49 protein-coding genes and 1 pseudogene are annotated in these 46,890 nt (G+C 39.8%); 42 read left to right on the top strand and 8 right to left on the bottom strand.

The features are described from left to right. From N2257_03510 to N2257_03375, 28 genes and pseudogenes are all read left to right on the top strand, one after another. Window positions 1–315 (top strand): hypothetical protein (locus tag N2257_03510; protein ID MCX7793461.1); only part of this gene is annotated, 315 nt, incomplete at its 5' end. Further along, window positions 302–1,384, top strand: coding sequence for an ABC transporter ATP-binding protein (locus N2257_03505; GenBank protein ID MCX7793460.1), 1,083 nt, complete (start codon window positions 302–304; stop codon window positions 1,382–1,384). The genes N2257_03510 and N2257_03505, both read left to right, overlap by 14 nt. A 66-nt stretch (window positions 1,385–1,450) precedes the next feature. Next, a complete protein-coding gene (locus N2257_03500; protein MCX7793459.1) occupies window positions 1,451–2,236 on the top strand; it encodes a transporter in 786 nt (261 codons plus the stop codon). Window positions 2,237–2,245: 9 nt separating this feature from the next. After that, window positions 2,246–2,485, top strand: coding sequence for a ferrous iron transport protein A (locus tag N2257_03495; protein MCX7793458.1), 240 nt, complete (start codon window positions 2,246–2,248; stop codon window positions 2,483–2,485). A gap of 333 nt (window positions 2,486–2,818) precedes the next feature. Next, window positions 2,819–3,046 carry a ferrous iron transport protein A gene (locus N2257_03490; GenBank protein MCX7793457.1) on the top strand — a complete coding sequence of 76 codons (228 nt, stop codon included), beginning with the start codon at window positions 2,819–2,821 and terminating at the stop codon, window positions 3,044–3,046. Beyond that, window positions 3,043–4,350 carry a ferrous iron transport protein B gene (gene feoB / locus N2257_03485; protein MCX7793456.1) on the top strand — a complete coding sequence of 436 codons (1,308 nt, stop codon included), beginning with the start codon at window positions 3,043–3,045 and terminating at the stop codon, window positions 4,348–4,350. Before N2257_03490 ends, feoB begins: the two co-directional genes overlap by 4 nt. A 39-nt stretch (window positions 4,351–4,389) precedes the next feature. Next, on the top strand, window positions 4,390–5,277 hold the full coding sequence (locus tag N2257_03480; protein ID MCX7793455.1) for a hypothetical protein: 888 nt from the start codon (window positions 4,390–4,392) through the stop codon (window positions 5,275–5,277). Between the two features lie 355 nt (window positions 5,278–5,632). Then, complete coding sequence (locus N2257_03475) at window positions 5,633–5,995, top strand: metalloregulator ArsR/SmtB family transcription factor (protein ID MCX7793454.1); 363 nt, start codon at window positions 5,633–5,635, stop codon at window positions 5,993–5,995. Window positions 5,996–6,051: 56 nt separating this feature from the next. After that, window positions 6,052–6,180, top strand: a pseudogene (locus N2257_03470) (hypothetical protein). 168 nt (window positions 6,181–6,348) lie between these two features. Further along, a complete protein-coding gene (locus N2257_03465) occupies window positions 6,349–8,091 on the top strand; it encodes a cation-translocating P-type ATPase (protein ID MCX7793453.1) in 1,743 nt (580 codons plus the stop codon). Between the two features lie 21 nt (window positions 8,092–8,112). Beyond that, window positions 8,113–9,573, top strand: a complete 1,461-nt coding sequence (gene ppcA, locus N2257_03460) for a phosphoenolpyruvate carboxylase (protein MCX7793452.1) — start codon at window positions 8,113–8,115, stop codon at window positions 9,571–9,573. Continuing rightward, the gene (locus tag N2257_03455; GenBank protein MCX7793451.1) at window positions 9,566–10,060 is read left to right on the top strand and encodes a phosphatidylglycerophosphatase A; all 495 of its coding nucleotides are present in this window, start codon (window positions 9,566–9,568) and stop codon (window positions 10,058–10,060) included. The genes ppcA and N2257_03455 overlap by 8 nt, the downstream gene beginning before the upstream one ends. A gap of 68 nt (window positions 10,061–10,128) precedes the next feature. Then, a complete protein-coding gene (locus N2257_03450) occupies window positions 10,129–10,521 on the top strand; it encodes a periplasmic heavy metal sensor (GenBank protein MCX7793450.1) in 393 nt (130 codons plus the stop codon). 28 nt (window positions 10,522–10,549) lie between these two features. Next, window positions 10,550–10,927: a PepSY domain-containing protein gene (locus tag N2257_03445; protein MCX7793449.1), complete on the top strand. Its 378-nt coding sequence runs from the start codon at window positions 10,550–10,552 to the stop codon at window positions 10,925–10,927. Window positions 10,928–11,001: 74 nt separating this feature from the next. Beyond that, window positions 11,002–12,414, top strand: a complete 1,413-nt coding sequence (locus tag N2257_03440; GenBank protein ID MCX7793448.1) for an ATP-binding protein — start codon at window positions 11,002–11,004, stop codon at window positions 12,412–12,414. A gap of 97 nt (window positions 12,415–12,511) precedes the next feature. Next, window positions 12,512–12,988 carry a transcription elongation factor GreA gene (greA, locus tag N2257_03435; protein MCX7793447.1) on the top strand — a complete coding sequence of 159 codons (477 nt, stop codon included), beginning with the start codon at window positions 12,512–12,514 and terminating at the stop codon, window positions 12,986–12,988. Next, a complete protein-coding gene (locus N2257_03430; protein ID MCX7793446.1) occupies window positions 12,985–13,758 on the top strand; it encodes a dihydroorotate dehydrogenase electron transfer subunit in 774 nt (257 codons plus the stop codon). The genes greA and N2257_03430 overlap by 4 nt, the downstream gene beginning before the upstream one ends. Next, window positions 13,755–14,657, top strand: coding sequence for a dihydroorotate dehydrogenase (locus tag N2257_03425; protein ID MCX7793445.1), 903 nt, complete (start codon window positions 13,755–13,757; stop codon window positions 14,655–14,657). Before N2257_03430 ends, N2257_03425 begins: the two co-directional genes overlap by 4 nt. Further along, entirely contained in the window at window positions 14,658–15,407 is a 750-nt protein-coding gene (locus N2257_03420) for an SAM-dependent chlorinase/fluorinase (protein MCX7793444.1), read from the top strand. 2 nt (window positions 15,408–15,409) lie between these two features. Then, the gene (locus tag N2257_03415; GenBank protein ID MCX7793443.1) at window positions 15,410–15,652 is read left to right on the top strand and encodes a glutaredoxin family protein; all 243 of its coding nucleotides are present in this window, start codon (window positions 15,410–15,412) and stop codon (window positions 15,650–15,652) included. After that, the gene (locus N2257_03410) at window positions 15,649–16,503 is read left to right on the top strand and encodes an NAD(P)-dependent oxidoreductase (GenBank protein MCX7793442.1); all 855 of its coding nucleotides are present in this window, start codon (window positions 15,649–15,651) and stop codon (window positions 16,501–16,503) included. Before N2257_03415 ends, N2257_03410 begins: the two co-directional genes overlap by 4 nt. A gap of 83 nt (window positions 16,504–16,586) precedes the next feature. Then, on the top strand, window positions 16,587–17,237 hold the full coding sequence (locus N2257_03405) for a carbonic anhydrase (protein ID MCX7793441.1): 651 nt from the start codon (window positions 16,587–16,589) through the stop codon (window positions 17,235–17,237). A gap of 39 nt (window positions 17,238–17,276) precedes the next feature. Beyond that, window positions 17,277–18,509, top strand: a complete 1,233-nt coding sequence (locus tag N2257_03400) for an anion transporter (GenBank protein ID MCX7793440.1) — start codon at window positions 17,277–17,279, stop codon at window positions 18,507–18,509. 173 nt (window positions 18,510–18,682) lie between these two features. Continuing rightward, window positions 18,683–19,930, top strand: a complete 1,248-nt coding sequence (locus N2257_03395; protein ID MCX7793439.1) for a sulfite exporter TauE/SafE family protein — start codon at window positions 18,683–18,685, stop codon at window positions 19,928–19,930. A gap of 1 nt (window position 19,931) precedes the next feature. Further along, window positions 19,932–20,633 (top strand): hypothetical protein, encoded by a 702-nt coding sequence (locus tag N2257_03390; GenBank protein MCX7793438.1) that lies wholly within the window; start codon window positions 19,932–19,934, stop codon window positions 20,631–20,633. Window positions 20,634–20,669: 36 nt separating this feature from the next. Then, window positions 20,670–21,107 (top strand): universal stress protein, encoded by a 438-nt coding sequence (locus tag N2257_03385; protein MCX7793437.1) that lies wholly within the window; start codon window positions 20,670–20,672, stop codon window positions 21,105–21,107. Between the two features lie 74 nt (window positions 21,108–21,181). Next, window positions 21,182–23,428, top strand: coding sequence for an ATP-binding protein (locus N2257_03380; protein MCX7793436.1), 2,247 nt, complete (start codon window positions 21,182–21,184; stop codon window positions 23,426–23,428). 66 nt (window positions 23,429–23,494) lie between these two features. Continuing rightward, window positions 23,495–23,938 carry a response regulator gene (locus N2257_03375; GenBank protein ID MCX7793435.1) on the top strand — a complete coding sequence of 148 codons (444 nt, stop codon included), beginning with the start codon at window positions 23,495–23,497 and terminating at the stop codon, window positions 23,936–23,938. 50 nt (window positions 23,939–23,988) lie between these two features. On the opposite strand, the gene N2257_03370 is transcribed toward N2257_03375, so the two are convergent. After that, entirely contained in the window at window positions 23,989–26,511 is a 2,523-nt protein-coding gene (locus tag N2257_03370; GenBank protein ID MCX7793434.1) for a PEP-utilizing enzyme, read from the bottom strand. Window positions 26,512–26,600: 89 nt separating this feature from the next. Here N2257_03370 and N2257_03365 point away from each other — a divergent pair, with 89 nt between their 5' ends. From N2257_03365 to tatA, 7 genes are all read left to right on the top strand, one after another. Beyond that, window positions 26,601–27,338 carry a GntR family transcriptional regulator gene (locus tag N2257_03365; protein MCX7793433.1) on the top strand — a complete coding sequence of 246 codons (738 nt, stop codon included), beginning with the start codon at window positions 26,601–26,603 and terminating at the stop codon, window positions 27,336–27,338. Window positions 27,339–27,350: 12 nt separating this feature from the next. Beyond that, on the top strand, window positions 27,351–27,872 hold the full coding sequence (locus tag N2257_03360; protein ID MCX7793432.1) for a CBS domain-containing protein: 522 nt from the start codon (window positions 27,351–27,353) through the stop codon (window positions 27,870–27,872). A gap of 9 nt (window positions 27,873–27,881) precedes the next feature. After that, a complete protein-coding gene (locus N2257_03355; protein MCX7793431.1) occupies window positions 27,882–29,399 on the top strand; it encodes an SLC13 family permease in 1,518 nt (505 codons plus the stop codon). Between the two features lie 100 nt (window positions 29,400–29,499). Further along, window positions 29,500–29,958 carry a CBS domain-containing protein gene (locus tag N2257_03350; protein ID MCX7793430.1) on the top strand — a complete coding sequence of 153 codons (459 nt, stop codon included), beginning with the start codon at window positions 29,500–29,502 and terminating at the stop codon, window positions 29,956–29,958. A 62-nt stretch (window positions 29,959–30,020) separates the two neighbouring features. Then, window positions 30,021–30,509 (top strand): CBS domain-containing protein, encoded by a 489-nt coding sequence (locus N2257_03345; protein ID MCX7793429.1) that lies wholly within the window; start codon window positions 30,021–30,023, stop codon window positions 30,507–30,509. Beyond that, a complete protein-coding gene (locus N2257_03340; protein MCX7793428.1) occupies window positions 30,506–31,870 on the top strand; it encodes an ArsB/NhaD family transporter in 1,365 nt (454 codons plus the stop codon). Before N2257_03345 ends, N2257_03340 begins: the two co-directional genes overlap by 4 nt. 42 nt (window positions 31,871–31,912) lie before the next feature. Continuing rightward, window positions 31,913–32,101, top strand: coding sequence for a twin-arginine translocase TatA/TatE family subunit (gene tatA / locus N2257_03335; GenBank protein MCX7793427.1), 189 nt, complete (start codon window positions 31,913–31,915; stop codon window positions 32,099–32,101). A gap of 16 nt (window positions 32,102–32,117) precedes the next feature. On the opposite strand, the gene N2257_03330 is transcribed toward tatA, so the two are convergent. After that, on the bottom strand, window positions 32,118–33,668 hold the full coding sequence (locus N2257_03330; protein ID MCX7793426.1) for a DEAD/DEAH box helicase: 1,551 nt from the start codon (window positions 33,666–33,668) through the stop codon (window positions 32,118–32,120). A 222-nt stretch (window positions 33,669–33,890) separates the two neighbouring features. On the opposite strand from N2257_03330, the gene N2257_03325 reads away from it, so the two are divergent. The 7 genes from N2257_03325 to N2257_03295 are packed head-to-tail and all read left to right on the top strand — an operon-like array spanning window position 33,891 to window position 39,968. Beyond that, window positions 33,891–34,199, top strand: a complete 309-nt coding sequence (locus tag N2257_03325) for a hypothetical protein (GenBank protein ID MCX7793425.1) — start codon at window positions 33,891–33,893, stop codon at window positions 34,197–34,199. A gap of 3 nt (window positions 34,200–34,202) precedes the next feature. Further along, complete coding sequence (locus N2257_03320; protein MCX7793424.1) at window positions 34,203–34,724, top strand: hypothetical protein; 522 nt, start codon at window positions 34,203–34,205, stop codon at window positions 34,722–34,724. Between the two features lie 10 nt (window positions 34,725–34,734). After that, window positions 34,735–35,616: a DUF3365 domain-containing protein gene (locus N2257_03315; GenBank protein ID MCX7793423.1), complete on the top strand. Its 882-nt coding sequence runs from the start codon at window positions 34,735–34,737 to the stop codon at window positions 35,614–35,616. A 3-nt stretch (window positions 35,617–35,619) separates the two neighbouring features. Continuing rightward, window positions 35,620–36,885, top strand: a complete 1,266-nt coding sequence (locus N2257_03310; protein MCX7793422.1) for a response regulator — start codon at window positions 35,620–35,622, stop codon at window positions 36,883–36,885. A gap of 5 nt (window positions 36,886–36,890) precedes the next feature. After that, window positions 36,891–37,256 carry a response regulator gene (locus N2257_03305; protein MCX7793421.1) on the top strand — a complete coding sequence of 122 codons (366 nt, stop codon included), beginning with the start codon at window positions 36,891–36,893 and terminating at the stop codon, window positions 37,254–37,256. Next, window positions 37,249–37,656, top strand: a complete 408-nt coding sequence (locus N2257_03300; GenBank protein MCX7793420.1) for a chemotaxis protein CheW — start codon at window positions 37,249–37,251, stop codon at window positions 37,654–37,656. Before N2257_03305 ends, N2257_03300 begins: the two co-directional genes overlap by 8 nt. Next, a complete protein-coding gene (locus N2257_03295) occupies window positions 37,656–39,968 on the top strand; it encodes a response regulator (protein ID MCX7793419.1) in 2,313 nt (770 codons plus the stop codon). The genes N2257_03300 and N2257_03295 overlap by 1 nt, the downstream gene beginning before the upstream one ends. A 426-nt stretch (window positions 39,969–40,394) precedes the next feature. Here the strand turns inward: N2257_03295 and N2257_03290 are convergent, their stop codons facing one another. The 6 genes from N2257_03290 to N2257_03265 form a co-directional block, all read right to left on the bottom strand. Then, entirely contained in the window at window positions 40,395–40,898 is a 504-nt protein-coding gene (locus N2257_03290; GenBank protein MCX7793418.1) for a hypothetical protein, read from the bottom strand. Window positions 40,899–40,914: 16 nt separating this feature from the next. After that, window positions 40,915–42,621: a methyl-accepting chemotaxis protein gene (locus N2257_03285; protein MCX7793417.1), complete on the bottom strand. Its 1,707-nt coding sequence runs from the start codon at window positions 42,619–42,621 to the stop codon at window positions 40,915–40,917. Window position 42,622: 1 nt separating this feature from the next. After that, on the bottom strand, window positions 42,623–43,507 hold the full coding sequence (locus N2257_03280; protein ID MCX7793416.1) for a phosphate ABC transporter substrate-binding protein: 885 nt from the start codon (window positions 43,505–43,507) through the stop codon (window positions 42,623–42,625). A gap of 230 nt (window positions 43,508–43,737) precedes the next feature. Beyond that, window positions 43,738–45,099 (bottom strand): acetate--CoA ligase, encoded by a 1,362-nt coding sequence (gene acs, locus N2257_03275; GenBank protein ID MCX7793415.1) that lies wholly within the window; start codon window positions 45,097–45,099, stop codon window positions 43,738–43,740. A 4-nt stretch (window positions 45,100–45,103) separates the two neighbouring features. Continuing rightward, entirely contained in the window at window positions 45,104–45,721 is a 618-nt protein-coding gene (locus tag N2257_03270) for an AMP-binding protein (protein MCX7793414.1), read from the bottom strand. A 57-nt stretch (window positions 45,722–45,778) separates the two neighbouring features. Further along, window positions 45,779–46,890: VC_2705 family sodium/solute symporter (locus tag N2257_03265; protein MCX7793413.1), on the bottom strand; the 1,112-nt coding region annotated here is incomplete at its 5' end.

Here is a 46,890-nt window from a genome sequence, read left to right as displayed (position 1 = left end):
ATAGAGGATGCATCAAGGGTGCTCGGTGCAGGCAAATTAAGGACATTTAAAGAGGTCCTCTTTCCACTTATAAAGAGAGGCATCATGGCAGGATGGATAATTGTATTTGTTGATTGCATGAAAGAGCTTCCCGCAACAATGATGCTCAGACCCCTTGCCTTTGATACACTGGCTGTAAGGGTATGGGTTGAGGCATCAGAATCCCTCTGGCATATGGCAGCACTACCTGCCCTCTTAATAGTCCTTGCAGGGCTTATGCCCCTTTTGATAGTTGTAAGAAAGACGGGGATTAGGGATGGTGTTGAGATTACATAGAGAAAACCTGTGCATAATTGAGACCAGGGCATCGCATGTGCTTCTTAAAGAAGTATCAAAGAGCTTTGGGGATGTTTTAGCAATAAAAGATCTTACGCTCGAGATTAAAAAAGGAGAGTTTTTCTCCCTTCTTGGACCATCAGGGTGTGGAAAGACAACCCTCTTAAGACTCATTGCAGGATTAGAAAGGCCTGACAGAGGAACTATAGAAATCGGTAATAAGGTTGTAGCTGGTAATGATTGGATACCGCCTGAAAAAAGAAGGGTTGGGCTTGTCTTTCAGGACTATGCCCTCTTTCCTCATATGACAGTCTTTGAAAACATAGCCTTTGGATTAAAGGGCTGTAGCAAGAGTGAGATTAAGAAAAAGGTAACAGAGATGCTTGAGCTCACAGGGCTATTAGATTTATCAGATAGATACCCCTATGAGCTTTCAGGTGGACAGCAGCAGAGGGTTGCCCTTGCAAGGTCACTTGCAACATCACCAGAGGTGATGCTTCTTGATGAGCCTTTTTCTAATCTCGATGCTGACTTAAGGGCAGAACTCCGCAGAGAGACAAAGAGAATCCTTAAAGAAAAAGGCACAACAACTATCCTCGTAACCCATGACCAGGAAGAGGCCTTCTGTCTTTCTGACAGGATTGGTGTTTTAAACCATGGAATGCTTGAACAGGTTGGCACGCCAGAAGAGATATACCATAGACCAAGGACAAGATTTGTGGCAAACTTTGTTGGAAGGGCTGATTTTATAAAAGGAAGGATTGAGGAAGGTTATGTAATTTCAGATATTGGTATATTTAGCTGTGGTGATACCTTACCCTGTGATGGAGGAGATATTGAGATTATGATAAGGCCTGATGATGTGGATTTTATATTAGATAAAGAGGGAGAATCCTCAATAATAGAGGCTGAATTTCTTGGTCCAGAGGTGATTTATAAGATATTGCTTCCACAAGGAAAGATAATCCACTCAATCAAGCCTTCAACAAAGACATTCCCTGTAGGAAGCAGGGTGAGTATCAAGGTTGATCCCAGTCATATAGTGGTCTTTCCAGTGGGAGGAAATTGATGTTTTAGAATTCCATTATTTTTTATTAAAAATGATAATGAATATCAATTTAAAAAGGAGGAAAGAATGTCAGAGCATTTAAAGATTAAAGTAAGAACATTTTTAATCTTAATTTTTTCAGTCACAATGCAATTCCTGACCTTAGCTGATGGTTATTCCTATCACCCCCTTATTACTGATGATACAGGCACACAGGGTAAGGGAAGATTGCAGTATGAATTTCAGTTTGAATACAGTCATGACAAAGAAGAGGGGATAAGGACTCAGGTCCTGAACATAAACAATACTCTTACCTATGGTCTAACAGATAGCCTTGATATTGCTTTAGCTATTCCCTATCTTTACTGGAAAGAAGAAAATGGTGAAGTTATTGATGAGGCTGGAATTTCTGACATTGAGCTGGGTATAAAGTACAGATTTTATGAAGGAGAGAGATTTAGGATTGCTTTAAAGCCATCAATTTTGATACCTGCTGGAGATGAGAAGAGGGGTCTTGGAGCAGGTCGTTTTGGTGGAAGTGTATTTCTCATATTTGACAGGGATTTTGAGAGTTTTACGCTCTTTCTGAATGCCGGGTATATAAGGAATGAAAACAATATAGGTGAGAGGGAGAATCTCTGGCATCTCTCTCTGGCAGGTGAATACAGGATGACCGAGGCTTTAAAAGTAGTGGCAAACGCAGGTATAGAAAGAGATCCTGAACGAGATTCAGAGCAAGAGCCTGTATTTTTAATAGCAGGTGCAGTTTATACTTTATCAGAAAGTCTTGACCTTTCTGGTGGAATAAAGGCAGGACTTACAGAGACCGAAAGTGATCTGAGCCTTATGGCTGGAATAACGATGAGGTTTTAAGGAGTAAATATGTTTCCATTAAGTTTTCTCTTACAGGGTGAGAGGGCTGAGATTGTTGAGATAAGAGGTCACAGAGCTGAAGGTAAGGGTCAATTAAAACAGGCAGAGGATAGGGGACTTCGTAAGGGTAAAGTGATTGAGATATTGAATAATATCGGAACCGGTCCACTTCTTTTAAAGGTTGATAACATATGTATTGCTATCAGCAGGGATCTTGCAATGAAGATAATGGTAAGGAGGTTAGACTAATGGGCTTTGCGCTTTCTTTCTTCTTTCCAGTCCTGAATAGCAAAGTAAATGGCAAAGCCTATCCCTGTCAATATTACTATGCCCATCATAACAAGGAGTCCTTCCATCTTTATTCCTCCTTTTTATCTTTCGGAGTTGTAAAATATGCAACAAATATCAGGAAAGAGACTATCAACCCGATTGTTATTGCTAATGATAGAGTAAACTTTTCTGCCAAGATATTACCAATTACACCAGCTGTTAATGTATATTTAGCAGTATCTGCAAAGATATTAGCAATAACCTTTCTTCTATCTCTGTTAATAAATCAATTATATCACAGGAGGCATCTTTATGAACCTTTCAATGCTTAAACCAGGAGAATCAGGAAAGATTTTAAGAATCGGGGCTATAGGCCCTTTAAAGAGGAGGCTCATGGACATGGGTGTACTTGTAGGAGAAACAGTAAGGGTCGAAAAGATAGCACCGCTTGGAGACCCCATTGAGGTGAGAATTAAAAATTATTCCCTCTCCCTTAGAAAGAAGGAGGCAGAGGAGATAGAGGTGGAGGTAATAAGATGAGAACAGTAGATCAACAGAGCATTAGAATAGCAGAAGACAGAGGAAAGATAACAGACAAAAAGACAATAACAGTCGCAGTTGCAGGAAATCCAAATTCAGGCAAATCAACACTCATAAATGCAATAGCTGGCACAAGGCTTTATGTTGGAAACTGGCCTGGTGTGACTGTTGAAAAAAGGACTGCAGAATTTCAATACAATGGTAGAATTATAAACCTTGTGGATCTGCCTGGAATATATAGCTTAAGTCCCTATACACAGGAAGAGATAATTGCTAGGGATTATCTTATTAATGAAAGACCTGATGTTATTATTAATGTTGTTGATGCTACAAACCTTGAGAGAAATCTCTATCTTACCATTCAGCTGATGGAACTGGGCATACCTATGGTAATGGCTCTTAATATCTATGATGAGGCTGAGGCTAAGGGTTACAAGATAGATAAAGAGGCGATGGAGAAGATGTTAGGTATTAAAGTTGTACCTACAGTGGCAACAAAGAAAAAGGGACTAAAGGAATTAATAGAGGCAGTAATAGAACAGGCTAGTAGCCCCTTCAGTGCACCAAGAGCATTGAATTATGGAGAGGATATAGAATCTGCTTTCTTAATTATTAAGATGGGTTTAAAAAATCTTTTCCCTGAGCTCTCTAAAAGATATCCTTTAAGATGGCTTTCATTGAAAATAATAGAAGGTGATGAATATATTTTTAGAAAATTAGATATCCCTAAGAACACAGCCTTTATAAAGGAGGCCCTATCTCACCTTAAAAATTTCCATGATGAAGATATTGAATCAATACTTGCTGATCAAAGGTATGCCCTTGCTGCAGGCCTTACCAGGGAGGTCTTAAAGAAACCTTCTATAAGAAAGATTGACCTTACAGAAAGGATTGACCGCATTGTCCTGAACAGGTTTTTAGGAATCCCGGTATTCCTTTTTGCCATGTGGTTTGTCTTTAAGTTAGCCTTTGATATATCTACACCATTTGTTGACTGGATAGACGTGATGATCTCTGGTCCCTTTAAGAGATGGACAGAGGCACTGCTCGGATTTATTAATGCACCAGAGTGGATAGTATCCCTCGCAACAGATGGAATAATTGCAGGAGCAGGGTTTGTCCTTGTCTTTGTCCCTGTCATTGGAATGATGATGCTCCTTATAACATTCCTTGAAGGAAGTGGTTATATGGCTAGGGCAGCATTTGTCATAGACAGACTTATGCATACACTCGGCCTTCATGGAAAGTCCTTTATACCTATGCTTTTAGGATTTGGATGCAATGTCACTGCTATTTATGCATAGAGGAGACGGGAAAGCGAAAGGGACAAAAGGCTAACAGAGATGCTCGTGCCACTTATGTCATGCGGTGCAAGACTACCAGTTTATGTAGTGTTTATTGGTGCATTTTTTGCTCAAAATGCTGGAACAATCTTATGGTCAATCTATGTACTTGGTATAGCTATGGCAATACTTCTTGGTATTGTCCTTAAAAAGACCATGTTTAAAGGTGAAGCACCTATGTTTATAATGGAGCTTCCTCCTTATAGAATCCCAACATTCAGAGACCTAATGATCCATACATGGCAGAAATTAAGGCACTTTGTTGTGAAGGCAGGGACCTATATCCTTGCAGTTTCAATACTAGTATGGTTCATGCTCAATATCCCATGGGGGGTTGAAAATAAAAAAGATTCTGTGCTTGGTATGATTGGTCAGGCAATAGCACCTGTATTTGAGCCTCTTGGTTTTGGCAGTTGGGAGGCAGCTTCATCTTTAATATCTGGACTTATTGCAAAGGAGATTGTTGTTAGCACAATGTCAGAGATATATGTAGAGAAGAGGAGCGACGAGGCAGAAGAGCAGAAGCCCTCTTTTACAGATGACCTAAAAGAAGCAGGGTTATCATTCATAAATGCCTCAAAGGATGCAGCTTTAAATGTCTTTGCTGGATTAGGCATTAAGAGTCTAAGTTCTGAAGAGACAGAGGAAGAAAAAGAAGAGAGGTCGCCTTTAAGACAGGCACTTCAAGGGGTCTTTACTCCTTTGAGCGCCTATGCCTTTATTGCCTTTGTCCTCCTTTACTGGCCCTGTGTTGTAGTTGCCATTGCCACAAAACAGGAATTTGGCACATGGAGAATTTATGGGCAGGCGGTCTTAATGCATACAGCACTTGCATGGATTACGGCATTTGTAATTTATCAGGGTGGAAGGTTGCTGGGATTAAGCTAAGGATTGTCATCCCGAGCGAATCGAGGAATCCTGTTTTGAGATTGCTTCGGATTCGCCTCACAATGACAGATGAAAGAACGGAGGTCAAATGAATTTTACAGATATTCTTTTAATGGCTGTAATTATTGCCGGAGCGGTATATCTCTTATATCGCTCCCTATTGAAAAAGAAAGGACATTGCCAGGGGTGTGATTTAGATAGATGTAACTCTTTGAAAAAGAGATAGTAACCAAAGAATAAAAATCAGTTGATAAAAAGACCTTACTTTTGACCTCTATTTACTGGCATTTTTTATTTAAGACTTGACACATTTATTACTTATCTTATATTATTGAACAATTGCTCAACTATTAATATGAAAAGAACCAGAACAGAAATCTGCGAAATAGCCTTCATTGACAGAAAGAAGGTGTCTTCTGTCAAAAGGAAGATGAAGCCCGATGCCAAGCTACATCAGCTTGCTGAGACCTTCAGGGTTTTAGGAGATCCTACGAGGATAAAGATAATCTTTGCCTTATCAGAGGAAGAGCTCTGCGTATGTGATATTGCAAATCTTCTTGGAACAACAAAGTCTGCTGTCTCCCACCAGCTGAGGATACTGAGGGCCACGAGGCTGGTTAAGTACAGAAAGGATGGAAAGATGGTCTTTTATTCACTGGATGATGAGCATATAAAGAATCTCTTTAAAGAAGGTTTAAGGCATGTGGAGGAAGGATAATTATGGAGACCATTGAATTAAAAATACCAGGCCTCTGTTGAGCCAATTGTGCTGTCAGGGTAGGAGATACCCTGAGAAATACTTCTGGCGTAAAGGATGTAAAGATAATTACAACCTCAGAGAAGGCAGTTGTGAGCTTTGATGAGAAAGTGACCAGTCCTGAGAGATTAATTGAGAAGATAAAGGGCCTGGGCTACAGTGTAAGAGAAGAGGAATTAAAGATAAAAGGTTCGGGAAAAGAACTCTTTGAGAAGATTCGTTTTGCCTTTATAACAGTTACAGGTCTCATAGGACTTAGTATCTTAGGACTTCAGTACTTTGGCCTTCTTGAGAAAGGTATCAGCTATATTCCTTTGCCAGTTATAATTCTGGCTATTGTCCTTGGTGGCTATCCTATTTTTAAAAGGGCTTTTCTTGGTATCCTTAAGAGACAGATTAATGTTGATCTGATGATGAGTGCCGGAATTCTTGGTGCTGCGGCTATTAAAGAATATTCAGCCTCCATGCTTGTTGCCTTTTTTATGAACCTTGCCCACTATCTTGAAGACCTTACACTGAGAAGGTCAAGAAAGGCTATAAAGGACCTCATAGATATCGCTCCGGAGAAGGCAAGGATAAGGCTTGGTGAAAAAGAGGTGGATGTTAAGATAGATGAGATAAAACCAGGTGATACTGTAATAGTGAGACAGGGAGAAAAGATACCTGTTGATGGAATTGTTATAAGGGGATTAAGCTCAGTTGATCAATCACCTGTGACAGGTGAGAGCATACCTGTAGAAAAATCCCCTGGTGACAGGGTCTTTGCAGGCACAATAAATGGTCCAGGTTATCTTGAGATAAAGACTGAAAGGACTGGGAAGGATACAACACTTGGAAAGATTATAAAGCTTGTAGAGGAGGCAGAGGCCCATAAAGCACCGGTGCAAAGATTTGCCGACAGGTTTACGGCTTATTTTTTACCTTTAGCATTCCTGGCTGCCCTTTTAACTTACCTTATATCGGGAAAGGCTATTTATGCGATTGCTGTTATTGTTGCTGCCTGTCCCTGTGCAGTTGGGCTTGCTACTCCTCTCAGTGTTGTTGCTTCTGTTGCAAGCAGTGCAAAGAGGGGTGTTCTCATTAAAGGAGGGCTTTATCTTGAGGCCCTTGCAAAGGTGGACTGCATTGTAATGGACAAGACAGGTACAGTGACCTTTGGAAGACCTGTTGTAAGGGAGATTGTCTCATTTAATAACTTTAAGAAAGAAGAGATACTGAGACTGGCTGCCTCTCTGGAAGGATATTCAAATCATGCTGTTGCAAAAGCAATAATAGATGAGGCAAAGAGATATGGTATAGATATTACTCCTCCAGAGAGCTTTGAATACTTTATTGGCAGGGGTATAGTTGCCAAAGTCAGGGAGAATGTCCTTCTGCTTGGGAATGAGAGGCTCCTCAAAGAAAAAGGGATATTTATACCAGAAGAGATATCCCGTACAGCAGAGAGGCTTGAGGAAGAAGGAAACACAGTCCTTTATATGACTCTGGACAGTAAGGTTGCAGGCATCATTGCTGTAGGAGATATTATAAGAGATGAGGTTCCTGAGGCAATCAGAGAACTTAAAGGACTCGGGATAAAGAGATTTTTACTCCTCACAGGAGACAATGAAAGGGTTGCAAGGTCAGTAAGTCTGAGGCTCGGTATCAGTGAGTACAGGGCAAACCTTCTACCAGAGGACAAGATAGGGATAGTGAAAAGGCTCCAGGCAGAAGGCTACAGGGTATTGATGATTGGAGATGGTGTTAATGATGCACCAGCCCTTGTACAGGCAGATGTTGGTATTGCTATGGGCGTTGCTGGCACAGATGTGGCTATTGAGGCAGCACCAGTAGCACTTATGAGGGATGACTGGTCAAGGATTCCTGAGGTTATAAAGATAGGAAGGAATACTTATAAGGTCATCAGGCAGGGGATTGCCCTTGGAATAACCTGGGACATAATAACAATGGGACTTGCATCAGTGGGAATACTAAAGCCTGTTATGGCAGCAGCACTTGAAGAACTTCCAACATTGGCTGTAGCAGCGAATGCCTCAAGGCTTCTGAGTAAAAAGTGACAGTATGCTAAAATAATATCCATGAAGATTCCAAGAGTAATGTCTACACAGCATCCAGATAATGTGACTGTCCCTTTTTTTGCTGAGACACCTGATATGTCAGGTGATGATGAGATTCAAGAGGCCTATTATGCCTTCAGCCACCTTGGCTCGGACGAACAGATGTGGGACAGTGAGGGCAAGGAGATAGATGATTTTGTTGTCAGAAAACTCCTTACAAGATATCCATACTTTTTCAGGGATAAGAGACTGGGTAGAGACCTTTTTCTTACACTCAGACTTCCCAATCCTTCAGTTGAGAGGGATGAGGCAAAGGTTGTTGTAGAGACCCTTGAGAGCATACCGAGGTCAATGGATGCAGCAAGGCTCTTTTATGGTGATGATATACCACCAATCTTTGAGGTGATCCTTCCCATGACCACCTCTGCTGAAGAGATTAACAGAATTTATTATTTTTATAAAAATTTCATTTCAGGCAGACAGCACCAGCCAATATTAGATGGAGATATAACCGTTGCCCAGTGGATAGGTAAGTTTTATCCAGAAAGCATAAATGTTATACCTCTTTTTGAGGACAGAGAACATATGCTTGAGGCAAATAATATAATTGCATCCTATCTCAGGGATAAAGAATTGAGCTACATGAGGGTCTTTCTTGCAAGGTCAGATCCAGCCATGAACTATGGAATGATAAGCGCAATACTCTGTAACAAGATTGCTCTTCAGAGATTGAGACGGCTTTCTGAGCAGATCGGAGTTAAGATCTATCCCATACTTGGAGCAGGATCCCCTCCCTTCAGGGGAAATCTCACGCCTTATACAGTGGAGGATGTAATTACTGAGTATCCTGAGGTGGAGACCTTCACTGTGCAGTCAGCCTTTAAATACGATAACCCTGTTGAAGATGTAATAAAGGCAATAAAGAGGCTCAAATCCTTTGATAGAAAACCTTTCAGAGAGATTGATGAAGATGAGTGCATGAGACTTATTGATAAATACTCTGCTGAATATAGAAGACAGATTGAGTATCTTGCTCCTCTTATTAATGAAGTAGCCCAGTATATACCCAGAAGAAGGATGAGAAAACTCCATGTTGGTCTTTTCGGATATTCAAGGAGTGTCGGAAGGGTCAGGCTTCCGAGGGTTATAGCTTTCTGCGGAGCCTGTTATTCCATAGGTCTTCCACCAGAGATAATAGGTCTTAATGCCCTTACAGAAGAAGATATACAGTGCTTAAAAGAGGTTTATGTGAATTTTGAAAAGGACATGAGGAGGGCATTGAGGTATTTTAATCCTGCATGCCTTGACCTCCTGCCACAGGAAGTTAAGGAAAATATAAGATTTGATTTTTTTGATCATGAACCTGACATAGAACACAGGTCAGTTACATCAAGGATAATAAGTGCCCTGAAGGAGGGTGCAAGAACAGGTATTCAGGATATGGTTATAGAGGCTGCTTATATAAGGAGATTTCTTGGATAAGGGAATTGGGCCCGGGATAAAAGTTCATAAATCAAGGCAGCATTTTTTTATTATAATAGCATCACTCTTCTATACAGGTTTTATCCCCCTGGCACCAGGTACATGCGGTACACTTCTGGCTCTATTATTTTTTATGTTCTTTAAAATTGAGGGGATACTTTTTATTGTTTTTTTTATTGGTATATCTTTTCTTGGAGTTTATGTATCAGACAGAGCTGAAGATATTCTGAAAGAAAGGGATAGTAGACATATTGTTATAGATGAATTTACAGGCTATATGGTGAGTATTGCTGGAATTCCGGCTGATATGAAAAACCTTTTCATAGCCTTTTTCCTCTTCAGGTTATTTGATATAATCAAGCCCTTTCCTATAAGAAGTGTGGAAAGAAGATTTAAGGGTGGCCTTTCAATAATGCTTGATGATATTATTGCTGGAATTTATTCAAATATTGTTCTGAGATTATTATTCCTTCACAATTTTTCATAATTTCTTCTCTATTCCTTCACAATTTCCTGGTAACATAGGATAAAATGAAAAAAAGGAGGTGAAGGAAGATGAAAAAATTAATATTTCTTGTTCTTGCGGTAATCCTTCTTTCAGGTCTGGGTGCTACAGTATATGCTGGATGGGGTCACGGAGGATGGGACTGGATGGATATCAAGGGAGTCGATATTGAGAAGGTCAAAAAATTCCAGAAGGAGACACTGAGCCTCAGGGATGAGCTTCATATTAAGAAGCTGGAGCTCAGGCAGGAATATGAAAAAGATAAGCCAGATCTTGACAGGATTGCTCAGCTCAGAAAGGAGATAATTGACCTTCAGACAAAGATCCAGAAGATAGCATCCAGTTACGGTCTTCCAGCCGGTGGGCCTGGTGGCTGTGGTAGAATGGGAAGAGGCTTCACGGGTGGAATGAGATGCGGATGTCAGGTTTTTGATCAGGATTAATATTAAAGGTTGGGGTTAAGGGTATATTATGAGATTAAAGAACTTAAATTTAAGATTAAAGATAATACACTTAATTTCCTGCTTATCCCTTACCCCGACCTTAATTTTTTTTCCTGCCTCCATAGCCTTTTCTCAGCCAGCCTGTCCTGATTGTCCTGGTTATAGAAAAACCCCTTACGGAGCTTACTGTCCTGGCAAAGGGAAGTATGGCGAAAAAAAACCGGTAAGAAGTAAAGAGGAGGCAGTGGCTATACTCAGGTCCTATTTTCAGGATAAAGGGCTTGTAATAAACATTATAAGGGAGAGGAGGTGGGGATTTATTGCTGAGATAAGAAATGCTGATGGTTCTCTTTTAGATATAGTAGTGGTGGATAAAAGGACAGGAAGGATAAGGTCAATATATTAGATTTTTTCCACTGATTAAACCTCTTTATGGCCTCAGATAAGATTTTTAAGTCCTTATTTTTGTTATAATTATCCATGATAAAACGAACATTAATCATTGCACTGATCATTATTATTTTTCTTTTTGCAGGAGCTGCACTTGTTGCCTTCTTAAGCCTCCTGAGGCTTAATAAGGAAATGATAATGATTAATACAGCTACAGAGAGTCTGCTCCAGCGTCAGAGGCTTCACGAATTCATTATAAGATTTGAAAAAGAAACTCCTTCAATAGAATCCCTTTCAAGTGGAGTTAAGGAGCTTGAGGCGATCCTTGGCGAATGCATGGAATGTCATAGAGGAAGTGCTGATAAAGATGCTATTTTTCTCATACAGAGGCTTTCCGTTTTTAATGAGAGGCTCAGTGATATTACTCAGAAAAGCGTTATTAATGAATACGAAGTAAGGATTATCTTTGACAAGATGGATGACCTCACCGCGGAAGCCCTTGTTAACGGAAGAAATTTCATGAGTGAAAGGATAGAAAGAGGTATTTACGTGATAAGGAGAATGGGTATCCTAACATTTTCTGTTACGCTTGCCGGTGGAGGTCTTATTTTTGCTGTCTTCTTGCTGGTGAACAGAAGCCTGAAGAAGAATATCTTCTCTGTAATAAAGGCATCAGTTGATATCGCAGAAGGTAAGAATGTAGATGAGATAAACTTCGGTGAGGACTTTTTACCTGTAAAAGATGCCTTCATGAGACTTCAGAGTCAGCTAAAGGAAAAGGAGGAAGAGATTAAGACAATTGCCAACAGGGCAGCACAGGCAGAAAAGCTTACTGCTCTTGGAGAACTTGTGGCCGGTGTGAGTCATGAGCTAAATAATCCCCTTCAGGTAATTGTGGGATATTCAGAGATGGCGATGAGTGAAGACTCTTTACCAGAAAATTATAAAATCCTTTTATCAAGGATATATGAATCAGCGATCAGGGCATCAAAGATTGTGAGGAACCTAAGGGAATTTGCAAGGCAGAGAGAGCCTCTCAAGGAGTATATTGATCTCAGACAGATAGTTGATAAGGTGATTGAACTTCTTGAATACGAATTTTCTTCATCAGGGATAATCGTCAACAGAAATTATAGTAATATTCCTCTTATTAATGCAGATCCAGATCAGATTAAGCAGGTAGTGCTGAACCTCCTCAAGAATGCCCAGGATGCCATAATGGAAACAGGAAAAGGTGAGGGGAAAATAGATATATCAATCAAGAGCAAAGATCATTCCGTAGTGCTTGAGATAAGCGATACAGGGAACGGCATACCAGATGAACATATAAACAGAATCTTTGAGCCCTTCTTCACAACAAAACCTGTTGGTAAAGGTACAGGACTGGGACTCTCCATCACATATGGAATTATAACAGCCCATAACGGAAATATATCTGTAAAAAGCAGAAAGGGCGAGGGAACAACCTTTACAATAGAACTGCCTGCCATTGGAGAAAAATAAAAACAAATTTTTTTGAAGTGTTTTCTTATGATGACTTTAATTAATTTTTATAAAAAGTATTGCCCTGAATAAGTGAGTTATGATATTTTTAAATACTATGAACGGAAGAATTCCAATGACAAAAGAGGGTTATCAGAAACTTCAGGAAGAACTGGAGAGGCTCCTGAAGGTTGAAAGACCTAAAAATATCAGAGAGATAGAGGAGGCACGTGCTCATGGAGATCTCTCTGAAAATGCAGAGTATCATGCTGCCAAGGAAAAGCAGGCCTTCATAGAGGCGAGGATTAGAGAACTCCAGACAAAGCTCTCTATGGCTGAGGTGATTGATCCATCGAGGATTAATCAATCAAAGATAGCCTTCGGAGCGAAGGTGAAGGTTTTAGATCTAGAGGCTGATGAGGAATATTTATTCCATCTTGTTGGTCCTGAAGAGGCTGATGTAAAGAGTGGAAAGATATCTATTACCAGTCCTGTTGGCAGGGCACTTGTTGGAAAAGAGGTTGGCGACAGGGTCACCATCAAGGCTCCGGCAAGGACAATAGAGTACGAGATCATTGAGATATCCTATCAATGAATCCCTCTATCTCCTTCCAGGCTGAAATAATTGAAAATACAGCTATCACACCTGATATTTTCAAGCTAATATTGAATCCTCTGGAGAGTTTTTATGAACCCATGCCCGGACAGTTTTTCATGCTCTCTGTCTCAGAAAGTTATGACCCCCTTCTTAAGAGACCCTTCAGTGTATACGATTTAAAAGATAAAAATCTGGAATTTCTTTACAGAATACGTGGAAGAGGTACAGGTTTGCTATCTGAAAAAAAGCCAGGGCAGAGGATTTCTGTAACAGGTCCTTTCGGTAAACCCTATCCTGAGCATGATTCAGCACTCTCAGTATGGATAGTTGCTGGTGGTCTGGGAATTGCCTCCCTGAATTTTCTCGTACAAAGGTTAGTAAGCAGAGGTCAGAAGCCCAAGGTCTTTTACGGAGCAAGGACAGGAGCTGAACTGATTATAACTGGAGATATTAAAGATTTCTGTGAGGTATTTACTATTACTGAGGACGGTTCATCAGGACAGAAAGGTAATGTGATTGACCTCTTTAATAATCTTATCCATTCATCCCCTTTTCCTGAGTTGATTTATGCCTGCGGTCCTCAGGCAGTGCTATCCTTCATAGACCGGAAGGCTCAGGAAATGGGTGTGAAAGCCTACTTATCTATTGAAGAAAGAATGGCCTGTGGTATGGGTGCCTGTCTTGGATGTGTGGTAAAGACAAAGGAAGGATATAAAAGGGTCTGTAAAGAGGGTCCTGTATTCAGAGAGGGAGAACTCATCTGGTGAATCTATCAGTAAAGATAGGCCATCTGCAACTCAGAAATCCTGTGATAACAGCATCAGGTACCTTTGGATATGGAGAAGAGTTTGCCGAATATTTTGACCTTTCAGTTCTCGGTGCTATTGCAATGAAAGGCATATCCCTTGAGCCCAGGGAAGGAAATCCTCCACCAAGAATATGGGAAACACCCTGTGGTATGCTTAATTCAATAGGCTTACAGAATGTGGGTCTTAAGAGATTTTTAAAAGAAAAATTGCCCTTTGTGAGGAGATTTGATGTTCCTGTTATTGCCAATATACTGGGAAATTCTATTGATGAATATTTAGAGCTTGCAAAAAATCTTGATGGTGAGGTGGAGGCAATAGAGCTGAATATCTCCTGTCCCAATGTAAAAAAAGGAGGAATATTTTTCGGTACAGACAGGCAGGCTATGGCAGAGCTGGTAAATGCAGTTAAGAGAAACCTTAAAAAGAGCCTTCTCATTACAAAACTCTCCCCTCAGGCTGATATAAAAGAATTTTCAAAGATTGCAGAGGACTCAGGCTCTGATGCAATCTCTTTGATTAATACCATTCCTGCCATGGCAGTTGATATTGAGACAAAAAGGCCTGTTTTTAAAAATATCACAGCAGGTCTCTCAGGTCCTGCAATAAAACCTATAGCTCTGAGGATGGTCTGGGAGGCGGTCTCAACAGTAAAGATACCTGTTATTGGTATTGGAGGTATAATGACAGCAGGGGATGCCCTTGAGTTTATTATAACAGGTGCAGTTGCTGTAGAGGTAGGGACAGCAAATTTTATTGATCCTCTTGCTTCAATAAGGATAATTCAGGGTATAGAAGATTATATGATAAAAAGAGGTCTATCTGATATAGAGGAGATAATCGGAAGTATAGAGATTTAAATGGTCATAACCCTTCTTACTGATTTTGGCATAAAAGATACCTTTGTTGCTGAGATGAAGGGAGTTATACTCTCCATAAACCCTTCTGCTACCGTAGTGGATATTACCCATGAGATAGAGCCTTTCAATATAACTGAAGCTGCGATAAAGCTCGCTACAGCTGTAAGGTATTTCCCTCGAGGAACAGTCCATCTCGCAATTGTGGACCCGGGGGTTGGTTCTCAGAGAGGGCCTATTATTATAAAAACAGAAAGGGCCTGCTTTGTTGGTCCGGATAATGGAGTACTAAGCCTTGCTGTAAAAGAAGATCTAACAAAAGATATATACGAAATTACTCTACCTGTCAGAGGTTATACCTTTCATGGAAGAGATCTTTTTGCACCTGTTGCAGCAAGGCTTTCAAAGGGAGAGCCACCTGAGCTGGTTGGAAGAAAGATAGATGGGTTTACAAGTCTATCTTTTCCCGAGCCTGCAGTAGCTAGGAAGAAGATAAAAGGAGAGGTTATAGTAATAGATAGATTCGGAAATGCAATTACCAACATAAACTCCTCTATTCTTGGTGACAGGCGATTCAGGGTCAGGATAAAAAAGAAAGAGATACCTGTCTTCAGATTTTACATGGAAGCAGGCAACAGGGTCGGTGCACTTATAAACAGTTCTGGATATCTGGAGATATTTAAATACCGGTCATCTGCCCAGAAGGCATTAGATATAAAACTCCGTGATAAGGTTGAGGTGTTAATTGAATAGGCATGAAGGTAAATTTTTATTACAAGCCTGGTTGCTGGTTCTGTGATCAGGCAGAGGAGATGCTTAATGGTTTAAAGGATAAATACGGCCTTGAGGTAAACAAGATAGACATCACAGAGAATGATGAACTTTATGAGCTTTACAGATTTGATATTCCGGTTATTGAATTTCCTGACGGAAAGGTCCTTCATGGAAGGATAAGAAAAAAGGAACTGCTTGAAAAGATCAAGGAGGCTTATCTATGAAAGTAGGTTTTATAGGTCTTGGCAGTCTTGGAATGACAATGGCAAAGAGGCTTATCTCTGAGGGAGTTAATCTAACTGTATGGAACAGGACCGTTGAGAAAGCAAGGACATTGAACTGTCCTGTTGCCGAGAGTCCTGCTGATTTGATTTCGCAGACAGAAATGGTTTTTTTAAATCTTTTTGACAGTGAGGCAGTGAGTTCTGTCATCAAGGGTAAGAACGGGCTCATTGAAGGAAATTGTGATGGGAAGATTGTTGTTGATACAACAACAAATCATTTTGAGAGGGTGAATGAATTTTATGAGATCCTGGGCAAAAAGAATGCAAGTTATCTTGAGGCACCTGTGCTTGGAAGTGTAATCCCTGCTTCTCAGGGTATGCTCACAGTTCTTGTAAGTGGAGAAAGGAACGCCTTTGAAAGGGCAAGACCTTTTATAGAGAAGATTGGAAAGACTATATTTTATCTTGAAACTCCCCAGCTCGCTACAAAGATGAAGTTAATAAACAACCTTATCCTCGGCACATTCATGGCAACCCTTGCAGAAGCAGTTGCCTTTGGAGAGAAGGCTGGCCTGGATAAGGAAAAGGTAATCGAGATATTGCTTTCAGGTGCAGGCAATTCAATGATTCTTAATGCAAAAAAAGATAAGCTTATTAAAGAGGATTTCTCAACCCATTTTTCCTGTTCCCTGATTTACAAGGATCTTCACTATCTTCAGGACCTTGCAAGGATTCTGAGAAGGCCTTTATTTACAGGAAGCCTTGCAAAGGAGCTGTTCGGCATTACAATCTCTGAGAAAATGGGGTCAGATGATTTTTCAGCAATATACAGGGTCTTTAAAAAGTTTTAATATGTGCTTGATTTCATGCATGTATTTATTGTAAAAAAATAACAACCTCTTCGGGGGTAATTTTTAACTCAGGAGGCTTGAAGATGTTCTTGTTATCTTCGATTATCTTTGTTATATTTTTTATTCCCCTTGCCTTTGCATCATCGCAGAAGGGTGAAGAGGCATACACAAGATTAATGGATGGAAACAGGCGATTTATTTCAGGCAATATTTCAAAGAAAGACCTTGGAGAATTGAAAAGAAGAGAGCTTGCAAAGGGTCAGCATCCCGTTGCTATAGTTGTAACCTGTTCAGATTCAAGGGTTCCACCAGAAATAATCTTCGACCAGGGTCTTGGAGAATTGTTTGTTATCAGGGTAGCTGGAAATGTTGTTGATCCCGTGGCACTGGGAAGTATTGAGTACGCTGCTGAACATCTTCATGTGCCTCTCTTAATTGTTCTTGGACACTCCAACTGTGGAGCGGTAACAGCCGCTGTTGATGCAAAGGGTAAAACGGAGGGCAACATTGGAGCAATTGTAAAGAAGATACTTCCAGCTGTAAGGAAAGCTGAGGCAAAAGGTGGAAGCAGAGAAGAGATAATTTCACGGGCAATAAGGGAGAATGTGCTACTTGTTCAGGAAGAGATCCAGCAGAATAGCCCTGTATTAAAGGGCTTGATTGAAAGAGGAGCTCTTAAGTTAGTGGGTGCAGTGTATGATATATCAAGTGGTGCTGTAGAAATCATAAAATAGTCTTAGTAAACTCACCATACAGACTCTGGAAATGAGGATTTGTATACCCTTACAGTCATAATCTTTCTGCTCACCTATGCAGGCATAGCTATAGGTGAGATACCCGGCCTTGCCCTTGACAGGACAGGCATTGCCATACTTGGTGCAATTGCAATGGTTGCCTCTGGTGTTATGAGTACAGAGGAGGCAATCATGGCAATCCATTTTCCGACCATACTGCTCCTTTATTCTTTAATGGTGATCTCTTCCCAGTTCAGACTTGGTGGTTTTTACACATGGATTGCCCTTAAGATTGCCGGTCTTACTGATAGACCCTGGAGATTTCTTTTTATAATGATGCTTGCCTCTGCAGGACTTTCTTCACTGCTTACCAACGATATTATATGTTTTGCCTTTACACCGGTTATCACCGTTTCAGCAATTAAGGCGGGTCTGAATCCTGTACCCTATCTAATAGGGCTTGCACTTTCAGCAAATATTGGTTCAGCAGTCACAATAATCGGAAATCCACAGAATATGCTTATAGGACAGCTTGGAAGACTTCCCTTTGGAGAGTTTATCCTGTGGTGTCTTCCACCTTCAGTTTTTTCGCTCATGGGAGCTTATTTAATACTAAAGGTTCTTTATTCTAAAAAAATATTTATTCAACCCCCTAATATCCTTCAGCCTGCTTATCAGTCTGAAGCCTTCCCTCCCTTCAACAGGCACCAGAGCACAAAGGGAATAATTGCACTACTTCTGCTCATAGTAATGTTCTTCACACCTGTTTCAAGGGAGGTGAGCGCAATTGTAATAGCAGGACTTCTTCTCTGCAGCAGGACCATGAGAACAAGGTCAATACTTGCAAATATAGACTGGCATCTCCTTACTCTCTTTGCTGCACTTTTTATAGTTATCCAGGCAATAGAGATAATTCATCTTCCAGAGAGAATACTCAGTTTTCTTGAGGACAGAGGGATGAGCCTTCATAATCTTTATAACCTTACCATTATCTCAACAGTTGTAAGCAATCTCGTAAGCAATGTGCCTGCCACTATGCTCCTGACCAGATTTCTTGAGCAGGGTGTTTATGAGCAGTGGTATGTCCTTGCAATTTCAAGTACCTATGCTGGAAATCTTATTGTCATTGGAAGTATTGCGAACCTTATAGTCTTTGAAACAGCCTCAAATTATGGAGTGAAGATTACATTCACAGAGCATGCAAGGGCTGGTGTACCTGTCACTCTCTTGAGTCTTTTAATAACAGGACTATGGATATTTTTTAATTCTTAAATTTTTAAAAATATATTTAAAAATCTATCCATTTTTTAGAAGCAGTGAGGCTTTAATTAAACTTATATGTCTATTAAAATTTTTTTTTAACAATGCTAAATGATCTGTGTTATAGTAATGCGTTTTTATGAAAAGATCTTTGATATTATCAATATAAATAAGGAGGTTTTAAAATGAGTTTCCCGAGAAGGTTATATAATTTTTTTCTGGCTGGTTCTAGGGCCCATGCTAGATGGGATTATGAAGTCTCAATGAATATCATCAAGAACAGAAAGAAGCTTCTTATATTAATGATACTTTCATTGCCTATCCTTGCTGTAACCTTCACAGAGGCAGGTTCAGTTCTTGGTGGTAAAACAGCCTATGCACCAGCCTTTTATTCTACAAAGATCTTTCTCATCTCCATAGCTGTAGGCCTCGTAGCAGGACTCATAACCGGGTGTATAGGAGCTGGTGGAGGATTTATCATCACGCCAGCACTGATGGCAGCTGGTGTGAAAGGTATTCTTGCAGTTGGAACTGATGTTTTTCATATATTTGCAAAGGCAATAATGGGAACGACGGTTCATAAAAAACTCGGTAATGTTTCTGTAAAATTAGCATTATGGTTCCTTGTGGGTTCTGCCTTTGGCACAACCGTTGGAGGTGCGATTAATAAAGGTCTTTATAACAAGGACCCTTTGCTGAGCGAGGCATTCATAAGCACTGTTTATGCTTTACTGCTTGGATTTTTGGGTTTTTATGCCCTTGGAGATTATCTGCGTTCCAGAAAAGGTGGTGCTGGAAAAGGGGCTCACAGCGGACCTGATACCACACCGGCTCTTGCACTGAAGATCCAGGCAATAAAGATTCCACCACTTATTACATTTGATGAACACTTAGTATCTGGTGGCAGAAAGATTTCTGCCATATTCCTGATTATCGGTGGATTTATTGTTGGAATGCTTGCTGCTATCATGGGTGTGGGTGGAGGGTTTATTACCTTTCCGATGTTTGTTTATCTCTTTGGTGTTTCCGCTACAACTACAGTTGGTACAGATATACTCCAGATTATCTTCACAGCAGGTCTTGCATCCATTGCACAGTATGCCATATATGGATATGTATTCTATACACTTGCCATGGGAATGCTCATAGGTTCTCTGATAGGTATCCAGGTAGGCGCACTTGTTACCAAGGTAGTTAAGGGTTCCCATATATTAGGCTTTTATGCAGTATCAATACTTGCTGGATTTGTAAACAGGGCAAGTACTTTGCCTAAAAAGATGGTTGAGCTTGAATATCTTAAGATTTCAAAATCTACTGTTGGAGCTATAGAGTTTGTGGGTAACATTATCTTCTGGATAGTTGTTGGCATCTTCGGCATATGGGTTGTCGGCAAGTTCTTTACAAATATCAAAAAATTAAGAGGGGAGGAGTAAGATGGCAGCCATTAATAAAAGAGCATTATCTGTAGGTATTTCCCTCGGCCTTTCATTCTTTGGAGTACTCTTTCTGATTTTCTCACCTATTTTTGGCGATGGTAAAAACGGTCTTCAATTCGCAGATGATATGTTTAACAAGCTCTCAAAGGGCTCTTCTTACTTCATACCCAAAGTTATGGAGGCCAATAAAAAATTTATAGGTAAAGAGATTTCTGTAACAATTACGATGGAAAAACCAGATCAGGTGGAAAAGGCTGTTAAGGTGCTTACAGTAGCAGGTGCCAGTGTAGAGGTAAAAGATAGGGAGATAAAAATAGTTGCTGATCTTGGCAGTCTTCTTGAGAAGGCATTAAGGGATTCAGATGATATGTATAAAAATGATGGTAAAAAAGTATCAGAAAGATACGGATTTGATGAAAAAGAGGTTATGGTTTCCTGGTGGAATGTCATGAAGGTCCTTGACAAGCAACTGAAAAAGGAAGGTAAAATTAACGAGTCAAGGATCGTCTCTGATGTTATGAAGAAGGCTGTGGAAACAGCTCATAATTTTTACGGTATTGAGGCAGTAAAGGTCACTGAGAAGGCAGTTCTGATGGCTGGACTGCTTATATTTTATGTGCTTTATACAATGTGGTGGGGATTCGCAATTTATTATCTTTTTGAAGGTATCGGTCTTTCGATGACCAAGGCTAAACATTAAAATTAAAAGGTGAAATTTAAATAAAGGAGGATAAAAATGAAAATACTTGTACCTGTTGATGGTTCAAAATATTCTGAGGAGGCACTTAAGATTGCGATAGATTATGCAAAGACAAAGGGAGCAAATATATGTCTTATTAATGTTATTCCATATATAGAGGGTATAGACCTTGAAATTTCGGCTTCAGAAAGGGATAGGTTAATAAAAAGCCTTGAAAAACGAGGCGAATATATCGTTCAGCAGGCATGCGGGATTTTAGCTGCTGAAGATATAATTGCCACGTGCAGGCATATAGTTGCTTCCGTGTCAATCCCTGATGCCATAATAGATTATGCTGAAAAGGAGAAGATAGACCTTATAATCATTGGAAGCCGAGGTCTTAGTAAATCATCAAGATTCAAGCTTGGCAGTGTTGCATCAAAGGTGGTGAGGCATGCTCCCTGCTCTGTATATGTTGTTAAACTTCCAGAATAAATAGACTGTATAGACAAAGATGTTGAAAGTTTTAATAACCGTCGACCTGGACTGTTTATTGTTATAATAAAAATGTGAAGATAGTAGGCTCTCTTTTAACTGCATTTAAAGGTTTCCCTGCCAGGTATCTATTCAGTTTTAAATTAAGACATATCAAAAAGATAGTAGCCTTAACGGTTCCTGTTCTGGTCGGTATTATTTTACTCCTTGGCTGGATGTCCGCAAAGAAGGTAAGGGAGGTAGTAATAAATGACTTTAACCAGCAACAGTTAGTCCTTGCCCGCCATGCAGCAAGCCAGATAGAAAACAGTCTTAATGCTCTTAAGAGAGAACTTCTTCTGCTTAGCCTCTCTCCATCCATACAATATTTTGAAAAGGTCTTTATAGATAAAAGGATGGCAATAGCCTTTTCAAGTATTAAAGAGGAAGGTGCCTTTGAGATAAGGTATATAGAAAAGGGAGGCAAAAGGGTCCATCTTGTGAATCGAGATGGCTATCGAAAAATAAGTCCTTCAACCGAAGATATGAATTACTTAAAATGGGCAGGGGATAGAAAGAATATGGGCAGGATTTTAATAACAGAAGTTTTTCCCCCCATACCCGAAAGGAACACTGGCCCGACAATGAGTATGATGGTGCCGGTGTGGCAGGTTTCTGTTGACGAAAAGCATCCGGTTGCGACAAATCTTTTTTCAGGGGTAATGATTTTTAATATTGATGTAACTGACCTCATTAAGAGGATAACCAGTGGGATCAGATCAGGAAAAACAGGTTATGCATGGGTTATAGACAGTAAAGGTACCTTTTTATATCATCCTGAATTAGAATTTATAGGAAAGAACGCTTTTGAGGCAAGAAAGGAAAAAAAACCAACTATATCCTTTGCCAGGATCAACGAGATACAGAAAGAAATGATGCTGAAGGGTAAGGAGGGCACGAGCTGGTATATCTCGGGCTGGCACAGGGGAGCCCAGGGTGAGATAAAGAAACTTATTGCCTATGCTCCGATCCGTCTGAATGAAGGTGGCAATCACATCTGGTCTGTTGCTGTAGTGGCTCCTATAAGCGAGGTTGAAGGAGCGATTCATGATATACAGATGAGACAGTTCATTATGGAGGGGATAGTTATAATGGCTGTAATCTTTGGTGGCCTTTTTATCATTGCCATGATACTTAGATGGTCGAGCTCTCTTGAAAGAGAGGTTACAGAAAAAACCGGTGAGTTAAAAAAAAGGGAATATCAGTACCGCTCTCTTGTTGAACAGGCGGATGATATTATTTTTACTATAAGTCCAGAGGGTACAGTGATTAATATGAATAACTATGGCTGCAATTTTCTCAGAAAGGAACTCAAGGATATAGCGGGCAGACATCTCAATGATATCTTTCCTCATGAAGTGGCACAGCTATTACTGAAGGCGAGCAATCAAGTTTTTAGCTCTAATATACGAGAGCAGATTACAACTGATCTGGTAATGGATGGTAAGATATACTGGCTGAGTATTAATTTCAGCGGTCTTCTTGATGAAGCTGGCAATGTTTATAAGGTCCTTGCCATTGGAAGAGATATTACCGAAAGAATAGCCATGCAGGAACAGATGCTTCACACCGAGAAACTGGCATCAATGGGTACCCTTTCTGCCGGAATTGCTCACGAGATAAATAATCCACTGGCAATTATTCTTGGCTTTACTGATATGCTTTTAGAGAAGACACCTCCTGATTCTGAGTTCTATGATATTTTAAAGACAATCGAGAAGCAGGGGCTAAAGGCAAAAAAGGTTGTAGAGAGCCTTTTGAGTTTCGCCCGTGCTGAAGGACAGAAGAGGATAGATGTTGATATTAACAAGAATATTGAAGAGGTGCTTTCAGTGGCGGGCAATACCCTTCTCGTTAATAAAATTAAGCTGAATTTAGACATGGCGGAATCATTACCGCAGGTAAGAGGAGACCCTGATGAACTTCATCAGGTCTTTTTGAATATAATAAACAATGCTGTATATGCCATGAAGGGGGGTGGAATCCTGACCATTTCTACAAGGACAGTAAACCGTGGCCGTGATGTAGAGATCAGAATTTCAGATACTGGATGTGGAATAGATAAAAAGTTCAGGTCCAGAATCTTTGATCCCTTATTTACTACTAAGGAAGTTGGTGAGGGAACAGGTCTCGGTCTTTCAGTATCATACTGGATTGTAAAAAAACATGGAGGAACCATCACTTTTGAGACAAAGACTAAAGAGGAATCTGAACAGCCAGGAACAACATTTATAATAACACTTCCTGCAATAAATGGAGCAGGAGTTCAACAGCAGAAATAGCAACAGGATAAATTATGCTTATTAACCTGTCACAAGTTACTTTAAACATTAAAAAGGGAGGAAATAATGGCTGAAAGAATTCTGGCTGTTGATGATGAACCTGATATGTTAAAGCTCCTGAGTATGATAATCAGGGATAAGACACCTTATGAGATCATAACTACTAATAATCCAGTAGAGGCACTTGAATTAGCAGGGCGGGGAGGATACGACCTTGTTATTGCCGACCTGAAGATGCCAGGGCTTGATGGTATAGAACTTCTTGAATCGATTAAAAAAATTGATGAAGACATTCCTGTTATTATCATAACAGCCTATGGAACAACGGAGTCTGCAGAAGAAACAATGCAAAAGGGCGCCTTTGACTTTATAACAAAGCCCTTTCGTAAAGAACATATACTCTTCACCATAGATAGAGCTATTAAATGGCTCAGGCTCAGAAGGGAAAACAGGCTTTTGAAGGAAGAGATAGAGAAATTAAAAGTTAAAAGAGCTGAGGGTGAAGTTTAATAAAAGACTTAAATATCTGAGAACTCAATTGTAAGGCAGGTCTAAAGGTTTCAATTTTTCAGATATTCATTTACAAATTCTTCAATATACAAGTCAGTAATAGCATCATTATACATCACCATATCAAGCTGTTTGGTATATACTGTAAGCTTTCCGAGTATCTGTAATCTTTCTTCAATTGCCTTCTGTCTGTATTTTGTGATTACTGCATCAACTATATCTTCAATGACCCTGACTCTGAAATCAAGCCTCTTCAATATATCCGTTATGAGCCTTATCCTTCTCAATCGTCTATCCATGGCAGCACCCCCACCCTTAAAGAAAAATCTTATATAATTATCGTTGATATTTTCACCAGCATAGGCTTCAACAGTGGATAGATGATATCCCAGCCTGAGGGAGAAGTTCATATATTCTTTAGAAATGAAGGCAAAGCTTGCTTCACCTGTCTTGCGAAGCTCCTGCTCGGGGATAGTTGCTGTGTGCGCCATCATTGCTAAAAAACCTTTTGTATCAAAGGGTTTTGGTTCGGGCCATTTCATAGAGATAAGTCCCTTAAAAAAGGCATTAAAAGGTACAGAGATTATATGCTCGGGTAAAAGTCTCTTTTCTTCCTGTTTTATTCCTCCACCCAGATCAATCAGAGATACACTGAGAGGTATTCCTGCTAACAATCTCCTTGCTTCACCGAAATGTCCTGAGGGTGTCTCTTTAATTCTGAACATCTCGTTCATCCCTGCTTCATGGCAGAAACGGGTTATATCGTGGAGTGTCTCGCAGAATTCGGGTTTAAAATTCGGGTCATCAGGATCAACCAAGTTCAGCGGTACAATCCATTTAAGTGCCTTTTCCAGGGTCTTAAAGAGTTCTGTATTTTTGAATGGCTCATGCCTTTTTGAGAACCTGAGTAATTCCTCTACCCGACCCTCATAGACATTACAGTTAAAGGCATCCACTGTTATTTCCTGACCCTGTTTAATAATTTCTGTTGCTATCTCTGTATCAAGAATTGCAGGCACCTGGAATTCACGAGCAAGTGATGCCATATGGCCTGTAATTCCTCCAACATCAGTGATTATGGCACTTGCCCTGTTCATTACTGTAACAAATTTTGTTGATGTATGCCTTGCCACAAGAACAGCACCTTCTGGAAAGTCTTTGAGGTCTTCTTCTTTTTTAAGAACAAATGCCTTACCGTAACCTATGCCTTTACATGCTATTACACCTCTGTCAAGGAGTATATTGTATCCTTTAATTTTTCTTGGAATTGTCTGCTGGTGACCTCCTCTTTGCGTAACCCTTAATGGCCGGGTCTGAAGAATATATATCCTTCCCTCTTTGTCTATTGCCCATTCTATGTCCTGAGGAGATTTATAGTGCTCTTCAATTTTTACAGCATAATCTGTAAGTTCTTTAATCTGTTCATCACTCAGGCATGGCCTGCCTTGCATTTCTTCAGGAACTAGGATCTCTTCCAGTCCTCCATCTGGTTTACATATAAGCATGGTCTCCTGCACCGGTATCCTTTTTTCTATTATTGTGTAGGGATGAGGTCTCGATACAATATAAGTATCTGGTGTAACAACTCCTTCAACTGCGCATTTCCCGAGTCCTCTTATGGCACTGATTATGATATTGTCATCAAGAGGTGAATTGGGATTTCTGGAATACATTACTCCGCCTGTAATAGCATCAACCATGGTCATGACACCCACTGACATTATCATCTCATATTCCTCAAATCCCTTTGACTTGTAGTAAAATATTGCTTGCGGAGTGAAGAGGCTTGCCATTACCTCCTTGTATTTGCTTTTCACTAACTCAGGTGGAACATTTAAGAATGTTGAATACTGTCCTGCAAAACTGAAATCACCATCTTCATGCAGGGCACTGCTTCTTACAGCAAGGTTGGAAGTTAAAAGTCTTTTAATTTTCAATTTTTCAATTGCTTCACTTATGGCTATATCTAAATCTTCAGGAATTTCAGCACTGATAACCATATACTGTATCTCTCTGCTTATCCTGTTAAGCTGCTCAATATTATCTATCTGTAAATCCGGTAATCTTCTCTTTATCTTTTCAACAAGTCCGTTATGCTCCATGAATCTTTTATATCCGTAGGCAGTTATTGCAAAGCCTGCAGGAGTGGACATTTTGAGCCGATTTCTTATCTCTCCAAGATTTGCATTCTTGCCACCAACAAAATCGAGCATTTCTCTATCTATACTCTCAAAGGGTATAACAAGGTCACCAACAGGAACCTCCTTTTTTCTGCTCAAAGCTTTTTCAATAGAGAGGACTATGTGATTGAACCTATCGTATAGGGCGGTATATTTGTTTTTTGATATATTATTGAGATTATCAATTATCTCCTTAACACCTGCTTTGAGAGCACTTATATTGCTTTCTATATAATGCCTGTCAAAAAGAAATTCTCCTGATAGTTTTTCCTCCATGTCAGCCATTATCTCCAGGACCTGATTATTTTTATTAAGAAGGTTCTGAAAGGCAGAATACTTCTTTTTAAATAATGCTTCAGGTTCTTCATGAGGGGTTTTTTTAAAGATATTCATTGTTAATTATAAAATAAAACACAGTGCCTTGACAAATAAAAAGAATAATATTATAATTATTTAAAAATTCATTATAATGATATTATATTATGTCAAAAGTAGTCATAGATAGGGAAAATCCACAAAAGCTATATCTCCAGCTCTATGAGATAATGCTTGAAAAAATAGAAAGTGGAGAGTGGCCTGTTGATTCTCAGATTCCAACTGAGGAAGAGCTATGTAAGATATACAATGTAAGCAAGGCAACTGTTAGACTGGCAGTAGCCGAACTTGTCAGACAGGGTTATCTGAGGCGTCAGCAGGGTAAAGGCACCTTTGTCTGTAAAAGAATCATTCCTGAAGGTTTAGTAATGGCAACAAGTTTCAAGGAGCTTATGCTTGAGGCTGGAATAAGTTTCTCTACAAAAGTTCTGGCGCAGACTGTTATCATGCCTGTAGAAGACCTTGATATTAAACTTGATATCCCTGAAGACAAACACATTATTTATATAAAGAGGTTGAGACTTGTTGATAATGAGCCCGTTCTATTACAGGAGACTTATATTCCATACCATATATGCCATTTGCCTCTTGTTGAAAACCTTGAAACAAATTCCCTGATTGAGATTCTTGAAAAAAGATGCGGTATAAAGATTACAAGTGTCCAGGATTACATAGGTATTACCTATCTAAATGAGGAGGAAGGCAGACTTCTGGGACTTCCAGAGGGCTCTGCAGCACTGCTTCTGGAACAATTTTTTTATTCAGCCCAAAAAAAGATAAAATATACACGCTCCATTAAAAGACCGGATAGATTTAAACTCTTTATAGAGCTGGAGAGAAAATAAAAAGGAGGATTTATGGCACGTAAAACAGTAAAGGATATCATGCTGGATGTCTTTGAGTTTCCGCACATTCCATACTGGTTCTCAATAAGACAGGCTATAGAGGTTATAAAAAAGGCGATTCTTGAAAGTAGTAAGTGCATCAGACCGATTGTCATTCTTGTGTTTGATGAAAAATATAACCTTGTTGGAACTGTTACACACATTGATATCCTTAAAGGACTGGAGCCTAAATTTTTAAAGCCTGTAATCAAGGCTCAGGTTCACGAAGAATTAGAGGTAGACCTATCTGTTATCTGGGATAGTCTTTTCACCACAGAGACTAAAAAATTGGCAGAAAAGCCTGTAAGTGAAATAATGTCTCAGGCAAAATTTTATATTGAGCCTGGTGATCCTGTTACCAAGGCAGCTTATCTCATGCTCCATCATGATCTAATACTGCTGCCCGTTCTTGAAAATAAGAAAAAGTTAATTGGCGTTGTGAGAATAATTGAAGTATTTAACGAACTGTGCAGTGAAATTTTAAGCCAGCAATAAGGAGGATCTATGACAGAAAAGGATATTAAGACTGCTGAAGGCTTACCAGAACAGCCTAAAGAGATATCTCTGGTATCTCCACGAATACCTTTCGACTGGAAGAGGGTCTTTTATATTCTTCTGGGACTTGGAATTTTTTTTACAGTCTATTTTATGCCTCCCTTGAAGGATGCAGTGGATCCTACTGGAAAGGTATTTCCACTCACAAAAGAGGGAAAAGGAGCAATTGCACTTTTTTTGATGGCAGGTATATGGTGGGTCTTTGAGGTTGTACCAATTGGAGTAACATCTATTGCGATTGGTGTTTTTCAGGCATTGTTCGGCATCCGTCCTGCAAAAGAGGCCTTCAGGGATTTTATGGACCCCTCGGTTATGTTTATATTCGGTTCTGTTGTAGTGGGTCTGGCATTTACGAAGACAGGTCTTACAAAGAGGCTCGCTTACAAGATGCTAGAAATAGTAGGTGAAAAAACAAGCATGATTTTATTAGGTGCCCTTGTGGTAACAGCAGGGCTTGCCCACTTTATGGCTCATACCGCTGCAGCAGCAACAGTATTTCCTATACTGCTGGCTATTAATGCCCTTTATGGAGAAGGAGATAAGCCCACAAAATTCGGCCGCTCTCTCTTTATAGGTATGGCTTATGCCGCCGGTGCGGGCAGTATTGTAACAATCCTGGGTTCTGCCCGAGCACCAGCTGCAGCAGGTATGTTTAAGGAATTCACAGGTACTGATATAAGCTTTTTTGAACTTACAAAATATATGTTTCCTATAGGATGGACAATGGTTTTCCTCATTTGGGCGATGTTGATGTTTTTCTCAAGACCTGAAAAAAAGATGATACCTGGTTTAAGAGATAAAGTCAGGCAGCTCTCAAAACAGCTCGGTCCTCTCAGCAGGGATGAGAAATTTGTTATCTTTTGTGTGGCTGGTGTGGTTATCACCATGTCCCTACAATCTGTAATTCCTGCATTAAAGGCACAGGACAGATCAGCCATAATGCTTGTATCAACTCTATTATTCTTTCTATTCAGGGTACTTACTGTTAAGGAGCTTGAAGAGATACCATGGAATATCATTCTACTTTTCAGCGGTGCCATGAGCATAGGTTTCTGTTTATGGAAGACAGGTGCTGCACAGTGGATGGCTGTTAAGTGGCTTGCAATGTTTCAAAAGGCGCACTGGCTTGTCTTTGTCCTGAGCATTGCAACTTTTGTTCTGATAATGACGAATTTTATAATGAATGTTGCTGCAATTGCTATTTCTTTACCTGTTTCTCTTGTTATAGCTAAATATCTTGGAGTTTCACCAGAAGTAGTTTTATACGCATCACTCGTTACGGCTGGAATGCCTTTTTTACTCCTGATTGGTGCTGCACCAAATGCTATAGCCTATGAGTCCAGACAGTTTACTACCGGGCAATTTTTTGGTTATGGAATTCCGGCGAGTGCAATCTTGATCATTGTTCTTGCATTAGCCATACTTACAATATGGCCATTTCTTGGTATGCCTGTTCTTATCAGATAGAAGATGCGGATTGATTTAGAAATAACATTGCTGTGAAGAGATGAATAAAAAGATATAAAGATGGACCCAGGTTTTGAAAATTAATTAATCTGGAGGACCAATGTCAGAAAGTAAAAGAGCTAAGAGAGTAAAAGATATTATGGTCAGTATTTCATTATATCCCCATGTGCCTTACTGGCTTGCCATTGGCAAGGCAGTAAGAATAATTAAACTTTCACTCTTCGAGACGAAAAAGAATTTAGATCCCTCTGTACTGCTTATCTTTGATGAGAAATATAATCTTTTGGGTACCGTAACTTTAAAGAACCTTTTAAAGGTAATAGAAGCCTCAAGGACTTCTAAGAATTTGATGGAACAACCTGTTAGCGAGATTATGGTACCTGCAGAATACTATGTTGTACCCGATGATTCCATCACAAAAGCAGCAGAATTAATGGTCCATAATGAACTGGACCTACTACCGGTGCTTGAAGACAGAAAAAAATTTATAGGAGTGGTGAGGCCTGTAGAATTATTTGACGCACTTTCTAATGAAGTATTAACCGAAGGTTCTGGATAAATTTTATATAACAAGCCGTGAATTAAGATTCCACATCGGAATCTCCAGTACAGGGAGGAATGATGAAGGCTAAGGATTTGATGATCCCAATTCAGGATTATTTGAGACCGGAAAATACCTTAAAAGAGACAGTAAATCTCTTAAGAACTGCAAGAAGAGATGAAGAAAGAGTAGGGGTTAAGGGATTACCGGTTCTTGATGAAAAAGGAAGGCTTATAGGTATGCTCTCAATGAGGGATATTTTAAAAGCAGTCTTCCCTTTTTATCTTACCATGATGGATTTAGGTGATTTCACATGGGACGGAATGATAGAAAGCATAGCTAAAAGATTATCGGACAGACTGGTCAGGGATATTATGAGCAAGATTGTAATAACCGTAGATGAAGAAGCACCCTTAATGGAATGCGTTGATCACATGATTAAGCACAATATCAAGAGACTGCCAGTAGTGGACAGATCTGGTAAAGTTGTGGGGATGCTTTATGAAAGGGATGTATTCTTTGCAATAACAAAGGCAATGCTCGAAGAAAACTCTGGAGGTAGGAAATGACACAGGAAGCAACATCACAGCCATTTGTAATGGATACGGCCTTCTGGACTGCAACAACGATTTTTTTATTGACCTATGCGATAATCATATCAGAAAAGATACATAAGACCGTAATTGCGGTTTTTGGTGCTGCTTTAATGCTTGTATTTAAAATACTTAATCAGCATGAGGCATTTCATGCAGAGGAATTCGGTATTGACTGGAATGTTATATTCCTTCTTATCTCAATGATGGTTATAATCAATCTTATGCGTCCAACAGGGTTATTTGAGTATATCGCTATTAAGAGCGCAAAATGGGGTAAGGGAGAGCCTTTCAGGATAATGGCAATTTTTGCCGTTGTTACAGCAGTCCTAAGTGCATTTCTAGATAATGTCACAACAGTTCTATTAATTACACCGGTCACATTGCTTATAGCAGATGCACTCGAGGTTGACCCCATACCTTATCTTATTTCATGCGCCTTTGCATCAAATATCGGAGGTACTGCAACACTTATAGGTGATCCACCAAATATAATGATAGCATCAAAGGCTCAACTGACCTTCATGGATTTTATCTATCACCTTACTCCTGTTATAGCTGTAATAATGGTCTTTTATATCTTTGCTATTAAACTAATCTGGGGAAAGAAGCTAAGGACAAGGGATGAACTTAAAAAGAGGATAATGGAGATGGATGAAAAGCAGGCGATAAAGGATCCGGTAATGCTAAAAAAATCTTTATTCGTCCTGGCTGTAGTGCTTTCTGGCTTTGTCTTTCATGGTATGCTTCATTTCCAGCCCGCGACAGTGGCACTTTTTGGTGCCGGACTTTTACTGCTACTTTCAAAAACCCATGAACCTTATCACATACTTGCAGAGGTAGAATGGCCCACAATCTTTTTCTTTATTGGACTGTTCATTATTATTGGCGGCGTTGTAAAAGTAGGCTTGATTAAGTGGATGTCGATTCAGGTAATTAACTTAACGCATGGTAATCTTTTTGCAACCTCAATGGTAATAATGTGGTTTTCTGCATTTGCTTCAGCAATAGTTGACAACATACCCTATGTCGCGACAATGAATCCATTGGTTATTGATATGGCTAAACAGCTCTGGCCAAATCTATCAGGAGTTCAGCTTTTACAGAATCCTGCTCTTATGCCTGTATGGTGGTCTCTGGCACTTGGTGCGTGTCTTGGAGGAAATGGGACAGCAATTGGCGCATCTGCAAATGTTATCGTTGTTGGGATGTCTGAGAAGACAGGTAGGAAGATAACATTCATGAAATTCATGGCATATGGAATGCCGATAATGATAATGACAGTGGTGGTTTCTACAGTGTATATATGGTTGAGATATTATATACTGAATATGTGACAGTTTAATTAGAGAAAAAATCTTCAAACATGGAGGCATAAAATGTTCGGTCTTGGATTACCTGAGTTGATGGTCGTACTTGTTATCACTATTCTGATCTTTGGTCCGAGCAAGCTGCCCGAGCTTGGAAAAGGTATAGGTCGGGCGATAAAGGGATTCAGGGAAGGTCTCAGCAGTGAGCCAGACACTGAGATTAAAGAAAAAGTGGATATCAAAAAAACTCAAGATTAATGCAGTGATCAGCTGATTATCTGAGCTTTGCCCTTTCTATCCTGATCCGCCTGCCCTTCAACACCATGTCATCAACAGAATGGATTACCCTTTCTGCAAGTTCTTCAGGAACCTCTACAAAGCTAAATTTCTCCAGTACATCTATATTTCCTATACTGGCAGGAGCGATCTTGGCTTCAGAAGCTATTGATTTTACAATATCTGCTACTTTTATCCTGTCCTTTTTTCCTATTGTCATGAAAAGACGGGTCATTCCATTTGAACCCGAGATTTCATCTTTTTCCTGAGCCGGCTTTGTCTCTCCATAGGCAAAATATAATGCTGCAGCAGCAATTTTCTCTAAGCTGTGTAATTTTGACAACTGATTGACAGCGGATACATAATCCAAGTGTTTGTTGTACTTTATTATCTCTTCTATCTCCTTATGTATCTTTTTCTGTCTTGCCTTAATAACCTCTTCTCTGGTTGGTAATTTTTTTCTATCAATCACTGTTTTTGCAGATTTCTCTATAAGTTTTAGATGTCTGTATTCCCTGGATGTTACAAAGGTGATCGCTATACCTGCCTGTCCAGCTCTTCCTGTCCTTCCAATCCTGTGTATATATCTTTCAGGATTCTGGGGTATGCTGTAGTTAATAACATGGGTTACATCCTTTATATCCAGTCCCCTTGCAGCAACATCAGTTGCAACGAGTATATCAAGCATACCTTTTTTAAACTTTCCAATTATTGCTTCTCTCTTGCTCTGTGTATGGTCACCATGGAGTGCACCAGCACTGTATCCCATCTCATTGAGTTTCATTGAGATCTCATCAACCTCTTTTTTTGTATGACAGAATACCATGGCAAGCCTCGGATTTTCCACATCAAGGAGCCTGGAAAGGGCATTTAATTTATCCTCTTCTTTTACTTCATAAAAAATCTGCCTTATCTCAGGAACAATGATCTCCTCGGTATTTATCCTCACCTTTTCAGGGTTTTTCATATATCTTTTAGCAATATTTATTATTGGTAAGGGCATGGTGGCTGAAAACAGCAGTGTCTGGTGTTCTGATGTTATATTTTTTAATATGGTCTCAATATCTTCTATGAATCCCATGTTAAGCATCTCATCAGCCTCGTCAAGTACCACTATCTTGATATCAGAAAGAGACAGGGTATTTCTATTTATGTGATCTATTAATCTTCCCGGAGTTGCAACAAGGATATTAACTCCATTTTTTAAAGCCCTTACCTGTCTTTCCAGGGATGCACCACCGTAAACTGGTAGGATCCTCAATTTTCTGTATTTGCCTATATTATGAATCTCCTGAGATACCTGAAGGGCCAGTTCCCTTGTTGGTTCAAGTATTAATGCAAACGGATTTTTACCCTTTTTGCATCTCTCTACAATCGGTATGCCAAAGGCAGCGGTCTTACCAGTGCCTGTCTGTGCCTGACCTATGATGTCTCTGCCTTTGAGTATCAGGGGAATAGCAAGGGTCTGAACAGGGGTGGGCTCCTCAAAGCCCATCTCATAAAGAGCCTTGATAGTCTCCTCACTTAAAGAAAAATCTTTAAACTTCATTTTTATCCTCTCTTATCGTTAAAATAAAAAACCTCAGGGGTTTCTACCAATCCCCTGAGGGATAAGCTGAAACTTTTACTATAATAACGTTTATTCTTTTATAATGTCAAATGTGTCAGATAGATAGAAAGGAAAATTCAAAAAGCAAATCTCGTTAAAAATTCTTGAATTTTTTATGGTATAATGAAAAAAAGTTTAAAGGCCCTATAAGGAGGTTAGGCCATGAAAGGAACCAGGTTAGTGCCAATTTTTATTACTCTGATATTCTTTGTTTTTGCAATCACCTCTGCAGTCAGTTCAGAGAACACAGAGCTTATTAAAGGCAAACTCATTAGTGTTGATAAAGCAAAGAAGACAATTGTTGTCCAGGACAAAAACGGTGCAGAAGTAACAATAATTTTTGAGGATGATGCGGTATTTTCAAGAATTGAGAGACTTAAGATAGAGATAGGAGAGAAGGTATCTGTAAGATATATTATTAAAGATGGAAAGAAGATTGGAACCTATATCAGGAGTCTCAGAGGCTGTTAAGGGATGGGACTTGCTGAGATAATAAAACAATATCTCAGAAAAGGGGAATCAGGAGTTATTTCAGTTAAACTTCAGAATGAGAATCATCTCCTCAAGGTATATATAGAAAATGGAGAGGTCATGTATGTAACTTTAGGAACTTTTAAAAATGAGGAATGTTTTTCAAAGTTAAAGAATGCTGTTCCTATTGAACATTTTTTTCTTAGAGGCGTAACCCCTCCTCAAAAGATAGAAGGTGGATGCACGGATAAATTCATAGATGCCCTTGGTTTACCTTCAGCAGAATCCCTTAAAACAAAAACGGGGATGATGATCACTCCAGAAAAGATTCAGAAACTCGAGAAAGAGTTTATTGAACTAATAGGTCCTATAGGTAAATTGATAATAGATGATCTTTTTTCAAAAATTTCATATTCCAGAGGTAATTCCATGCCAGAGGATGAATACAAGATTTTTGTAGATTCACTGATAAAGGAGTTACCTGCTCATGAGCAGGAAAAGTTTAGTTCAAAATATAAAATATAAGGGGTGAAGAATGTTCGGGAATCTCAAATTAAGGAAAAGCTTCACACTGATAATGGTTATTGTTTACATCGTTTCACTTCCTTTAATCATCCTGATAAGTTACCAGGTCCTTTTAAAAAATGCAGAGAAGGAAAGTATTGAGAGAGCACAGATGATGCTCAGAGCCATGGATGCTATAAAGCAATATGTTGGTGGCACCATGAGACCGGTGCTTGAAGAGTTTACAGATAAAGAACCTGTTGAGCTTACCTCAGGTTTTTATGTAATAAGAGAGATATCAGATATAATTACAGAATCTGATAGGCAGTACTCTTTTAAATTCGCATGTCTTAATCCTCTCAATCCGGTCAATAAGGCAAATCAGTTTGAGACAGATAAGATTAATGATTTCAGGACTGGAAAGCTCAGAGAGCAGTGGCGTGGCTTTATCGATACACAGCACGGCAGTTCTTATGTAATAATGACCCCTATTGTGGTTGAGGCTTACTGTCTCAGGTGTCATGGAGACCCTGAGATGGCAACAGAGGACCAGCGAAGAAGATATGGCACCACCTCGGGATATAACTGGAAGGATGGAGAGATTATAGGCGCCAATACTGTATATGTGCCAGCAGATGTACCTATTCAGAATGCCATGAGGGCACTTATGATATTTTCTATTGTGTACAGTCTTCTATTCCTCATTATAATCTTAGTTATCGACAGGCTGATCAAGAGCAGTATCATAAAACCCATCGAGGAACTCGTTGAAACTGCCGATGAGATAAGTAGAGGTAATTTTGAGAGAGATTTTGTTGTGAAAGGAGAAAATGAGATAAAGACTCTTGCAAATGCCTTTACGAGGATGAAGTTGAGCCTCATGAAGGCAATGGATATTTTGAGGAAGAAATAATCAATGCCAAAGGGAAATGTAATTGTCATTGATGACAGTGCTACCGTAAGAAAGTTAGCAGAAGTTGTATTAAAGGAAAATGGATACAATGTCTTTACAGCAGAGGATGGTGAGAAAGGTCTCGATATTGCACAGAAAGTCTCCCCATCTCTCATTCTTGTAGACTTCGTTATGCCAAAAATGAATGGCTATCAGTTCTGCAAACTTGCCAGAAAGAATCCTTCACTTAAAGATGTGCCAATAATTCTTATTACGGCTAAAGGAGAAGCTGTTGGAGAGAAATTTACAGAAGAGTTCGGAGTTATTGATTATTTTATTAAGCCCTTTCAGCCAGAGGAACTTGTTGAGAAGGTAAATTCTATATTGAGCCCTGAAGAGGAACTCGAAGGTATCGCAGAGGTTGTTGAAGAGACTGAGGTAGTTACCGAGAGTGCGGTGGAGGAGACTATAGACAGACTTTTGAGCAGGTATCTTTACAAAGAGCTTCCCGTTCTGATACAGAGGACACTTTCTGATATTCTCAAACATTCAGGAGTTGTAAAGACCTCCAGCATAATCTTGAGCGGTGATCTATCAGATTTCAGTGTTTCAGATCTTTTACAACTTCTTGATTCCACGAAGGCAACAGGGAAACTTTCGCTTTACTCTCCGCTCATGACAGCAGAGATATATTTTGATAAAGGAAATATCTATTATGCTTCTACAAGCAAGCAGGGCAGGAGTTTACTTTCAGGAGAGATAATAGAGAAAAAACTGAATGTCTCAAGAGAGGCCTTTTACAGGGCTTACAGGACAGCCAAGAAATCAGGTATACCGATTCTCAGGGCCTTTGTTGATGAAAAAATATTAACAGAGTCTGAAATTATGAAGATTCTCGAGGAACGAACCAGAGAAGCCGTATACTCCTCAATGGAGCTTGATAGCGGAAATTTTTTCTTTGAGAGGATGCAGATTCCACCTCATCTTACTGATGTAAAGGTTCGAATTCCGGCATCTCATCTTATACTTGAAGGAGCAAGAAGGGTTGATGAAAGGAAATATGCAGCCAAGATGTTCCAGGACCCTGACATAATATTTATAAGGCTCATGACAGATGTTGCTCTTGAAGATATAAATCTTGATGATAACGAGCTCAGGATATTTTCCCTTATTGACGGAAAAAGAACCCTCAATGATATAATTAAAATGAGCGGAATGGAGGAAAACGAAGTGAAACGAATTATTTATACACTTACAAGGGCAGGAATTCTCAGGAGAAAGGGGAAATAGGAGGCATGTCAAGAATTCTCATTGCAGAGGACAGCCCTACAGATATTCATTTTATAAAAAGCGTACTCTCACAGACAGGCCATGAACTTGTTGTTGTAACGGATGGTGAAGAGGCAGAAAGACTTGTGAGATCTGAGCCATTTGATCTGATTATCCTTGATGTAGTTATGCCAAAGAAAAATGGTTTCCAGGTCTGTAGAGATATAAAGCGTGATGAAAAGCTCAAGAACATTCCTGTGATTCTTCTTACCTCCAAGGATCAGCCGAGTGATAGACTCTGGGGAACAAAACAGGGAGCTGATGAATATCTCACCAAGCCCTGTGAACCCCTTGAACTTCTTTTGACCGTAAAAAAACACCTCGGTGGATGAGATAGCAAAGAAAGAGAATGAGTTCCAAGAGGAAATAAAGAGACCCTCTTACTGCTCCTTTAGGAGAGGGACGAGTGTTTATTATATTCCTGTTGATATCTTAAAAGAGGTGGTGGAGGTCAAAGAAATCTTTCCTGTACCCCTTGCCCCGCATTATATAAGAGGAGCAATACCCCTAAGGGGAACTGTTATCCCAGTTATTGACCTCAATAGATTGGAACGAAGGACCGATACAGCCGTAGAACCTGATATGCTAATGGTTGTTGAGGTAAGGGGGGAACTGATAGGATTTCTTTCCGAAGGTCTTCCGAATTTTGTATTCGCAGAGTCAGTTCCTGAGGATGGTATCATTGATATAAATAAGTTCTTTGAGACCTATATGGTGAGGAATACCGCCTGATGTCATACGACACTTCGGGACTTCTTGAGTTCTTTCTCCAGGAGGCAGAGGAGCACATTCATAACCTTGAGGAAGGAATATCCGGTCTCGAACAGGATGTAGACACATCATCAATAGAGTCTCTCTTCAGATCCGCCCATACACTCAAGGGAGCAGCTGCTCTGGTAAAACTCAATGGTATAAGCAGAATAGCCCATAGGATGGAAGATATTCTTGAAGAAATAAAGGATGGTAAAAGAAAGGTTACCAGCTCTATCAGAGACCTTCTGCTTTACGGGCTTGATGCAATAAAGAATGAAGTAAGAAGGATATCATCAGGCGAAAAAGAGACCCCTGGCAGGGATGAAGAGATTATAAAATACATAGAAGCATCACTGAAGAGTTCAGAAGAGAAAACAGTTGAGACTTCTGGCTCTGAAGTGGAACCGGTTAATACAATTAAAGACCGAGCTCTCGAACCTCCAACTCTGCAGCACGAGATTATAACTCCTGCAGCAGAAAAAAGATTAAGCATAGGGAGGAGAAAGGAAGATATTGACCTTTTTACAGGAAATTTTGTCAGAGTGCACATCGCCCAGATAGAGAATATACTGAATCTTATTGGAGAGATAACTATTAAGAAGAATTATCTCCTTCAGAAGATTAAAAAAAAATCAGACCTTTCCGAAGAGATAACTATTGCCGGTGCCAGGCTCCTTAAAGAGGTTAATTCCTTTTCAGAACGTTATTCCTATTCCCTACCCGGAAGTGTTAGATATGTTGATCCTCTGCTTGCTGAATTTGGAGAGCTGGAATTTGACAGATATGATGATCTGAACCTTTTCTCAAGAAAACTTCAGGAGATGATTGCCGACATAACAGAGGCCCTTAAGAGCCTTTCAGAATTTTTTGATGAATTCGGTGATGATCTAAAATCAGTGGATAATCTTATTAAACTCCTCAGAACAGAGATATCAGAGATGAGGATGATAGAGATCGGAAGGCTCTTCCAGAGATTTTCCAGACCAGTAAAAGAGATGGCTGAACAGTATGGTAAGGAAGTGGAGCTTCTTATTAATGGTGGAGATACAAAGATTGATAAGGTTATATTTGAGAGACTCTTTGATCCTCTGATGCATCTTATCAGGAATGCTATTATACATGGTATAGAAAGACCTGAAGAAAGAAGGCAGAAAGGAAAAAAAGCTACCGGTGTTATTATGTTGAGCGCAAGAAGAGAGGGTGCTCTCGTTCTTGTTGAGGTGCATGATAATGGAAGGGGTATACCCACATACAGGATCTTTGAGGAAGCTGTAAAACTCGGGCTCATGAGGCCTGATTACAGGCCTTCCAAACAGGAACTACTGAGTCTTATATTTATGCCGGGCTTTACGACAAGTACCGCAGCTGATATGGGTTCAGGAAGGGGTATGGGTCTGGATGCCGTTAGAAATCTGATAGCCCAGATCAGCGGATCCATAGAGGTTGATTCTGAGGTTGGTATGGGAACTACCTTTACAATAAAGGTTCCCACCTCTCTTGCTATAACTAATGTAATAGTTGTAAAGGCAGGTAATACAGAATTTGCAATTCCCATGAATTTTGTTGACGAGGTTACAGAGATTGATCTCGAGGATGGATTAAGGTTGTTTAATTACAGAGGCGTAGAGATAGAAATAAAAAGACTTTCAAATGTCCTTGGTCTTGTTGATGAGAGGTCCGAAAAAAAACCGCTTATTATCTGCAATCTAACAGACAGAAGGGCCGGGCTTGTTGTTGATGAAATAGCAGGCCAGGAGGAGACCATAATTAAGCCCATGAATAAATTTCTTTCAGGTCTTTCTGTTTATTCAGGCTCAACGATCTCAGGAGACGGAAAACTGAGATTTGTTCTAAACCCTCTGGGCATATTCAGGTCTGAGATAAAAACCGCCCTGGTTTTAGAAGAAAAACAGAAAGAAGATTCAAAGACCGTACTTGTGGTGGATGATTCTCTAAGTGTGAGGAAATATCTTACAGCCTTTTTTGAAAGAATGAAATTAAAGGTTCTTACTGCTACAAATGGAGCTGAAGCACTGGATATTCTTAAAGACCATAACGTTGACCTTCTAATAACAGATCTTGAGATGCCCGTTATGCACGGCTATGAACTGATTCACAGGATCAGGACCTCGCAAAAGTGGAGAGATATTCCGGTTGTGGTGCTAACGTCAAGGAGTGCTGAGAAGCACAGGATCAAGGCCTTACAGAGTGGTGTGAAGGACTTTATTGTTAAGCCCTTTGAAGAAAAGGCAATGCTTGAGATCTTAAGAAAATATTTATCCCTTTCATAGAGCAGAAAGTTTTTTATTTCAGTAGCCCAAATATCCTTGTAAGTAATTCAGGGGAATTCTCATTGAGAAGTATTTATAACAAAGAAGGATGATTGTTACTGTATTTAATTTTTTTAAAATTCAAGCCATGAAACCTAGCTATTTTTGAGCTCTTATGTTATACAGATGTATTATATTTCCTGCCGTGCCTACTTGTTAAGCAGTCTTAATTGATTCTTCAGATGCTTCACCACAATCGGGCAGTTTCTTATGCTGTTTTATTCAAACTTTCCATAGACTTTATAATTTATCGAAAATCCCGTCTTCAGATTTTTTCCTAAGGACTGAAATATCAACATTACTTTTCAGTATATTATAGTATCAAGAAAGCACAGGCGTAAGCATTAAGGAGTTCTCGAAAAGAGTCTTCTGACATATTCAGCATGGTTAGTTCTCTTTTTTCGACAGTAATGGCTCCTGTGAGAATATTCCTTGTGCCGAGGAGTACAGGAGGGTAAACAGCGGTCCTTTTCTTATTCTTGAGAACAATTCCTCTCTTATAATCTGATGGACTATACAGAGAGGATGCATGATGCCTTCTCTTTTAAAGCTCTTTTCGTATTCCTTTAAGAAGGTATCATCTCTGATTTCCTCAAAAAAATGAACAAAGGGGCATGTGGTGCTTATTAGAACCTCTCTTTTTACAGAATCATACCTGATCAAATTTCCGTCAAGCTTTTTAAGGAACAGGTTGTCCTTAATATCTTCTGATTCGCTGATATTATTGAGCTCATCAAGGTCAACATTGGCTACAAGATTCTGTATGAATCTTCGAACAAAATCTCTTGCCAGTATCCTTAATGAAGAGACCTTGAGAGTTATGTTCTCACTTTTATTGATTATTTCTGAAATTCTCTGAAGATAGGGTCTGAAATGAATTGCTAATTCCATATACCTAAAAAATTTTTTATGCCTCTACCTTAAACTTTTTAACTGAGCCCATGAGTCTGTCGGATGTTCCAGAAAGGGTTCTTGCTACATCCCTGAAATCATGCACGAGCTTGAGCATTTGAAGAGATATCCTTTGCACCTCTTCCATTGAGAGAACAACCCTTGAGCTCAATTCCTTCTGACCCTCTGAGGCTTCATGTATTTCTTCAATTAGAGTGCTTATCTTTTTTATAATATCCTCTATCTCTGTAAAGACCTTTCCTGTCTCCTGTGCTGTCCTTGTTTCCTTTTCAACAAATCCTGTAGCCTCCTCAAGATGTCTTGTAACCTCTCCTGATTCTGTCTGGATTGCTCCAATGATATCACCTATTTGTTTTGTTGATTTTGCTGCTCGCTCAGCAAGTGCCCTTATCTCTTCTGCTATGACAATGAATCCTTTACCCTGCTCACCTGCCCTTGAGGCCTCTATGGAGGCATTGATAGCAAGGAGATTTGTCCTGTTGGCTATTTCTGTAATGAGACCTGATATAGTTCCTATCTCCATAAGTTTTTCAGAAAGAAATTTCATTCTCTTATTGATTGCCTGTATGGTGACCCTTATCAGCTGTATTCCATCAATTGCTTCAAGAACTGTCTTTGAACCCCTTGAGGTTGCCTCTGTTGCTAGAGATGCTATCTGATGTGCCTCTGATGTTTTTTCACTAATTGCCATTGCTGAACGCGCTGCCTCATCGGTTGCTTCTGTTGCCTTTTTTACCTCTCCCATCTGGATCTCTGCACCCTTTTCCATTTCTTTCAGGATATTCAGTATTCTTGTCGCCTCTCTGGAGACTCCTTCAACAGAGCCCTTAACATCATTTACAAGTTCTGTGAGACCTTCTACCATGAGATTGAAGGCGTCACCAAGGGAACCAAATACATCAGGTGTAACCTCAGCCCTTTGAGTGAGGTCTCCCTCGGATGCAGCGCTCAGGAGATTAAGAAAGTTTACTATATTTTCCTGCATCCTTTCTCTTTCTTCTGCTGTCAGCACAAGGCCTTTAAGTTTTTGCTGTGTTTCATTAAATACCCGTGCTATCTTACCAAATTCATCCTTCGATCTTATTTTTATCTCTACACTTTCACCCCTTCCGAATCTCTCTATACCTGACATCAGGTCCTTCAGAGGATTAAGTATCCTTGAAGAAATAAAAAATGATAGTAATAGACCAAGAGACAGGGCTATTCCGTAGACTATAAGCAGATCTCCGCTCTCTTCTTTTATAAGCTCAAATGTTGAGGGTTTCTTAAAACCTATTGTCAGGTATCCATAGTCTCCTATAGGTGATATTATGCTATAGTGTCTTCCAAAATCCTGAAGGATAAATTCCTCTGCGACCGGCCGACCTTCCCTTATGATTGATAGCAGTTCCTGTGGTACATCGCTTCTGAATGTATGGTGTATAACCTTTCCATCAGCATCTGTAAATACTGCATAAAGGACATCCTTTGAACTTTTAACCTCATCTGTCAGGATCTTAAGGCCATTGCGATCGTCTGTTATGAGAAGGTCAAGTGCCTGTGATGCCCGGAAGGATGAGAAGAGCTTGTATTTTTCCGAGGATGTTTCTTCAATCTTCTCAGCCATCTCGATGACATGGTAGATAAATACTCCCGTTGCTGATAGGAGAGTGAGTCCCAAGAGGGTAAGTAATATCTTTACTCTGATAGAAAGTCCTTTCATTTTACATCTCCTGTCTTACTGGAATATAATCAAGATTTTTTACAATATTCTGCCCTTTATCTGAGAGTAGTAATTCTATAAATTCTTTTATGTCGCCAGCTGGCCGTCCTTTTGTTATAAGATTAAGAGGTCTCATTAAGGGATAGATTTTGTTTTTAACATTTTCTTTTGAAGCTTCTACACCATCAAGCTTAATCCTTTTTATCTTTTTGAGTTTTCTTGCAGCCTTCTCTGCTGTGACTATTGATACATATCCAATAGTACCGGGTTCAGCTGAGACTGCCCCAATAACCTCACTGTCCTGACCGATTATTCTGGCACCTGTTTCTGAATATTCTTTATCACCCTTTATTTTATAATACATCAGATTTTCTTTCTTAGTTACTTCCATTTTAAAGTGTTCAAGAAACAAATCAAGAGTAGAGCTGCCAGATTCCTTGCTTATAAGTTTAATAGGTCTGTCAGATCCGCCAAGCTCCTTCCAGTTTCTGATTTTGCCAGTGTAAATATCTATTATCTGTTTTGAGCTTAGATTATCAACAGGATTCTCTTTATTCAAAATTATTGCTATTCCTTCGTAGCCAATGGTATGTACAATAAGATCACGGTATTTCTTCTTTTCCTCTGGATAAATGTTTCTTGATGCTGTTCCTACATCAACAGCCCCTTGGCCAGCACCTTCTATACCTTTTGTTGAACCGCCACCTTCAACAATTATTCTTATATTATGGTTTTTTCCGTAGATACGTGCTGCAATGGTGGCTACAGGATGGAGAGTACTTGACCCTCTAATTCTTAGAATTTTTTGTGCATGGGCAATGGTATCTGTGAGAATAAGAAAGGATAGAAAAGCAGCTATTGTAATGAAAGACCTCTTATAATTCATCAAAGCTCCTTTTTTATTTGATACTATAGCAAAAATTATAGAAGTATTCAACTTAAGGCCTTCTCATCTTGAAGTTTTATCTATCGTTAAAGTCATTTTCCATATATTTTAAAACTTATTCAGGAATTTAAAGCGAATGTGTCAAATTTATGATTTTGCGGGATTTTGAAGATATAATGAAGAGGGCTGAAGTTTATCTCAGCCCTCTTAAAACTTTTATAAGGTTTACTTTACAGCCTTCCTTTTACCAGATTATCCACAACAGAAGGGTCAGCAAGGGTTGAGGTATCACCGAGGTCTTCAATATCTCCGCGAGCTATTTTTCTCAGGATTCTTCTCATTATCTTTCCACTTCTTGTCTTTGGAAGGCCTGGTGCAAACTGAAGTTTATCAGGTGTGGCTATAGGACCTATCACGGTCCTGACATGGCCGACCAGTATCTTCTTGAGTTCTTCAGAGGGTTCATAACCTTCTTTAAGTGTCACATAGCAGTAAATACCTTCACCCTTGATCTCATGAGGGAACCCCACAACTGCTGCCTCTGCAACTGATTCATGGCTCACAAGGGCTGATTCTATCTCAGCAGTGCCGAGTCTGTGGCCTGATACATTTATAACGTCATCAATCCTTCCCATTAGCCAGTAATCACCATCTTCATCAACCCTTGCTCCATCACCTGTAAAGTATTTGCCAGGGAATCTTGAGAAATATACTTCCTTTATCCTTTTGTTTTCAGGATCACCATATGTTCCTCTGAGAATGCCTGGCCAGGGCTTCTCTATAACAAGATAACCACCTTCATTCACCCCTGCTGGTGAACCATCTTCTTTCAGAACCTTGGGAACAACTCCAAAGAAGGGTCTGTTTGCAGACCCTGGTTTTAATGTCATTGCACCAGGAAGTGGCGTTATAAGTATTCCACCTGTCTCCGTCTGCCACCAGGTATCAACAATGGGTAATTTGCCCTTTCCAACATGGGTATGATACCAGATCCATGCCTCTGGATTTATAGGTTCTCCCACCGAACCCAGAAGTCTTAATGATGACAGGTCATGTTTGTGAACCCAGTGTTCACCTTCTCTCATCAATGCCCTTATAGCTGTTGGTGCAGTGTAGAAGATTGATACCTTGTGTTTATCACATATCTGCCAGAACCTTCCGGGATCAGGATAGGTTGGTACCCCCTCAAACATGAGGCTTGTTGCTCCATTACTGAGGGGACCATAAACAATGTAGCTATGACCTGTTACCCACCCAATATCTGCTGTACAGAAATGGATGTCCTCATCATGATAGTCAAAGATGTATTTGAAGGTCATGTTTGTATAAAGCATATATCCACCAGTTGTGTGTAGCACACCTTTTGGTTTTCCTGTAGAGCCTGAGGTATAGAGGATAAAGAGCGGGTCTTCTGCATCCATCCATTCAGGTTCACAGTAGTTTTTAATGTCTGGAGCACTCATCTCCTCATGCCACCAGATATCTCTTCCAGGTTCCATGTCAGCTCCTTGTGTTCTTTTTACAACTATTACCTTTTCCACTGTCGGGCATTCCTGGAGTGCCTCATCTGCATTTGCCTTTAGTTGAACCAGTCTTTCACCTCTTACACCTCTGTCTGCTGTTATAACTAACTTTGCCTTGCAGTCCCTGTATTCTGTCCCTTAATGCCTGTGCGCTGAATCCACCAAATACAACGCTGTGAATGGCACCAATCCTTGCACAGGCAAGCATGGCAATTGGAAGCTCTGGTATCATGGGAAGGTATATGGTCACCCTGTCACCTTTTTTGACTCCATGTTTTTTAAGAACATTTGCAAATCTGTTCACCTCGCAGTAAAGTTGCTGATAGGTCAGGGTCTTATAAGAGCCATCATCAGCCTCCCAGATAATTGCTGCCTTGTTTCTTACAGGTGTATTGATGAACCTGTCAAGGCAGTTATAGGAGGCATTGAGTTTTCCTCCTATAAACCACTTAATATAGGGTTTGTTAAAGTCATACTCAAGAACCTTTTCCCATTTCTTAAACCATGTTATGTGTTTCTCAGCCATCTCTGCCCAGAAACCCTCAGGATCTTCAATAGATCTTCTGTACATCTCCTCATATTGCTTCATACTTTTTATATGAGCCTTTTCGGAGAATTCTTTTGAGGGTGGAAAGGTTCTTTTTTCAGCAAGTAATACATCAATCTTTTCTGCGATAACCTTTTCTGCCATTTTAACCTCCTCCAGATTGATTTTAATAGCCCTACCCTAGGGGTAGGGCATTGATTTTTAAGCTTCTCTTGGATACCTGAGGCTTTCAACCATCTCCTGAACCTCCTTAGGAGGCTCTTTGGTGAGTTTAGATATTATAATTGTAACAACAAAGTTTATGAGCATTCCGATTGTGCCAATCCCTTCAGGAGATATACCGAGGAACCAGTGTTCTGGTGTGTTAGCTGCAGGATTAACAAATTTGAAGTAAATAATATAAGCTGCCGTAAAGGTTATACCTGTAAGCATTCCTGCAATGGCTCCCTCCTTTGTTGTCCTTTTCCAGAATATTCCAAGCAGTATCGCAGGGAAAAAGGATGAAGCTGCAAGCCCGAAGGCAAAGGCTACAACCTGAGCAACAAATCCCGGTGGATTAATACCGAAATAGCCAGCAATAATTACTGCAAGGCCTGCTGCAATCCTTGCCCAGACAAGTTCTGTTTTTTCCGATATCTTTGGTGCAATCACATTCTTAATGAGGTCATGGGAAAGGGCAGAGGAGATAACAAGAAGAAGTCCTGCTGCAGTTGAAAGGGCTGCGGCAAGTCCACCTGCTGCAACAAGGGCAACTACCCAGGCAGGAAGTTTTGCAATTTCTGGATTTGCAAGAACCATTATGTCCCTGTCAACATAAAGTTCATTTGGAGATGCTGGATTTGCTTCTGTTTTGACAACCCTTTCTCCGTGCGGTCCGATTAAAGGCTTACCTGTTTCATCCTTTGCAAACTCAAGTTTGCCTTTTAAGGCCTCACCTTTGCCGAACTGTATCTTGCCATCACCATTTTTATCTTTCCATGCAACGAGACCTGTCTTTTCCCAGTTCTTGAACCAGGATGGTGCCTCTTCATAGGTCTTGTTGTGAAGGGTCTGTATAAAGTTAAGTTTGGCGAAGGCTCCTACAGCAGGTGCTGTTGTGTAGAGTATTGCTATGAATAGAAGTGCCCATCCAGCTGATGCTCTGGCTCCCTTTATGGTTGGTGTTGTAAAGAATCTGATGATAATATGGGGTAGTCCGGCAGTTCCGACCATCAGTGCAAAGGTAATTGCAAAGACGTCTATAGTTGCCTTTGTGCCGCCTGTATAGGCCGGCAGTCCAAGGTCTATCTGTATCCTGTCTCTTATACACATCT

The organism is Thermodesulfovibrionales bacterium, assembly GCA_026417875.1.
Lineage (GTDB): Bacteria > Nitrospirota > Thermodesulfovibrionia > Thermodesulfovibrionales > CALJEL01 > CALJEL01.
The sequence above is the reverse complement of the archived record's forward strand: the minus strand, read 5'-3'. Positions and strand labels throughout refer to the sequence as shown.

What these genes read in the sequence shown, in the direction of transcription:
- N2257_03500 (MCX7793459.1), top strand. Translation starts at nt 1,451, where the DNA reads ATGTCAGAGCATTTAAAGATTAAAGTAAGAACATTTTTAATCTTAATT.
- N2257_03495 (MCX7793458.1), top strand. Translation starts at nt 2,246, where the DNA reads ATGTTTCCATTAAGTTTTCTCTTACAGGGTGAGAGGGCTGAGATTGTT.
- N2257_03490 (MCX7793457.1), top strand. Translation starts at nt 2,819, where the DNA reads ATGAACCTTTCAATGCTTAAACCAGGAGAATCAGGAAAGATTTTAAGA.
- feoB (MCX7793456.1), top strand. Translation starts at nt 3,043, where the DNA reads ATGAGAACAGTAGATCAACAGAGCATTAGAATAGCAGAAGACAGAGGA.
- N2257_03480 (MCX7793455.1), top strand. Translation starts at nt 4,390, where the DNA reads ATGCTCGTGCCACTTATGTCATGCGGTGCAAGACTACCAGTTTATGTA.
- N2257_03475 (MCX7793454.1), top strand. Translation starts at nt 5,633, where the DNA reads ATGAAAAGAACCAGAACAGAAATCTGCGAAATAGCCTTCATTGACAGA.
- ppcA (MCX7793452.1), top strand. Translation starts at nt 8,113, where the DNA reads ATGAAGATTCCAAGAGTAATGTCTACACAGCATCCAGATAATGTGACT.
- N2257_03450 (MCX7793450.1), top strand. Translation starts at nt 10,129, where the DNA reads ATGAAAAAATTAATATTTCTTGTTCTTGCGGTAATCCTTCTTTCAGGT.
- N2257_03445 (MCX7793449.1), top strand. Translation starts at nt 10,550, where the DNA reads ATGAGATTAAAGAACTTAAATTTAAGATTAAAGATAATACACTTAATT.
- N2257_03440 (MCX7793448.1), top strand. Translation starts at nt 11,002, where the DNA reads ATGATAAAACGAACATTAATCATTGCACTGATCATTATTATTTTTCTT.
- greA (MCX7793447.1), top strand. Translation starts at nt 12,512, where the DNA reads ATGAACGGAAGAATTCCAATGACAAAAGAGGGTTATCAGAAACTTCAG.
- N2257_03430 (MCX7793446.1), top strand. Translation starts at nt 12,985, where the DNA reads ATGAATCCCTCTATCTCCTTCCAGGCTGAAATAATTGAAAATACAGCT.
- N2257_03420 (MCX7793444.1), top strand. Translation starts at nt 14,658, where the DNA reads ATGGTCATAACCCTTCTTACTGATTTTGGCATAAAAGATACCTTTGTT.
- N2257_03415 (MCX7793443.1), top strand. Translation starts at nt 15,410, where the DNA reads ATGAAGGTAAATTTTTATTACAAGCCTGGTTGCTGGTTCTGTGATCAG.
- N2257_03410 (MCX7793442.1), top strand. Translation starts at nt 15,649, where the DNA reads ATGAAAGTAGGTTTTATAGGTCTTGGCAGTCTTGGAATGACAATGGCA.
- N2257_03405 (MCX7793441.1), top strand. Translation starts at nt 16,587, where the DNA reads ATGTTCTTGTTATCTTCGATTATCTTTGTTATATTTTTTATTCCCCTT.
- N2257_03395 (MCX7793439.1), top strand. Translation starts at nt 18,683, where the DNA reads ATGAGTTTCCCGAGAAGGTTATATAATTTTTTTCTGGCTGGTTCTAGG.
- N2257_03390 (MCX7793438.1), top strand. Translation starts at nt 19,932, where the DNA reads ATGGCAGCCATTAATAAAAGAGCATTATCTGTAGGTATTTCCCTCGGC.
- N2257_03385 (MCX7793437.1), top strand. Translation starts at nt 20,670, where the DNA reads ATGAAAATACTTGTACCTGTTGATGGTTCAAAATATTCTGAGGAGGCA.
- N2257_03375 (MCX7793435.1), top strand. Translation starts at nt 23,495, where the DNA reads ATGGCTGAAAGAATTCTGGCTGTTGATGATGAACCTGATATGTTAAAG.
- N2257_03370 (MCX7793434.1), bottom strand. Translation starts at nt 26,511, where the DNA reads ATGAATATCTTTAAAAAAACCCCTCATGAAGAACCTGAAGCATTATTT.
- N2257_03365 (MCX7793433.1), top strand. Translation starts at nt 26,601, where the DNA reads ATGTCAAAAGTAGTCATAGATAGGGAAAATCCACAAAAGCTATATCTC.
- N2257_03360 (MCX7793432.1), top strand. Translation starts at nt 27,351, where the DNA reads ATGGCACGTAAAACAGTAAAGGATATCATGCTGGATGTCTTTGAGTTT.
- N2257_03355 (MCX7793431.1), top strand. Translation starts at nt 27,882, where the DNA reads ATGACAGAAAAGGATATTAAGACTGCTGAAGGCTTACCAGAACAGCCT.
- N2257_03350 (MCX7793430.1), top strand. Translation starts at nt 29,500, where the DNA reads ATGTCAGAAAGTAAAAGAGCTAAGAGAGTAAAAGATATTATGGTCAGT.
- N2257_03345 (MCX7793429.1), top strand. Translation starts at nt 30,021, where the DNA reads ATGAAGGCTAAGGATTTGATGATCCCAATTCAGGATTATTTGAGACCG.
- N2257_03340 (MCX7793428.1), top strand. Translation starts at nt 30,506, where the DNA reads ATGACACAGGAAGCAACATCACAGCCATTTGTAATGGATACGGCCTTC.
- tatA (MCX7793427.1), top strand. Translation starts at nt 31,913, where the DNA reads ATGTTCGGTCTTGGATTACCTGAGTTGATGGTCGTACTTGTTATCACT.
- N2257_03330 (MCX7793426.1), bottom strand. Translation starts at nt 33,668, where the DNA reads ATGAAGTTTAAAGATTTTTCTTTAAGTGAGGAGACTATCAAGGCTCTT.
- N2257_03325 (MCX7793425.1), top strand. Translation starts at nt 33,891, where the DNA reads ATGAAAGGAACCAGGTTAGTGCCAATTTTTATTACTCTGATATTCTTT.
- N2257_03320 (MCX7793424.1), top strand. Translation starts at nt 34,203, where the DNA reads ATGGGACTTGCTGAGATAATAAAACAATATCTCAGAAAAGGGGAATCA.
- N2257_03315 (MCX7793423.1), top strand. Translation starts at nt 34,735, where the DNA reads ATGTTCGGGAATCTCAAATTAAGGAAAAGCTTCACACTGATAATGGTT.
- N2257_03310 (MCX7793422.1), top strand. Translation starts at nt 35,620, where the DNA reads ATGCCAAAGGGAAATGTAATTGTCATTGATGACAGTGCTACCGTAAGA.
- N2257_03305 (MCX7793421.1), top strand. Translation starts at nt 36,891, where the DNA reads ATGTCAAGAATTCTCATTGCAGAGGACAGCCCTACAGATATTCATTTT.
- N2257_03295 (MCX7793419.1), top strand. Translation starts at nt 37,656, where the DNA reads ATGTCATACGACACTTCGGGACTTCTTGAGTTCTTTCTCCAGGAGGCA.
- N2257_03290 (MCX7793418.1), bottom strand. Translation starts at nt 40,898, where the DNA reads ATGGAATTAGCAATTCATTTCAGACCCTATCTTCAGAGAATTTCAGAA.
- N2257_03285 (MCX7793417.1), bottom strand. Translation starts at nt 42,621, where the DNA reads ATGAAAGGACTTTCTATCAGAGTAAAGATATTACTTACCCTCTTGGGA.
- N2257_03280 (MCX7793416.1), bottom strand. Translation starts at nt 43,507, where the DNA reads ATGAATTATAAGAGGTCTTTCATTACAATAGCTGCTTTTCTATCCTTT.
- N2257_03270 (MCX7793414.1), bottom strand. Translation starts at nt 45,721, where the DNA reads ATGGCAGAAAAGGTTATCGCAGAAAAGATTGATGTATTACTTGCTGAA.